The sequence below is a fragment of the Phycicoccus elongatus Lp2 genome, assembly GCF_000367525.1.
GTDB classification, from domain to species: domain Bacteria; phylum Actinomycetota; class Actinomycetes; order Actinomycetales; family Dermatophilaceae; genus Phycicoccus_A; species Phycicoccus_A elongatus.
In genome coordinates, this window is the sequence record NZ_HF570956.1 from 1,111,896 (window position 1) to 1,167,301 (window position 55,406).

The 55,406-nt window shown below is 68.2% G+C and carries 61 protein-coding genes (1 of these 61 only partly in view); 26 read left to right on the plus strand and 35 right to left on the minus strand.

Annotation, left to right across the window (positions count from 1 at the left end):
- Positions 1-779: AAA family ATPase (locus BN10_RS05295; RefSeq protein WP_040750959.1), on the minus strand; the 779-nt coding region annotated here is incomplete at its 3' end.
- A complete protein-coding gene (locus BN10_RS05300) occupies positions 776-1,954 on the minus strand; it encodes an exonuclease SbcCD subunit D (RefSeq protein ID WP_010850158.1) in 1,179 nt (392 codons plus the stop codon). The genes BN10_RS05295 and BN10_RS05300, both read right to left, overlap by 4 nt.
- Before the next feature lie 94 nt (positions 1,955-2,048).
- On the opposite strand from BN10_RS05300, the gene BN10_RS05305 reads away from it, so the two are divergent.
- Positions 2,049-3,530, plus strand: coding sequence for a glutamate-cysteine ligase family protein (locus BN10_RS05305; protein WP_010850159.1), 1,482 nt, complete (start codon positions 2,049-2,051; stop codon positions 3,528-3,530).
- A gap of 18 nt (positions 3,531-3,548) precedes the next feature.
- Here the strand turns inward: BN10_RS05305 and BN10_RS05310 are convergent, their stop codons facing one another.
- On the minus strand, positions 3,549-4,175 hold the full coding sequence (locus tag BN10_RS05310) for a histidine phosphatase family protein (RefSeq protein WP_010850160.1): 627 nt from the start codon (positions 4,173-4,175) through the stop codon (positions 3,549-3,551).
- Between the two features lie 22 nt (positions 4,176-4,197).
- Between BN10_RS05310 and BN10_RS05315 the strand changes: the two genes are divergently transcribed.
- Entirely contained in the window at positions 4,198-4,644 is a 447-nt protein-coding gene (locus BN10_RS05315; protein ID WP_010850161.1) for an OsmC family protein, read from the plus strand.
- Positions 4,645-4,647: 3 nt separating this feature from the next.
- A complete protein-coding gene (locus BN10_RS05320; protein ID WP_010850162.1) occupies positions 4,648-5,265 on the plus strand; it encodes an L-threonylcarbamoyladenylate synthase in 618 nt (205 codons plus the stop codon).
- Positions 5,266-5,287: 22 nt separating this feature from the next.
- On the opposite strand, the gene BN10_RS05325 is transcribed toward BN10_RS05320, so the two are convergent.
- On the minus strand, positions 5,288-6,421 hold the full coding sequence (locus BN10_RS05325; protein WP_010850163.1) for a methyltransferase: 1,134 nt from the start codon (positions 6,419-6,421) through the stop codon (positions 5,288-5,290).
- Positions 6,422-6,427: 6 nt separating this feature from the next.
- Entirely contained in the window at positions 6,428-6,646 is a 219-nt protein-coding gene (locus BN10_RS05330; RefSeq protein ID WP_010850164.1) for a VOC family protein, read from the minus strand.
- Between the two features lie 219 nt (positions 6,647-6,865).
- Between BN10_RS05330 and BN10_RS16750 the strand changes: the two genes are divergently transcribed.
- A complete protein-coding gene (locus BN10_RS16750) occupies positions 6,866-7,036 on the plus strand; it encodes a hypothetical protein (RefSeq protein WP_156917146.1) in 171 nt (56 codons plus the stop codon).
- A 9-nt stretch (positions 7,037-7,045) separates the two neighbouring features.
- Here the strand turns inward: BN10_RS16750 and BN10_RS05335 are convergent, their stop codons facing one another.
- Positions 7,046-7,855 (minus strand): phytanoyl-CoA dioxygenase family protein, encoded by an 810-nt coding sequence (locus BN10_RS05335; protein WP_010850165.1) that lies wholly within the window; start codon positions 7,853-7,855, stop codon positions 7,046-7,048.
- 118 nt (positions 7,856-7,973) lie between these two features.
- On the opposite strand from BN10_RS05335, the gene BN10_RS05340 reads away from it, so the two are divergent.
- Complete coding sequence (locus tag BN10_RS05340; protein ID WP_010850166.1) at positions 7,974-8,429, plus strand: 2-dehydropantoate 2-reductase N-terminal domain-containing protein; 456 nt, start codon at positions 7,974-7,976, stop codon at positions 8,427-8,429.
- Between the two features lie 12 nt (positions 8,430-8,441).
- Here BN10_RS05340 and BN10_RS05345 read toward each other — a convergent pair whose 3' ends face one another.
- Genes BN10_RS05345 through BN10_RS05355 form a run of 3 tightly spaced genes read right to left on the minus strand, consistent with a single transcriptional unit; the run spans position 8,442 to position 9,716 of the window.
- Positions 8,442-9,134: a lysoplasmalogenase gene (locus BN10_RS05345; RefSeq protein ID WP_010850167.1), complete on the minus strand. Its 693-nt coding sequence runs from the start codon at positions 9,132-9,134 to the stop codon at positions 8,442-8,444.
- A gap of 10 nt (positions 9,135-9,144) precedes the next feature.
- Positions 9,145-9,435, minus strand: coding sequence for a type II toxin-antitoxin system RelE family toxin (locus tag BN10_RS05350; protein WP_010850168.1), 291 nt, complete (start codon positions 9,433-9,435; stop codon positions 9,145-9,147).
- Entirely contained in the window at positions 9,432-9,716 is a 285-nt protein-coding gene (locus tag BN10_RS05355; RefSeq protein WP_010850169.1) for a type II toxin-antitoxin system Phd/YefM family antitoxin, read from the minus strand. Before BN10_RS05355 ends, BN10_RS05350 begins: the two co-directional genes overlap by 4 nt.
- 394 nt (positions 9,717-10,110) lie before the next feature.
- Between BN10_RS05355 and BN10_RS05360 the strand changes: the two genes are divergently transcribed.
- The 9 genes from BN10_RS05360 to BN10_RS05400 all read left to right on the plus strand — a co-directional run bounded on the left by BN10_RS05360 (position 10,111) and on the right by BN10_RS05400 (position 18,280).
- On the plus strand, positions 10,111-11,268 hold the full coding sequence (locus tag BN10_RS05360) for a tyrosine-type recombinase/integrase (RefSeq protein ID WP_040750963.1): 1,158 nt from the start codon (positions 10,111-10,113) through the stop codon (positions 11,266-11,268).
- Positions 11,261-11,611, plus strand: a complete 351-nt coding sequence (locus BN10_RS05365; RefSeq protein ID WP_010850171.1) for a helix-turn-helix domain-containing protein — start codon at positions 11,261-11,263, stop codon at positions 11,609-11,611. Before BN10_RS05360 ends, BN10_RS05365 begins: the two co-directional genes overlap by 8 nt.
- A gap of 337 nt (positions 11,612-11,948) precedes the next feature.
- Positions 11,949-13,067: a site-specific integrase gene (locus BN10_RS05370; RefSeq protein ID WP_233354268.1), complete on the plus strand. Its 1,119-nt coding sequence runs from the start codon at positions 11,949-11,951 to the stop codon at positions 13,065-13,067.
- A gap of 164 nt (positions 13,068-13,231) precedes the next feature.
- Positions 13,232-13,657, plus strand: coding sequence for a helix-turn-helix domain-containing protein (locus tag BN10_RS16225; protein WP_010850174.1), 426 nt, complete (start codon positions 13,232-13,234; stop codon positions 13,655-13,657).
- Positions 13,654-14,646: a PIN domain-containing protein gene (locus BN10_RS15595; protein WP_010850175.1), complete on the plus strand. Its 993-nt coding sequence runs from the start codon at positions 13,654-13,656 to the stop codon at positions 14,644-14,646. The genes BN10_RS16225 and BN10_RS15595 overlap by 4 nt, the downstream gene beginning before the upstream one ends.
- A 199-nt stretch (positions 14,647-14,845) precedes the next feature.
- Positions 14,846-15,544, plus strand: a complete 699-nt coding sequence (locus tag BN10_RS05385) for a class I SAM-dependent methyltransferase (protein ID WP_010850176.1) — start codon at positions 14,846-14,848, stop codon at positions 15,542-15,544.
- 549 nt (positions 15,545-16,093) lie between these two features.
- Positions 16,094-17,332, plus strand: a complete 1,239-nt coding sequence (locus BN10_RS05390) for an FAD-dependent oxidoreductase (protein ID WP_010850177.1) — start codon at positions 16,094-16,096, stop codon at positions 17,330-17,332.
- Positions 17,329-17,778: a MarR family winged helix-turn-helix transcriptional regulator gene (locus tag BN10_RS05395; RefSeq protein WP_010850178.1), complete on the plus strand. Its 450-nt coding sequence runs from the start codon at positions 17,329-17,331 to the stop codon at positions 17,776-17,778. The genes BN10_RS05390 and BN10_RS05395 overlap by 4 nt, the downstream gene beginning before the upstream one ends.
- Positions 17,762-18,280, plus strand: coding sequence for a hypothetical protein (locus BN10_RS05400; RefSeq protein WP_010850179.1), 519 nt, complete (start codon positions 17,762-17,764; stop codon positions 18,278-18,280). Before BN10_RS05395 ends, BN10_RS05400 begins: the two co-directional genes overlap by 17 nt.
- Before the next feature lie 200 nt (positions 18,281-18,480).
- On the opposite strand, the gene BN10_RS18045 is transcribed toward BN10_RS05400, so the two are convergent.
- Together BN10_RS18045 and BN10_RS05410 are read right to left on the minus strand one after the other, a co-directional pair.
- Positions 18,481-19,581, minus strand: coding sequence for a GrpB family protein (locus BN10_RS18045; protein ID WP_010850180.1), 1,101 nt, complete (start codon positions 19,579-19,581; stop codon positions 18,481-18,483).
- A 4-nt stretch (positions 19,582-19,585) separates the two neighbouring features.
- Complete coding sequence (locus tag BN10_RS05410; RefSeq protein ID WP_010850181.1) at positions 19,586-19,927, minus strand: single-stranded DNA-binding protein; 342 nt, start codon at positions 19,925-19,927, stop codon at positions 19,586-19,588.
- 207 nt (positions 19,928-20,134) lie between these two features.
- Here BN10_RS05410 and BN10_RS05415 point away from each other — a divergent pair, with 207 nt between their 5' ends.
- The 4 genes from BN10_RS05415 to BN10_RS05430 all read left to right on the plus strand — a co-directional run bounded on the left by BN10_RS05415 (position 20,135) and on the right by BN10_RS05430 (position 23,163).
- Positions 20,135-20,662 (plus strand): SGNH/GDSL hydrolase family protein, encoded by a 528-nt coding sequence (locus tag BN10_RS05415; RefSeq protein WP_010850182.1) that lies wholly within the window; start codon positions 20,135-20,137, stop codon positions 20,660-20,662.
- Positions 20,647-20,937, plus strand: coding sequence for an SGNH/GDSL hydrolase family protein (locus tag BN10_RS05420; RefSeq protein WP_010850183.1), 291 nt, complete (start codon positions 20,647-20,649; stop codon positions 20,935-20,937). Before BN10_RS05415 ends, BN10_RS05420 begins: the two co-directional genes overlap by 16 nt.
- Positions 20,938-21,004: 67 nt before the next feature.
- On the plus strand, positions 21,005-22,579 hold the full coding sequence (locus BN10_RS05425) for an MFS transporter (protein WP_010850184.1): 1,575 nt from the start codon (positions 21,005-21,007) through the stop codon (positions 22,577-22,579).
- A gap of 224 nt (positions 22,580-22,803) precedes the next feature.
- A complete protein-coding gene (locus tag BN10_RS05430; RefSeq protein ID WP_010850185.1) occupies positions 22,804-23,163 on the plus strand; it encodes an RNA polymerase-binding protein RbpA in 360 nt (119 codons plus the stop codon).
- A 118-nt stretch (positions 23,164-23,281) separates the two neighbouring features.
- Here the strand turns inward: BN10_RS05430 and BN10_RS05435 are convergent, their stop codons facing one another.
- Genes BN10_RS05435 through kamD form a run of 6 tightly spaced genes read right to left on the minus strand, consistent with a single transcriptional unit; the run spans position 23,282 to position 29,185 of the window.
- Positions 23,282-23,710: an FxsA family protein gene (locus tag BN10_RS05435; RefSeq protein ID WP_233354270.1), complete on the minus strand. Its 429-nt coding sequence runs from the start codon at positions 23,708-23,710 to the stop codon at positions 23,282-23,284.
- Positions 23,711-23,769: 59 nt separating this feature from the next.
- Positions 23,770-24,558 (minus strand): polyprenol monophosphomannose synthase, encoded by a 789-nt coding sequence (locus tag BN10_RS05440; RefSeq protein WP_010850187.1) that lies wholly within the window; start codon positions 24,556-24,558, stop codon positions 23,770-23,772.
- Positions 24,559-24,617: 59 nt separating this feature from the next.
- Positions 24,618-26,267, minus strand: a complete 1,650-nt coding sequence (gene lnt / locus BN10_RS05445) for an apolipoprotein N-acyltransferase (RefSeq protein ID WP_233354271.1) — start codon at positions 26,265-26,267, stop codon at positions 24,618-24,620.
- A gap of 14 nt (positions 26,268-26,281) precedes the next feature.
- Complete coding sequence (kal, locus tag BN10_RS05450) at positions 26,282-26,677, minus strand: 3-aminobutyryl-CoA ammonia lyase (protein WP_010850189.1); 396 nt, start codon at positions 26,675-26,677, stop codon at positions 26,282-26,284.
- Position 26,678: 1 nt separating this feature from the next.
- On the minus strand, positions 26,679-27,539 hold the full coding sequence (gene kamE, locus BN10_RS05455) for a lysine 5,6-aminomutase subunit beta (protein WP_010850190.1): 861 nt from the start codon (positions 27,537-27,539) through the stop codon (positions 26,679-26,681).
- Positions 27,536-29,185: a lysine 5,6-aminomutase subunit alpha gene (gene kamD, locus BN10_RS05460; RefSeq protein WP_010850191.1), complete on the minus strand. Its 1,650-nt coding sequence runs from the start codon at positions 29,183-29,185 to the stop codon at positions 27,536-27,538. The genes kamE and kamD overlap by 4 nt, the downstream gene beginning before the upstream one ends.
- A 125-nt stretch (positions 29,186-29,310) precedes the next feature.
- Here kamD and BN10_RS16235 point away from each other — a divergent pair, with 125 nt between their 5' ends.
- Positions 29,311-29,466 (plus strand): type II toxin-antitoxin system PemK/MazF family toxin, encoded by a 156-nt coding sequence (locus BN10_RS16235; protein WP_010850192.1) that lies wholly within the window; start codon positions 29,311-29,313, stop codon positions 29,464-29,466.
- A 28-nt stretch (positions 29,467-29,494) separates the two neighbouring features.
- Here the strand turns inward: BN10_RS16235 and BN10_RS05465 are convergent, their stop codons facing one another.
- Together BN10_RS05465 and pta are read right to left on the minus strand one after the other, a co-directional pair.
- Positions 29,495-30,625, minus strand: coding sequence for an acetate/propionate family kinase (locus BN10_RS05465; protein WP_010850193.1), 1,131 nt, complete (start codon positions 30,623-30,625; stop codon positions 29,495-29,497).
- On the minus strand, positions 30,622-32,691 hold the full coding sequence (gene pta, locus BN10_RS05470; RefSeq protein WP_010850194.1) for a phosphate acetyltransferase: 2,070 nt from the start codon (positions 32,689-32,691) through the stop codon (positions 30,622-30,624). The genes BN10_RS05465 and pta overlap by 4 nt, the downstream gene beginning before the upstream one ends.
- A 22-nt stretch (positions 32,692-32,713) precedes the next feature.
- On the opposite strand from pta, the gene BN10_RS15600 reads away from it, so the two are divergent.
- Positions 32,714-33,379 carry a DUF1707 SHOCT-like domain-containing protein gene (locus BN10_RS15600; protein ID WP_010850195.1) on the plus strand — a complete coding sequence of 222 codons (666 nt, stop codon included), beginning with the start codon at positions 32,714-32,716 and terminating at the stop codon, positions 33,377-33,379.
- Between the two features lie 17 nt (positions 33,380-33,396).
- Here the strand turns inward: BN10_RS15600 and kdd are convergent, their stop codons facing one another.
- Positions 33,397-34,464 (minus strand): L-erythro-3,5-diaminohexanoate dehydrogenase, encoded by a 1,068-nt coding sequence (gene kdd, locus BN10_RS05480; RefSeq protein ID WP_010850196.1) that lies wholly within the window; start codon positions 34,462-34,464, stop codon positions 33,397-33,399.
- A gap of 88 nt (positions 34,465-34,552) precedes the next feature.
- Here kdd and BN10_RS05485 point away from each other — a divergent pair, with 88 nt between their 5' ends.
- Both BN10_RS05485 and ybaK read left to right on the plus strand, forming a co-directional pair.
- On the plus strand, positions 34,553-35,998 hold the full coding sequence (locus BN10_RS05485) for a KamA family radical SAM protein (RefSeq protein ID WP_010850197.1): 1,446 nt from the start codon (positions 34,553-34,555) through the stop codon (positions 35,996-35,998).
- 37 nt (positions 35,999-36,035) lie between these two features.
- On the plus strand, positions 36,036-36,521 hold the full coding sequence (gene ybaK / locus BN10_RS05490; protein ID WP_010850198.1) for a Cys-tRNA(Pro) deacylase: 486 nt from the start codon (positions 36,036-36,038) through the stop codon (positions 36,519-36,521).
- Between the two features lie 4 nt (positions 36,522-36,525).
- On the opposite strand, the gene BN10_RS05495 is transcribed toward ybaK, so the two are convergent.
- A complete protein-coding gene (locus tag BN10_RS05495) occupies positions 36,526-36,948 on the minus strand; it encodes an Lrp/AsnC family transcriptional regulator (protein WP_010850199.1) in 423 nt (140 codons plus the stop codon).
- 38 nt (positions 36,949-36,986) lie between these two features.
- On the opposite strand from BN10_RS05495, the gene BN10_RS05500 reads away from it, so the two are divergent.
- Positions 36,987-37,967 (plus strand): 5'-3' exonuclease, encoded by a 981-nt coding sequence (locus BN10_RS05500; protein ID WP_010850200.1) that lies wholly within the window; start codon positions 36,987-36,989, stop codon positions 37,965-37,967.
- A gap of 21 nt (positions 37,968-37,988) precedes the next feature.
- On the opposite strand, the gene BN10_RS05505 is transcribed toward BN10_RS05500, so the two are convergent.
- From BN10_RS05505 to BN10_RS05530, 6 genes are all read right to left on the minus strand, one after another.
- The gene (locus BN10_RS05505) at positions 37,989-40,781 is read right to left on the minus strand and encodes a DEAD/DEAH box helicase (RefSeq protein ID WP_010850201.1); all 2,793 of its coding nucleotides are present in this window, start codon (positions 40,779-40,781) and stop codon (positions 37,989-37,991) included.
- 10 nt (positions 40,782-40,791) lie between these two features.
- Positions 40,792-41,682, minus strand: a complete 891-nt coding sequence (locus tag BN10_RS05510) for a diacylglycerol kinase (protein WP_010850202.1) — start codon at positions 41,680-41,682, stop codon at positions 40,792-40,794.
- Positions 41,683-41,725: 43 nt separating this feature from the next.
- A complete protein-coding gene (tatC, locus tag BN10_RS05515; RefSeq protein ID WP_010850203.1) occupies positions 41,726-42,538 on the minus strand; it encodes a twin-arginine translocase subunit TatC in 813 nt (270 codons plus the stop codon).
- 28 nt (positions 42,539-42,566) lie between these two features.
- Entirely contained in the window at positions 42,567-42,830 is a 264-nt protein-coding gene (tatA, locus tag BN10_RS05520) for a Sec-independent protein translocase subunit TatA (RefSeq protein ID WP_010850204.1), read from the minus strand.
- 152 nt (positions 42,831-42,982) lie between these two features.
- Positions 42,983-43,954 carry a helix-turn-helix transcriptional regulator gene (locus BN10_RS05525; RefSeq protein WP_010850205.1) on the minus strand — a complete coding sequence of 324 codons (972 nt, stop codon included), beginning with the start codon at positions 43,952-43,954 and terminating at the stop codon, positions 42,983-42,985.
- On the minus strand, positions 43,954-44,943 hold the full coding sequence (locus tag BN10_RS05530) for a helix-turn-helix transcriptional regulator (RefSeq protein ID WP_010850206.1): 990 nt from the start codon (positions 44,941-44,943) through the stop codon (positions 43,954-43,956). Before BN10_RS05530 ends, BN10_RS05525 begins: the two co-directional genes overlap by 1 nt.
- A gap of 50 nt (positions 44,944-44,993) precedes the next feature.
- Between BN10_RS05530 and BN10_RS05535 the strand changes: the two genes are divergently transcribed.
- Positions 44,994-46,127 (plus strand): DUF3866 family protein, encoded by a 1,134-nt coding sequence (locus tag BN10_RS05535; protein WP_010850207.1) that lies wholly within the window; start codon positions 44,994-44,996, stop codon positions 46,125-46,127.
- Positions 46,128-46,130: 3 nt separating this feature from the next.
- On the opposite strand, the gene BN10_RS05540 is transcribed toward BN10_RS05535, so the two are convergent.
- From BN10_RS05540 to dop, 7 genes are all read right to left on the minus strand, one after another.
- Positions 46,131-46,517, minus strand: a complete 387-nt coding sequence (locus tag BN10_RS05540) for an FKBP-type peptidyl-prolyl cis-trans isomerase (RefSeq protein WP_010850208.1) — start codon at positions 46,515-46,517, stop codon at positions 46,131-46,133.
- Positions 46,518-46,558: 41 nt separating this feature from the next.
- Entirely contained in the window at positions 46,559-47,509 is a 951-nt protein-coding gene (locus BN10_RS05545; protein WP_040750970.1) for an FKBP-type peptidyl-prolyl cis-trans isomerase, read from the minus strand.
- A gap of 88 nt (positions 47,510-47,597) precedes the next feature.
- Positions 47,598-48,992, minus strand: coding sequence for a Pup--protein ligase (pafA, locus tag BN10_RS05550; RefSeq protein WP_010850210.1), 1,395 nt, complete (start codon positions 48,990-48,992; stop codon positions 47,598-47,600).
- Positions 48,989-49,801, minus strand: coding sequence for a proteasome subunit alpha (gene prcA / locus BN10_RS05555; protein ID WP_010850211.1), 813 nt, complete (start codon positions 49,799-49,801; stop codon positions 48,989-48,991). The genes pafA and prcA overlap by 4 nt, the downstream gene beginning before the upstream one ends.
- Positions 49,798-50,625 (minus strand): proteasome subunit beta, encoded by an 828-nt coding sequence (prcB, locus tag BN10_RS05560; protein WP_010850212.1) that lies wholly within the window; start codon positions 50,623-50,625, stop codon positions 49,798-49,800. Before prcB ends, prcA begins: the two co-directional genes overlap by 4 nt.
- On the minus strand, positions 50,622-50,810 hold the full coding sequence (locus tag BN10_RS05565; protein ID WP_010850213.1) for a ubiquitin-like protein Pup: 189 nt from the start codon (positions 50,808-50,810) through the stop codon (positions 50,622-50,624). Before BN10_RS05565 ends, prcB begins: the two co-directional genes overlap by 4 nt.
- A 78-nt stretch (positions 50,811-50,888) precedes the next feature.
- A complete protein-coding gene (gene dop, locus BN10_RS05570) occupies positions 50,889-52,409 on the minus strand; it encodes a depupylase/deamidase Dop (protein ID WP_010850214.1) in 1,521 nt (506 codons plus the stop codon).
- 92 nt (positions 52,410-52,501) lie between these two features.
- On the opposite strand from dop, the gene BN10_RS05575 reads away from it, so the two are divergent.
- Both BN10_RS05575 and BN10_RS05580 read left to right on the plus strand, forming a co-directional pair.
- The gene (locus BN10_RS05575) at positions 52,502-53,494 is read left to right on the plus strand and encodes a ribose-phosphate diphosphokinase (RefSeq protein WP_010850215.1); all 993 of its coding nucleotides are present in this window, start codon (positions 52,502-52,504) and stop codon (positions 53,492-53,494) included.
- Entirely contained in the window at positions 53,491-53,841 is a 351-nt protein-coding gene (locus BN10_RS05580) for a DUF3054 domain-containing protein (RefSeq protein WP_010850216.1), read from the plus strand. The genes BN10_RS05575 and BN10_RS05580 overlap by 4 nt, the downstream gene beginning before the upstream one ends.
- A gap of 22 nt (positions 53,842-53,863) precedes the next feature.
- Here the strand turns inward: BN10_RS05580 and arc are convergent, their stop codons facing one another.
- A protein-coding gene (arc, locus tag BN10_RS05585; protein ID WP_010850217.1) for a proteasome ATPase crosses the window boundary here: on the minus strand, positions 53,864-55,406 show its 3' portion. 113 nt of this gene lie beyond the right edge of the window; 1,543 of the gene's 1,656 nt are visible here — the last part of the coding sequence; its start codon lies off the right edge, out of view; its stop codon occupies positions 53,864-53,866.

The window sequence follows — 55,406 nt, forward strand, 5'->3', positions numbered from 1 at the left end:
CGGTCGGCCTCCTCGCCAAGCGTGGTGAGGGCTTCGGTCAGGGCCGGGGCATCGGTATCACCGAAGAACACCGCCGTGTCGGACGGACCCTCTTGGGGTGAGTGCCCCCCGGTGACGAGGGCGTCCTCGATCCGTCGCAGCACAGCTTCGAGCTCGGAGCGGGCAGCCTGGGACCGGGTGGCGCTCTCACGCCTCTGCTCGGTCAGCCAGGCCTCGACATCGGCAAAGGTCGCGATGTCGAAGAGCCGCTCGAGCACCGCTCGCCGCTCCTCGGCGGAGGCGGACAGGAAGGCGGCGAAGTCACCTTGCGGGAGGACGGCAACCTTCGCGAACTGGGACAGGCCCATGCCGACGAGATCGTGAATCTCCTCGGCGACCTCGTCGTGCCTGGTGCTCTTGGTGCTCCAGGTCGCACCGTCGAACTCGTCGAGTCGCACGCGCGCCCGCACCGTGACCGGCGTTCCGGTACCGCGTTTGCGGGGACGCGCAAACTCCGGGGAGCGGGTCAGTCGCAGCCGACGACCGCTGATCGTGAACTCGAGGACCACCTCGGGCACCCGGTCCGCGGGGGCGTGGTCACTGCGCAGTCCCTTCTTCGTCCGGGTGCCGGGCAGGTCGGCGAACAACGCGTAGCAGACAGCGTCCAGAATGCTCGTCTTCCCCGCCCCAGTGGGGCCGTGGATGAGGAAGAGCCCGCCAGCGGCCAGGTCGTCGACGTCAACCCGGACTCGTTGGGGAAAGGGGCCGAATGCCTCGGCCTCCAGCAGGTGGATCCTCACGCGGCACCCGCCGCCCGAGACCGCTCGGGGGTGACGACGCCTTCGTCACTCGAGCGGCTCCTGCCGAGCCGTGCTGCGTCGATGGCCTCCTGCCAGAGGGCACGCTCGTCCTCGGATGCCACGGCACCGCCCCGGACGTGGGTCAGGAAGTCGCAGCACACGTCGAGCTCGGTGCGGGCCTCGAGGCGTTCGGCATACGGCCGGAGATCGACCGGTGCCCCCTGAGGCTCGAAACGCAGCTCGAGCGTGTGGGGAAAGCGGCCCTTGATGCGGTCCATCGCACCCATTGGTCGGATCGGGTCCGTGATCGTCACCTGGCACCACGCCTGCTCCGCCTCGTCGTGGGCCCGAGACGTGAGGAGGTCCTCGAGGTCACCTCGCAGCACGGCGAGACGCCGATCCACGGGTGCTGGGACGAGATCGACGACCGCCTCGTCTCCGGACAGGTCGACGATGGCGCTCGACTTGCGATGGTTGACCTCGCCGAAGGACATCGCGAGTGGGGACCCGCTGTAGCGGATGTGCGGGTCGACCTGTTGCGGACCGTGGAGGTGTCCGAGCGCGGCATACGCCATCTCGCCGAAAACCGAGGGCGGGACCGCCGCGACCCCACCGACCGAGATGTCGCGCTCGGATTGCGAGCCGACACCCCCGGTGACGAAGGCGTGCGCCATGACCACGTGGTGCCGCTGATCAGTGGGGGTGGCTCTCACCCGATTCATGGCGGCCCGCAGAACTCCCGCATGGGTGCGCTCGGAGGTCCCGAGCGGTCCGGCCGCCACCGCAGGCTCGAGGTAGGGGATTGGGTGAATGGCAACGTCACCGATGACGACGGGGATCCCGATCTGGTCCACCGAGGTCCGAAGATGCACACCCGCCCGCGCCAGCAGACCACTGCCGAAACCAAGCCGGGTGGCACTGTCGTGGTTGCCGCTGGAGATCACCACCTGGGCACCGGCGTCCACCAGTCTCAACAGGGCATCGGAGAGCAACCCCACCGAGTCCGGCGCCGGGAGGGCCCGGTCGTAGACGTCGCCTGCGACGAGGACCGCGTCGATGCGCTCCGCCCGGACGACGTCGACCAGATGGTCGAGGAAGCGGCTCTGGGCACCGAGCAACCCGGCACCGTGGAACGACCGTCCCAGGTGCCAGTCGGAGGTGTGCAGCAGCCGCATGACCGCAACGCTAGGAGCAGGCACCGACAGCGGCCGGGACCGAAACGCGGTTCTCGCCTTTCGCAGGCCGCCGTCTTGTGATTGTCTCTGCCACATGGGTGCCGAGGTCAACGCGCAGAGTTACACACGCGAGGAACGCCAGCGCTACCGCGAGAAGGTGCGCCAGAACCTTGACGTCTTCGAACGCATGCTCACGGCGAGTTCGTTCGAGTTCGACAAGCCGATGACCGGCCTCGAGATCGAGTTGAACCTGGTCAACGACAAGTACGAACCCGACTTCCACAACGCCAAGGTCCTCGAGGCGATTGCGGATCCCGACTACCAGACGGAGTTGGCGCAATACAACATCGAGCTCAACGTGCAGCCGCGGCCGCTGCCGGGTGACTCCGCGTTGGAGCTGGAGCATGACCTGCGTGATTCGCTCAACAAGGCGGACGAGCGGTCCCGGGAGGTGGGGTCTCGGATCGTCGCGATCGGGATGTTGCCCACGATCATGCCGGAGCACTACCAGCGCGAGTGGATCAGCGACAACAACCGCTACGCCGCGCTCAACGACTCGATCTTCATCGCCCGCGGCGAAGACATCTTTCTCGACATCGAAGGGCCCACGGGGGAGCGGGTCGCGACCTATTGCGACTCGATCGCCCCGGAGTCGGCCTGCACGAGCGTCCAATTGCACCTGCAGGTCGCACCGCACGAGTTCGCCGATCACTGGAATGCCGCCCAGGCGTTGGTCGCGCCGCAGGTTGCGCTGGCCGCCAACAGCCCCTTCTTCTTCGGGCAGCGACTGCACGCCGAGACCCGCATCGAGCTCTTCAAGCAGGCGACCGACACGCGGCCCATCGAGTTGAAGAACCAGGGCGTGCGCCCCCGCGTCTTCTTCGGCGAACGCTGGATCACCTCGATCTTCGACCTCTTCGAGGAGAACGTTCGCTACTTCCCGGCGCTGCTCGCCGAGACCACGGACGAGGACCCGATCGCCAAGCTCGAGGCCGGGATCGCGCCGGACCTCGCGGAGCTGCGGCTGCACAACGGCACGGTCTATCGGTGGAACCGTCCCATCTACGACACCGTTGGCGGGGTACCCCACCTCCGGGTGGAGAACCGCGTGTTGCCGGCCGGCCCGACCATCGCCGACGTGTTGGCCAACGCGGCCTTCTACTACGGCTGCATCCGCGTCCTGGCGCATCAGGATCGGCCGGTCTGGACCAAGCTCAGCTTCTCGGCGGCGGCGGAGAACTTCGAACTGGCCGCCAGGTCAGGGCTCGACGCCCGCTTCTACTGGCCGGGCTTCGGTGAGATCGGCGCCGACGAACTGATCCTTCGACACCTGCTGCCCATGGCCCACGAGGGTCTGGAGGACTGGGGCGTCTCCCGAGCGGTACGCGACCGCTACCTGGGCATCGTCGAGGCCAGGTGCACATCGGGGGTCAATGGTGCCGTGTGGCAGTCCGAATGCGTCCAGCGGCTCGAGGACGGTGGCCTCGATCGGCGCACCGCGCTGCACGAGATGTTGAGGCTCTACGCGGACCACATGGCCACCAATGAGCCGGTGCACACCTGGCCGTTGCCCTGACGAGCGCGGAACGTCGACTCACCCCTCCATGGGGTATGCCGGGGCGTCGGGTCGCCAGTTCCACGTGCGGATCGCCGGCACGTCCTTCTCGAACTCAAGGACCGAGATCGAGCCGGCATCGAGGAGGAGCCCGGCCCCGGTGACCGGCGCCTGGTCGAGGAACACAGCGGCAAGCACGCGCAGCAGGTGGCCATGGGCCACGATCGTCACGTCCCCCACTGCCAGGACGGGGTGGATCCGCTCGACCACCCGCCGGGCCCGATCGGCCACCTGCTCCAGGGTCTCCCCGGGTGTGTTTCCCGGCACGACACCGTCCTTGAAGACAGTCCAGTCGGGCTGCGCGAGTTGGCGGATCTGCACCGTGGTGAGGCCCTCGTAGCCGCCGTAGTCCCACTCCATCAGGTCATCGGAGGGGTCCGGGGTCAGGCCGGCCAGTTCCGCGGTTCGACGAGCCCTCATTAGGGGCGAGCACAGGGCGAGCGCGAAGCTGCGCCCCGCGAGCGCACGCCCCACGGCATACGCATCCTGCTCGCCCTCGGGGAGCAGCGGGAGGTCAGTGCGGCCGGTGTGCTGGCCGCTGCGGCTCCACTCGGTGGAGCCGTGCCGGATCAGGACGAGACGGCCCTTGGGCGCACTGGTGCACACGACTGAAGACTAGGCTGCGGACATGGAGCAGGAGCAGACGGGCGGCACGGGGACCGGTCACCGCGAGGTGCAGTTGCGTCGCACCGCCCACGGGGAGTTCGACGTCGAGAACGTGCGCGGTGGGCGGATCCACATCGGCACCGGGGAGGGTGCCGACTTCACCCCCGTCGAGTTGCTGCTCGCGGCGATCGCCGGATGCTCGGCCGTCGACGTCGACTTCATCACGGGCAAGCGGGCCGAGCCGGAGCGCTTCGAGGTGCTCAGCGAGGGCGTGAAGGTCAGGGACGAGCGGGGCAACCACCTCGACGACATCGCCGTGACCTTCACGGTGACCTTCCCCGAGGGCGAGGCCGGCGACCGGGCGCGGGAGATGCTGCCGAAGTCGATCCAGATGTCGCACGATCGGTTGTGCACGGTCAGCCGCACGGTGCTGCTCGGCACCCCGATCGCCATGCGGGCCGTGGACTGACCGATGGCGACCTACCTCGACGTCCACCCGGTCGATCCGCAGCCGCGAGCGATCCGCACGGCCGTCGACCGTTTGCGCGACGGCGCCCTCATCGCCTACCCCACCGACTCCGGGTATGCCTTGGGCGCGATGCTCGGCAACCAGGCCGCCAAGGACCGGATCATGACGATCCGCCACCTGGACGACAAGCACCACTTCACGCTCATCTGCCGCGACTTCGCCCAGCTGGGGCAGTTCGTCATCATCGACAACGCGGTGTTCCGGGCCATCAAGGCAGCGACTCCGGGGCCGTACACCTTCATCCTGCCGGCGACCAAGGAGGTGCCACGGCGGCTCATGCACCCGAAGAAGAAGACGGTCGGCGTGCGCATCCCCGAGCACCCGGTCGTGCGTGAGCTGCTCGCCGAGCTCGGTGAGCCGTTGCTCTCCTCGACCCTCATCCTGCCCGGCGAGAGCGAGCCGATGAGCGAGGGTTGGCTGGTCAAGGACGAGCTCGACCACCAGGTCGACCTGGTCATCGACTCGGGGGAGTGCGGCACCGAGCCGACCACCGTCGTGGACTTCAGCGACGGGCAGGCCGAGGTCGTCCGCATCGGTGCCGGGGACGCCGGGCGCTTCTGACCGACCAGCTCGGGTGCGGGCCTCAGCGCGTCGCCCGGACGACCACCTCGGCGTGCGGTGTCTGCGGGAACATGTCGAACAGGCGGGCGTCGGTGACCGCGAAGGTGGGCAGCTCAGCCAGGTCGCGGGCCAGGGTGGTCGGGTTGCAGCTCGAGTAGATGAGGGTCGCGGCGTTGCTCGACTCGATGGCGGCGCACAGCTCGTCTCCGACGCCGCGGCGCGGAGGGTTGACGACGACACATTCGGCGTCCGGCAGCTCGGATCCGGCGTCGCCGCAACGGAACTCGACGCGGTTCGTCGCAGTTCCGCTGTCCCGCAGGCTTTCTGCGGTATGCCGCGCGCTGGCGACGGCGTCCGCGCTCACCTCGACCCCCAGCACGGTCGGGGCATCCGGAAGGGTGGCGGCGAAGAGCCCGAAACCACCCACGCCGCAGTAGAGGTCGAGCAGTGAGGCCGGTGCCTGCTCGGCAACCCAGTCGCGCGCCTGCTCGTAGAGGCCCACGGCCACAGCGGTATTGGTCTGGAAGAAGCTGCGCGGCCCGAGATGGAGGGTGAGCCGGCCCAGGTCCATGGCCAGGGTCCTCGCCGGCGTGAGGACCTCCTCGTCATCGCCCTCCAGGAGGGCGACGTGCTCCGGGAGGTAGTTGACCGTGGCCACACGCAGGTGGGGGAGTGCCGCCTGCAGGTCCTCCAGGCCGTCCCGCACGCGCTGCGCCTGACTGTCCCCGCGGAGCACGACGCGCACCATGAGCTCTTCCGCCGGGCTGCCGGTGACGTGCACGTGCTTGAGCTCTCCGCGCCGCTTGGCCACGTCATACGGGAGTAGGCGCAGGTCGTCGATCCAGTCGGCGAGCACCGGGATCGCCTGCGCCACAACGGGTTCGTGCAGTCCGCAGCGGCGAAGATCAACGCCCCGGCGGTCGCCGTCGAGGATGCCCAGGGTCACCGCCCCGGGCGTGCCGCCGACGACGAGCTTGGCCTTGTTGCGGAACTGCGACTCTCGCGAGGCGAAGGGCTCACGCCAGGCACTGTCCCCCACCGCCTCGGCGAGCCCTGCGCGAGCGGCGCGGTCCTTGCCGGCCAGCTGTTCGGCATACGCCCGGCCCATGAAGGTGCACGAGCGACATTCGTGCCGCTCGAAGTAGCCACACTGCATCCCGTGTCAGCGCGCCTCGGGGTCGGGCTGGTGCACGCCGAAGACGTTGCCCTCGGTGTCGAGGTAGTAGCCCTGCCAGGCCATGCCGGGGAGGGCGGCCTGGGGGTGCGCCACCTGACCGCCGGCCGCCATGACCCGCTCGTGCGTGGGATGGTAGTCCTCGCTCCCCATGGTGAGGACCGCGACGTCCTCGGCATGGATCTCGACGTGGATGACGCGGCTCAACGCTGCTCCTCGGGGACTCGTGCTGACAGGTGCGCTGACGACCCTACGCGCCGCGAGCAGGACCTGTCCCGCCCGAATGCCGGCCCCGCCCATACGCTCCGGGCCTGTCGTCGAGAGGAGAAGCACGGTTGCCAGGACTCATGTGGTGACAGGAGCGGCGTCGGGAATGGGGGCCGCGACGGCCGCGCTGCGGCGTCGGTCGGGGGACCGGGTGCTCGGGTGGACCGGGTCGCGGGCCAGGGGGTGGACATCGTCGCCGACCTATCGGATCCCGAGGGTGGGCGGTGTGTCGTGGAGCAGGTGGCCGCGCGCGCTGCGGCCTCGCTGGTCGTCGGTGCGACGGTGGTCATCGACGGGGGGACGGACGCCCTGCTCGACCCACGGCGTTGAAGCCCGGCCCTAGCGGGGCCAGACGACCGGGAAGAGCGGGTGGTCCATCGGGGCGCCCTCGGGCAGTACGCCGATGAGCTCCTCGAACGGGGGAGAGGTGACCCACTCACGCGGAGCGTGCCGGGCATCTTCGGCGAGGTAGCGCAGCGACAGGACGCGTCGCCTTCCCTGGAAGGGGAACCCCGGCGCGCCGTGCACGGTGAGGAAGTCGAAGAAGATGGCGTCACCGGGCTGCATCTCGGCGGCCCGGATGTCGAAGGCGTCGCGGTCGGCCTCGATGTCAGGCAGCTCGTCGAGGGTGCCCTCGGGGAACCACTTGGCTTTGCCGTCGAGGAAGGTGCGCGGCATCTTCCACGGACCCTCGTGGGAGCCGGCGACGAGCTCGAGGCACCCGGCGAGCGGGACCGGGTCGACCGGGATCCAGGCGCTGGTGCCGTGGCCGTCGACGTTGTAGTACGGCTGGTCCTGGTGCCACGGGGTGCGCTGCTTGGTGCCGCCCTCCTTGACGAGCACATGGTCGTGGTAGAAGCGCACCTGGGGAGTGTCGAGGAGCTGCGCCGCGACTTCCGCGGCCCGCGACGACAGGGCCAGCGAGGCGATCTCGGGGATGTCCTGCCAGCGGCGGAAGTCCTCGACGAAGCGCCCGGGGTCGTCGACCCCGCTGGCGACCTGGGCCAGCATGCTCGGAGCCTCGAGCACGGCGGCGATGCCGGCCCTGGCGACCTCGACCTCCTCGGGAGAGAGCAGGTCGCGCACCACGAGGACGCCGTCGCGCCGGTAGGTGTCGATGTCGACGTCGGAGAGGCTCAGGCCGTTCATGGCCCCACCGTAGAGGTCACCCTGGGTGCGCGTTCGATCGGGGCGGCGAGACCGATGGCGTTGCCTTCTCGCGGGTTGGCCTGACGGTCATGTGCGCCACGAAGCGGAGGGTCGGTCGGTGAGTCGGTGTGCCGTGCTGGGCCCTGGTGGGGTCGGTGGTCTCCTGGCCGTCTCCCTCACCGACGCGGGTCACGAGGTCGTCGTCGTGGCCCGCACCTCCAGCGTGGAGACGTTGCGCGAGAGCGGGTTTCATCTCTCGAGCCCGGTCTTCGGTGAGCGGGTGACCCGCCCCGACGTGGTGGATCGCCTCGACCGCGACGTCGATGCCGTCCTTGTCGCGACCAAGGCGACCGCCGAGGTGACGTCGGTCGTCTGCGCCGAGGGCGGACCGTGCGACCCGGCGCCCACGCTGGCTGCGTTCCGTTCCTTCGGGCCCGGGACGAAGTCGTCGATGCTCCGGGACGCAGAGGCGGGCAACACCCTTGAGCTCGACACGATCGGGCGCGCAGCTCGGGCTCACGGCATACCGATCCCACGCACGGAGGCGCTCGTCGACCAGCTCGCGTCCACCTGAGCTGCTCGGCCCTCACTCGTCCAGGGAGCCGGGGGAGCGCCGCCGCTGCTGGACGCCGAGGACGAGCAGGAGCTCGGCCACGGCATACGTGGCCATGACGGCGACCGACAAGGGCCGGCTCTCCCATCCGCGGAACGCGCCGAGGGCGATCAGCGAGTCCGAGAGCATGAACACGGCGCCGCCGACGCCGGTCAAGGTGTTGACGCCGGTGGCGAGCACGGCCATGACGGTCAGCGTCGCGCCGTAGACGACGACCGGCACGAGGAGCGAGCCGGCCCCTCCGGCGCACGCGAGGACGAGACCGACGAAGGCCACGGCATACGCTGCGACGAGGCCGCGCCGCCGGCTGAGGATGCTCTGCCTGCGGAACGGCAGGAAGCCCACGATGAAGGCGAGCTGAGCGAGGAGGAAGGCGCCGACCATCGCGAGGAAGGATGCGGACTGCGGGACGAGGTCGGGCAGTAGGTCGCCAAGCCACGAGAAGCCGAGCGCAACGAGCGTGGCGGTGCGCAGCCGGGGGAGCGGGCGCCGTCCGCGCGGGGCGAGGGTCAGCAGGACGACCACGAGGGTCGGCATGAGCAGCCATTGGGTCAGGTTGGAGAGGGTTTCGTGGGTACTTCCCACGGCCACGACGTTGGTCACGGCCAAGAGGCCGTATGCCGCGAGGGTGGCGCGGCTGTTCGACGAGCTCGCTGACGACTTCACCCGGGATCGATCATCGGCGATAGGCGTCGCGACGGTGAACCACAGAGACGACCTCGATGACGAGGCGGTGTTCGAGGATCCGGTAGAGGACGCGGTACTCGCCTCGCCGTGCTGACCACAGCGGCGCCAACGGCTCACGCAGGGGCTTACCGACGCGGTGGGGATCGGTGCGCAGCGGGCCAGCGATGAACTCGAAGGCGGCCGCAGCGACCGCTTCGGGCAACAGCTCCTCGAGGGCTCGGCTTGCGCTTCGGGTCAGGACGACGTCGTACCCGCCTTCCTCGCCTAGGTCCGTACTCAAGATTGGAGGCGTCCGCGCCGCAGCATCGCTGAGCGGACCTCATCCAATGATGAGGTCCGCCCGGCGTCGAGGTCGTCAAGCCCTTCCTTAAGGGCCTGCACCTCCTCGGCGCGACTGAGGACGTCGACGGTCTCCAGCAGGGCGTCGTAGTCCTCAGCGCTGAGAAGCACGACGGCCCGGTCACCGTTGCGGGTGACTTCGAACCGCTCGTGAGTGGCCACCGCGGACTCCACGAGCTTGGAAAGGTTCGCCCGAGCGTCAGCGAGGGACAGAGTCGTCATGTACAAAATTCTAGCGTAACTGCTGTGCTCGGCAAGCCCGTCCGGCCACCGGGTCGCTACGCGAGGAGTACGCCACGCATGGACTCGCCCCAGCAGCATCCAGCCGAGTCGGTAAGCCCGACACTTTAGGGGCTCTTCGCCGTTGAGTGTTGGGGTGAGCGCGACGCGCCTCGGGCCGCAGTGATTCAGCTGATGCAATACGTGGACTACTAACTGACATAATGTGGCTTATCGGCGTTTAAACAACGGGAGTTTCACTAGATGCGAGAACTCCCTCTTCGTCGGGCTGTGCGGGTCAGTGCAGGTCAGCGCCGGTTTCCTTTGGCGGTGACGCCTCGAGCCCGCCTGTCCCGTTGCGGCCTCCGCGCAGGTCGTCGTAGGTTATCTGCATTAGATGCAGGTTTCCACGGGTGTGAGGTGCATCGTGCAGGGAGTTCCGGGCTTCGTCCCTCGGGTCCTCCGAGACCCCGATGTCGGGCTGTTCCGAGCCGAAGATCGCGTATTCGAGGCGATGCTCGACGGCTGGAAGGCTCAGATGTTGGCGCGCGGCTTGACCGTCCAGACGATCGAGGGTCGTTGCCGCGTCGTACAAAAGTTCCAGGAGTACGCCGGGACTTTCCCGTGGACGTGGCGCCCCGTCGACCTCGACGACTACATGGCGGAGCGACGCTCGGGCGAGAAGCCGATCAGCCTCACGACGCTGCGCTCGGACAGCAACGCAATCGCGATGTTCTGCGCGTACACCGCCTCGCCGACGTACGGCTGGGGCGAACTCTGTGAGCAAACGTTCGGCGACGTCCCCGCACAGATCGCCTTCGACTGGAACACCCCGCGCCACACCACCGACGACGCCGTGCCACCTGGACGGCGCGCGTTCAAGAAGAAGGAACTGCAGCAACTCTTTGACCACATGGACGACCTCGTCGACCGCGAGTACGCCGCCGGCAGCAAGCGGTGGCTCCAAGCGCTGCGCGACTCGATCGCCTTCAAGGTCTGCTACGCCTACGGATTGCGGCGCCGCGAGGTGACCATGCTCGACGTGCACGACTTCGGGCCGAACCCCTACGTGCCCGAGTACGGCGAGTTCGGGGCAGTCACGATCCGGTGGGCCAAGGGCACCGCTGGATCAGGACCGCGCCGAAGAACCGTCTTGACCGTCCCGGAGTTCGAGTGGGTCGTGGACCTGCTCAAGTTCTGGATCCACGAAGGCGGTCGCGATCAGTTCCCCACTGCCGACCGCTCCCCTGCCCTGTGGCCCAGCGAACGAGCTGACCGAATCCGCCTGGGCAGTCTCGGGGACTCCTTCGCCGCAGCGCGCGCCGCAGTGGGCCTTCCGAAAGAGCTCGGCCTGCACTGCCTGCGCCACTCCTACATCACCCACCTCATCGAGGCCGGCTACGACCCAGCGTTCGTCCAGACCCAGGCCGGTCATGCGTACGCCTCGGTGACCAGCGTCTACACATCGGTTGGTGACGACTTCAAACAGAAGACGATCCAGAAGTTGATCGCCCGCCGCATCGCGCGACCCGAGGAAACGAATCCTGATGACTGAGCAACGCCGCATCGGCTACAAGTGGAACCTGCGCACTGTCATGGCGCAGCGGAACCTGTGGAAGAGCACCGAACTCATGCCACTGCTCAGATCGCGTGGCATCAACCTGTCCGAGAGTCAGGTCTATCGACTTGTCACCGGCACCCCTGAGCGCATTCCAGCGCGCACGTTCGCAGCCCTGTGCGACATCCTCGACTGCGAGCCCAACGACCTGTTCGAGCCCTATGTCGAGATGCGCGCTGCCCGGACGGCGAACGCGCCGAAGCGCCCCGAGGACCTCGGCTTGACCCCCGGCAGCCCTGTCGCGCGGCGGGTTCGCATCGTCCAGGACGACGATGGCTAGGCCCCGCAGGCAGAGCGACCCAAACCAGTGGCCCGTCCCCTGCTGCCGTTGCGGTGAGCATCACCAAATCGCCGCGAAATGGCCGGACGGGGGCGTGTGCGGGTACTGCTATCAGCAGGCCAAACGGACGACGGGCATCTGCGCCTGCGGCCACGAGGGAGTCCTCCCAGGCCGCATCGACGGGCAGCCGGCCTGCAAGAGATGCTCTGGCGTCAAACTCAACATCGAGTGCAAGACCTGCGGCGCCGAAGGCGAGCTGTACCGCGCCGGCCGATGCTGGTCCTGCGAGCTGGCAGCAGTCGTGGATCAGTTGCTGACCAACCCTGACACGGGCGTCATGGCTGACGAACTGGTTCCAGTGGCGGCGGCGCTGAAGTCAATGAAGCGACCCAACAGCGGACTGACCTGGATCAGGCAGCGCCACGTCACGGACTTGCTCAAGGAACTGGCAGTGTCACAGACGATCACCCACGAGTTGCTCGACGACCTACCCGGAGCAGACCGCACCCGCAACTATGTCCGCGGCCTGCTCGTGGAGCACGGCGTCTTGCCGCGCCGCGACGAACTCGCCGCTCGCTACGACGACTGGGCTACCGGCGCACTCGAGCGCGTGACGACTGTCGAGCACCAGACCGTCCTTCGCCGCTACATTCACTGGCATCACCGGCGCCGCATGAACGAGATGGAGACCGTGCCGCGGGGAACCTTCCTGCGAGCGAAACAGATTGTCACGATGGCTGCAGAGTTCCTCAACTGGCTCGACAGCTGCGGCGTCACCCTCAAAGACCTCCGACAAGAGCATCTCGATGCTTGGCTCGCCGATGGGCCCAGCACCCGCAGGATCATCGACCGCTTCCTCCCGTGGGCGATCAAAGGTCGGCTCGTCGACCCCGAGCTCATTATCAAAGCGCACCGCCGCGGCACCAGCCCCAAACTCTCCAAGTCCGAGCAGGACTCAGCAGTCGAGCGGGTGGTCCACACGGACGAACTGAACATTCGCGACCGGGCCGCCGCAATCCTGGTCATCGTCTTCGGCCAGCACATCGAGGACGTCGTACAATTGACCTGGGACAACGTAACCGTCACCGACGACGTCGTCACCCTCCGGCTGGGAAAGACGACCTTCGCACTCCCCTCCCCCCTGGACGAGCCCCTCCGCCAACTCGCGGCTACCCCCGGCAACGGCCTGACCGCAGCGCATCCGAACAGCAACTGGGTCTTCCCGGGCTACTCCCCCGGCCAACATATCCACGGAGCCAGCCTGCGCAACCGCCTCAAGACCATCTTCGGCACCCGATCAGCACGCCTCGGGACCCTCCACGAACTCACCAAACTCGGACCCATCCCGATCATCGCCGACGCGCTCGGATATCACCCAGCGACCATCGAGCGCCACGCCATCGGCTCAGCCAGCGTCTATTCCCAATACATCGCAGCCAGACGCCAGTTGGGATGAGCGCCCTCGGTCAAGGGCGCATCCTCGCGTCACCTGATCGTGCTCGGCATCCTGCGGGGGGCTCTCGCACTCAGCGGCATGACAGAGCGTTCGGCGCCTCTGGCCTGTTGCCGCCAAGCAAGACACGCCTTTCGTTTCTTGCGTTTTGCGTTTACGCTTGGATCATGAGTCAGACGACCAACCAGGCGATAAGCAGCCCAGACGCTGAGCGAGTGCGTGCGGCACTGATACGGCCGGGCGCTGTCCTTCGCGTCGGCTCCGAGAGTCTGGAAGTGACCGAGCCCTTCAGGCGGGCGATCCTCACGGTGATCGATGAACTTGCGGCGGGCCATGACGTGGCTGTCACTCGACTTGACTCATTCGTCACCACGGGACAGGCGGCTGAGCTCCTTCACGTCAGCCGACCAACGGTTGTGAAGATGTGTGATGACGGTCTGCTCGAGTTCGCGCAGCCGGGTTCGCACCGGCGGATCAGCCTGGCGTCGATCAACCGGTTCATTGAGTCAGCTGCCGTACGCCGGGCGGCCGGAATGGCCGAGTTCGAGCGGACGGCAACGGGGAGCGACGATCAGGTCGTTTCGACCAGGTGAGTCGGAGAGCAGTCCTGGACGCTTGCGTTCTCGTTCCATACAACCTCGCCAGCCTTCTTCTGACCTTGGGTGAGAGAGAACTTCTGGAGCTGAGGTGGAGTGACGAGATCCTGGAGGAAACCCGCCGGGCGCTCACTGGCAAACTCGATCTCGACCCAGAGCGGGCAGACCGGCGCCTGAACGCGATGCGGCAAGCCTTCCCTGAAGCCGCTGTCGTCGGCTTCGAGCACCTCATCGAGGAACTCGAGTGCCATCCCAAGGACCGGCACGTCCTCGCGGCAGCCATCGCCAGCGACGCCGATGTCATCGTGACGTTCAATCTCGATGACTTCCCGGATTCTGCATGCCGTCCCTACGGCGTGAAGGCTGTGCATCCTGAGGACTATCTGCTCGAGTTGCTCGCACTTGACCGAGAGCCAACCGTGGCGGCAGTTCGTGCAGACGCCGCGCGTCGGAGCAATCCGGTTGCCAGCCCATCCGAACTCTTGGCTTCGCTGGCCACGACAGTGCCGACGTTCGCGAACATGGCCAATCAACTCCTTGAAGAGGACGGGCCTTTCAGCGATTTCCCCGCCTACGTGACGGCGGACCCCGACGACTCGCCGTTGGCTGCGCTGACGCAGGGTGCCAACCTCACAGAGCCCCTTCAGGTTGCTGCCCTTTGGTGGCTCGCCGTGCTCGATCCCCGTCAGCACCATGAAGAACTGACGTGGCTGACACACGCTCCTGAAGCCTGGGGCGACTTCCAGTGGGCCACAGACCTCCTCACCGACATGTCCATCGCGTCCAAGGTCTACTACGCCGTCGACCGACCAACCGAGATAGCGGTTGTGCGGTTCGTGCCGGAGGTTGTCGGCACCGCCCAGACCTTCGCCTCATTCAACATCCGCGGAATGCTCTTCCTGACGCTCTGTCGCTACCCAGATGGCTCATGGCGCGCGTGGGGACTGGGTCCACGGATGGTTTCCGCTCGGACCGTCCTGAGCTGACCAGCAGGGGTGACCGGACCGCATCGTGACCGTGACCCTTCGCATGCTGGCAAATCCGGAGGGCCCCCTTGCGGCAGAGTCGGACGTCCTGACGGCGCGGGTGTTCGCCGAGCGGCACCCGGGGTGTTTCCGCACCACGAGGAATATCGTCGGCATGCGAGGTCGCTGTCCGCGACCGATCTCTGGCCAAGGAGCAACCGTGACCGACAGCGACTACGACGACTTCGCCGAAGCCTATGCACGGCAGAACGAGACCGGTCTCTTCAACGCCTACTACGAGCAGCCCGCCATGTTGAGGCTCGCCGGCGACGTGCGTGGTCGTCGGATCCTTGATGTCGGATGTGGCTCCGGGCCCACGATCGCCAAGCTGCGCGAAGCCGGCGCCGACGTGTCCGGCTTCGACCGAAGCGCCGGAATGATTGGATTCGCGCGCGAGCGACTGGGCCAGCACGTTGACCTTCGAGTCGCAGACTTGGCCGACCCGTTGCCCTACGCGGACGCTGAATTCGACGACGCGATTGCCTCCCTCGTCCTCCACTACCTCGAGGACTGGGCAGGGCCTCTGACTGAACTTCGACGTGTGCTAAAGCCCGGCGGGCGACTACTGGTCTCTGTCAACCATCCCGTGATCTTCCCGGTCGTGTACCCCGACTCTGACTACTTCGCCATCACCAAGTACACCGAGGACTACGACTTCGCTGGCCACAAAGTGTGGCTGACCTTCTTCCACCGGCCGTTGCACACCATGACCGACTCGTTCAGCGCCGCCGGCTTCAGGATCACTTCAATCAGCGAGCCGCCGCCAGCACCTGACACGCCGATCGAACTTCTGCCGGACGGACTGGAGCCGGGCAAGTCGTTCCTCTGTTTCCTCTTCTTCCTCCTCGAGGCCAACTAGTCTCCACGCCGCGTTCCTCGGACACTCGACCAGCGCTGATTCAAGCCATGAGTCTGGCTCCCGCACATCGGCAGATGAGGGATGTCACGCCGGCTGTCTGAGGCAGACGATCTCCCGACGCATACACGATGCGCACACCGGTCGCTGGCACGGAAGTCGCAAATCGTCCCAAGGCTGTTGGGACGATTCTTGATGGTGGCTAGTTGCAACTCGATGGACGGCTACTCCCGGCTCATGAACTCCCGTTCTCACCAGTTGATGCTATGAAGGACATTTAGACGCGTAACCCCAGCAACTTCGCCTCACAGTCCATGGTGGATGCCTTGTCAACACCTTGTGCGGTCTGCGACAAACATCCCGCGGAATCTGGCCCGATCGCGCCTACCTTGACAGCAGACCTGCCGCAAGCCAAGAACGCGTCGCCGCAATTCGCTTTGTCCGTCCGGGCCGGTCCGGCGCCGTTTCCCACCCCCCATCACCAGATCGAGCGGTCAAGACAAGCAACCTCCGACATGCCAGGAAGTTTCAGATGACTGATACTGTCTGGTCATGAAGGTCGTGGTGGTCGGTGGCGGCATCGGTGGGCTCGCCCTCGCCCAAGGGTTGAGCATGCGTGGCATTGGCGTCGTCGTCGTGGAGAAGGACGTCGACCTCCTCGAGACCGGTGGGTACAAACTGCACCTGGGGCCGAGTGCGCTCCGCGCCCTGGGACGGCTCGTTCCTCCGGCCTTGATCTCGGCCCTTGAGGCGTCGTCGGTGCACACCCGCGGGTTTCGACTGGCGGTGCGTGATCATCGCGGTCGCCTTCTGCTGCGGGCCAGTGAGCGAGAGCTTGGCGATTCGCTCGACGTCGATCGGATCACCCTTCGTCGTCTGCTGACCGAAGGGCTCGACGACCGATTGCGTTGGGGGTCGGCAGCGATCGGCTATGACGAGGATGATGATGGTGTGCACGTCCACCTCGAGGACGGCGCAACGGTGGCAGGTGATGCTCTGGTCATCGCCGACGGTGCCGGATCCAGGTTGGCGCGACAGCTCGCTGGGTCACCAACGTGCAGGTCCACGGGGCTCACGGCCATAGCGGGGCGGACCAGGACGGACGCGCTGTCGGTGGAGGCTCAAGAGCTCCTGCGAGACGACCCGATGCTTGCCTTCGGACCAGGCGGCATTGGTCTGTTCGCCTCTTGGCACGACCCATACGTCGGCGCGCCAGGTAGCGCGAAGCGTGAAGAATTGTCCGTCGAGCCAGTGGTCATCTGGGGTGTTATCGCTGTCTCCGGAGCCTTGGTTGAGGGGGACGCACACCACGCCGGTGTTGCGGCGCTTGCGGCGACGCAGGCACTGCAACGCCGGCATTGGGTGCCGTCTCTCGTGGAGCTGCCTGGCCGATCGCTACCGGTCTCTGTTGCAGGCTTCCCGCTCCTGGCCGCAGACCCTGAGAACATCGCACCGTGGACGGCCCGACGAGTCACTGCCATCGGCGACGCGGCCCACACCATGCCGCCCACAGGAGGCCAAGGCGCAGCCACCGCAATCGTCGATGGGCACGACCTGGCGTGCCTGCTCGTGGACACAGATTGCACGACGCGCGGGATTGCGGAAGCATTGAACGTGTCCGCGGCCCGGATGCGGACCCGCTCCGCCACCGCTGTTCGCGAGTCGCTCCAACCAGTGACCTGGATCAAGGCATCGGCCCACCCCATCGGTGCTGCCGCCGCTGCCATCGCACTTCCCGCGGCGACGCGCATCGCCTCCCTTCTTCGCCACGTGCAGCGGTATGCGCCATGAACGAACCCGTCTTGCCCCTGTGGGAACTCATTCAAACCTCCCACATCGTCGCCAAGGGCTTTCGAGACCTGTTCGCTCGACACGGGCTCACCCCGACTCAGTTCGGTGTTCTCGCGTGCCTCGAGGACGGAGACGACTTCACCAAGGCACAACTGGCTCGCGCCGTGCTCGTCACGCCGCAAAGCATGGACCCGCTGATCACCAGCCTGCTGACACGCGGCCTCGTTGATCGCAACGGTCCAGCAGGTCGTGGGCGCGCGGCAGGGATCCACATCACCAAGGCGGGGCGGGCCCTAATGGGTCAGGTCCGTCCCGAGGTGGCCCACTTCAACGCCTCCGAGCACATCGGCGTCGCCGATGCCGACATACCCCAACTCGTGACGAACCTCCGCGCGATCCGCCATTTCCTCGATAAGACAAGCCTCGATCGTGACCCCCACGGCTGAAGGCAAGGAACCACGACAACTCTCCCGGCGCGCACGACGACTATGGCTCCTGGCCCATGTCGTCCTGTCCGTAGGCTGGCTGGGAGCCGGCGCGGCCAACCTCGCCCTGGCGAGCTCGGCACTCGGCGCGCAAGGGGGCCCTCTACCCTCGGCGACCACCTACCAGGCCATCCACCGAATCGACGCCTACGTTGTCATCCCGGCGGCCTTTGGAGCCCTGACCACCGGAGTGGTCCTTTCCCTGGGCACCAAATGGGGACTGTTCAAACACTGGTGGGTCCTCATCAAGCTGGTCTTGACCGTCACGACGATCATCTTCTCCACCCTTGGACTCGGACTCTGGGTCGAGGAATCGCTCGCAGCGCCTGCAGCGAGCACCCCTCCCCACGCCCTGTGCATCACCCTCGGCGCCACCGGCAACATCCTCGCCTTCCTGGTGATGACCGCCCTTTCCATCTACAAACCCAAAGCACCCATGACCCGCCACCGCCACACGAGATGAGCGCGTAACCTCGCGCAGCCAAAGAGTGACCGGGATTCGGGACTGTCCGCTGACATCTCCCCCACCCGACGGCCTGGTTCTCCCCCGGGTGGGGTCGGGTCGCTGTTACGTCAACGCCCGCACCTGTGCAATGTCACCTCGAGCCTGAGCGGCCAGTGGCCGTCGGCCGCCAGACTTCAGGACGTGATCTCCGTCCTACTTCATCCCACCTGCTCCCGGGCGCGGGCCTTGATCGCTTCGATCACGTCCGTCTTGGCATCCGCGTAGGCATTCATGTCGGGCCACTGGCGGGATGTCAGCTCACGCTTGGTGTCCTCGTAGAGCGCGCGGTCAGAGGCATCGGCACGTAGATGGTCGCGGAACAACAGGTAGTCCTCAGCCGCTTGATCCCCGACCTGGAGCAGGTGGACGTGCACGTCACGCTCGGACGTTCGCACCAGGCGGTGCCCCGGCTCGCGGACGCGCAGCACGTAGCCGGCAGCCAGCAAGGGCTCGACATGGTCCTGCTCGGCGGCGATGTCGGGCACAGTGACGAGGATGTCGATGATCGGCTTGGCCGCCAGCCCGGGGACCGATGTCGACCCGATGTGCTCCACCGCGACGGCGGCCTCCCCCAAGGCCCGCCGAATTCGGGCCTCGTGCCGTCGATACTCCGCCGGCCAGCGGTCGTCTGGCGCGACAAGGAACAGGTCGCGCTGCTCGACCCCTCCGACGAGTTCGACCTCCCTCACGTCGCCGTGGTGACGGGCAGCGACCAGGACGATGTCGGCGCGCTCGGCGGCCCCGTCCACGACCTCCTCACAGCGCCGCACGTCGAGATCACCGGCCCGGTTGCGCATCGAGGCGACCGTATGCCGGAATCGCGGGTTGCGGGGCCCCGCTGCACTCCCGGCAGCGTGCCCGACCACGATGAGCCGGCCGCCGGGCGCCACCCAACCGCGGACCCGTTCCATTGCCTCCTCCTCGAGGTGAAGGTAGGACACCAGGACGAGGTCGAAACCACCGCTCACAGGCTCCCAGTCGGCAACGTCACCGACGACGAAGTCGACGCTGACACCCTCGCGTTGAGCATGTTCGCGGCCGCGCTCGACCCCGACCGCCGAGAAGTCCAGAGCCGTGACCCTCCACCCGCGCGAGGCCAGCCACACCGCGTGGCGTCCCTCGCCCGCGCCGACATCGAGCGCGCGACCGGGTCGCAATGATGAGACGACTTCGACGACCAGGGGATGCGGACCCACAATCCACAACTGGTCACCCGCGGCATACCGTTGGTCCCAGTGCGCGGCTCGATCGTCGGTCACGCGCTCAGGGTAGTGATTCGATCCGAAGCCGCGTCAGGTTTCGCACCTCGACCTCGTAGCGGCTGCCCACACCGGCAGCTGTCCGGAAGAAGCGACGACGGAGTGCGCCCTCGACCTCGACGTCCTGGCCGATCTGCAGTCGGCCGGCAGCCCTGCGGGTCACCGCCGACCAACAGACGACGTCGATGACATCTGGCTGCTTGCGCCCGGACCGCGTGGCCTTGTCCTCACGAGGCACGACGAGCCGCCACGCGTGCACCGTGTCGCCGCTGGGCAGTTGACGCGCCTCCCCCACATCACTGACCCTGCCGACCAGTCGCACCTGGTTGACATAACTTCCTGCCATGTCTGCCTCCATTCCCCACGTATCTCGATCGCGCCGAGTTCGCTGGCGCGTCCTGCCTGGCGCCGACCATGCGCCCCGGCGGACAGGCAGTCCACCTGATCGCCGAGAGCCTGTGGACGACAGACCCACCCATCGACCGCCTGTGGACGACGACACACCTCCGACGCGTTCGCACTCCCCCACTGATGCGTGACAGGATCACAGGCCATGACCGCACGGGCACAAAACCTCACCCTGGTCGCTGCCCTCATCATCGCTCTCGTGCTGGTCGCTTACGCCCTGCGCAAGGACGACGGCTCCACGTCCGCGGCCTCGGCAAGTCCCTCCCCGAGCCTGTCCCTGTCGTCCTCGGCCTCCGCGTCACCGTCGGCGTCTGCGTCACCCTCCGAGTCGGCGTCGTCGTCAGCCTCCCCCTCGCCAACACAGTTGGTGATCAAGAAGGCGGCGTTCATCGGTGATTCGGTCGCGGCGGGTGCCGGCGCCTCGACCCCGAGCAAGCGCTGGACGACCCTGCTCAGCACCGCCAACGGGTGGACCGAGACCAATGTCGCCCACGCGCAAACCGGGTATCTGCGCGCCGGCTCGAAAGCACCGTGCACGGCCGACAGCTGCCCCAACTTCGCGACCGCCGCCACGGCCGCGGTCCAAGCCGGCGTGGACCTGGTCATCATCACCGGCGGCGCCAACGACCTGGGTGAGGATCCGGCCACGGCGGCCGCGTGGCAGCCACGCTGACCACGCTACGGACCGGCCTCCCCAACGCACAGATCGTCGTCGTCAATCCATGGTGGGACATGCGCCAGAACAACCCCGCCCTCGCCACCTACACCGAAGCGATCAAGGCGGCAGCGGCGGCGGCCGGAGTCACCTACGCCGATACCGGCCAGCCACTGACCGGTCACGTGGACCGAGTGACCCCGGACGGTCTCCAGGCCAACGACACCGGCCACGCCTTCATCGCAGGCGCCGTGGGCGGCGCCCTCAAGTTGGCCGGCCTGCCGGTCAACTGAGAACCCCCCGGGTGTCGACCACGGAAGTTGACCCGGTGCATGCGCCCGGTGTGTCACTCTGTGCGCCATGACCACAGAGATGGTGGACCGCTGGGCCGACACCAAGAAGTACCACCGCTCCTGGTATTGGTACGACTGGGCCAATTCGGCCTTCGTGACGACGGTCGGCACCGTCCTCTTCGGCCCCTATCTCACCAACATCGCCCAAGAGGCGGCGTGCCCCGGCCTCGCCGACGACGAGAAGTGCACGACCACCTTGTATGCCGTGCCCGCGGCATCCGGCCTCCCCTCCTGGGTGTGGGTGCTCGCCCTTGTCACGACCCTCGTCTTGGCCACCCTCACCGTCCTGCAGTTCCGCGCCGACACCAAGGCCAACCGCACCGCCTCCGGTGCGGCCAAGGGTCTCCTGGCAGGGACCGGTGCTGCGCTCTTGGCGTTCGTCCTGATGGCACCGCTCGACCCGGGATCAGCGGCGTCCTACACGACCACCCTGGCGACCATCGTCTCGGCCGTCCTGCTCATGATTGTCGGAGCGATCGCCGACCGGAGCGAGCAACCAGCGCGACTGCTCGGCATCTTCGCCTGGCTCGGAGCGGCTGCCGCCTGCATGCTCTTCTTCCTCGTCGGGACCAACTGGCGCTTCGGCGCCCTGATGATGATCATCGCCACCATCGGCCTGGGCGCCTCCCTCGTGGTCTACGACGCGATCCTCGTCCGGATCGCCCATCCGGACGACCGGGACAAGGTCAGCAGCCGGGGTTGGGCCCTGGGCTACCTCGGTGGTGGTCTGCTCCTCGCCCTCAACCTGGTCATCGTGTCCAAGCCGGACCTGATCGGTGTCGACAAGGGGATGGCGGTCCGGATCAGCATGCTGTCGGCGGGTCTGTGGTGGGCGCTGTTCACCCTCATCCCCGTGCTCGGTCTGCGCAGACTGCGGGGCTCGGCCGTGGCCCGCGATGGACAGGTCCACCTGGCCGACGCGCCGAGCGAGGGCGCCGTGGGCGGCAGCATCGCCCAGTTGCAGCACACCTTCCGGGACCTCAAGAAGTATCCGCAGACCCTGATGTTCCTTCTCGCGTACCTCTTCTTCAACGACGGCATCCAGACCGTCATCGCATCCTCGAGCATCTACGGGGCCGAGCAACTGAAGTTCGCCCAGGAACAACTCATTGCGCTCATCCTGTTGGTCCAGTTCGTGGCCTTCGGTGGAGCCCTGTTCTTCGGCTGGCTCGCCTCGAAGTTCGGCGCGTGGCGCACCATCCTCTGGAGTCTGGTCGCGTGGTCGGCGATCGTCGTGATGGCCTTCTTCGTACCCGAGAAGGCGTTCCTGCCCTTCATCGCGCTCGGCGTGCTCATCGGCATCGTCCTGGGGGGCTCGCAGGCGCTCTCGCGCAGCCTCTTCAGCCAATTGGTCCCCAGGGCCCGAGAGGCGGAGTTCTTCGCCTTCTACCAGGCGATGGAGCGCGGCACCTCGTGGTTCGGGACCTTCGTCTTCGGCCTGGTCCACCAGGTCACGCACAGCTACCGACCAGCCATCGTCGCCCTGATCCTCTTCTTCGCCCTCGGCTGGTTCTTCCTGCGCAAGGTGGACGTGCGCCAGGGCATCAAGGACGCCGGGAACGAGATGCCGGCCGTCGTCTGACCTTGAAAGGCGCCTGAACGCCCTCACAGCGGATTGGTGCCCGTGACCGCTCTTCTGCCACAATGAAGTATTCAGCGCGTTTGGGGTCACGTCCGAGCGCGAGCGCATGGCAGCGCAACCCAGCTCCGACGACACGGGAACACCGTGTCCCTGCCATGCGTTCACACCACTGATCGTCGCGTGGGTACACCTGCGCACATCAACCACTTCGATGGGAGACACCCATGGCAGAGCGCAGCCTTCGCGGGAGCCGTCTCGGCGCCCTCAGCATGGAGACCGACGAGAACGTCGTCCCCTCCGAGCGCCAGATCACGACCTACCTCTGCCCGAACGGGCATGTCATCGAGTTGCCGTTCTCGGTCGAGGCCGAGATCCCGCCGACGTGGGAGTGCCGCTGCGGCGCCGACGCCAAGCTCAAGGACGGCGTCGAGGTCGAGGCGAAGGCCGTGAAGCCGGCCCGGACCCACTGGGACATGCTGCTCGAGCGTCGCTCGATCCCCGAGCTCGAGGAGTTGCTCGAGGAGCGCCTGACCCTGCTGCGCGAGTCGCGCGGGATCAAGCCGGGCAAGAAGAAGTCCGCCTGACCCTCCCCCACACTGTGCGTATGCCGCGTGCCCACCCGGGCGCGCGGCATACCTCTGTTTTTGGGCCGAGTCCGAAACTCACCAATAGTGCGGATTCTGCGAACCGCGCACCCCTTCGTCAGTCGACGACCTCGCCCTCGATGACGGTCGGGCCGGACGGGCGGTCGGAACGCCCGGCCGTCGACACCGCGTCGCCCAGCAGTCGCTTGGCGACGGCTGCGGCCAGCAGGCCCCGGAAGAGGGGCCGCGTCACCGGCAGGACGAGGAGGAATCCCACGACGTCGGTGAGGAAGCCGGGTAACAACAGCAGCGTCCCGCCGACGAGCACGAGGGCGCCGTCGGCGATCTCGCGCGAAGGCATCTGGCCTGTCCGCAGAGCCTCGCTGAGTGCCCGCCAGGTCCGTGTGCCTTCGCGCCGGAGCAGCCAGGCACCAGCGATGGACAAGGCGACGAGCAGGAGCAGGGTCGGCCAGCCACCGATGACCTTGCCGACCCCGATGATGGCCGCGACCTCGACGACCGGCACGATCAGGAGCGCGAGGAGCACCCACCGCAGGATCCGCGGACGACGACGCGGGCCCGCAGCATACGGTGTGGACGCGGGGCTCACAGGGTGTGCCACTTCTCCTGCGGTCGGGCCGCAGCGACGGCGCTGCGAGCCTGGCGGAAGCGGTGCCCCACACCCCAGGTCGTGATGCGTCGCAACGACTCGGTCATGATGTCGCGACTCATCTTGGAGTGCCCGATCTCGCGCTCCACGAAGGTGATCGGGACCTCGACGACGGTCAGGCCCTTGCGCACTGCACGCCAGGTCAGGTCCACCTGGAAGCAGTAGCCCTGCGAGGCCACATCGGCCAGCCCGATCTCCTGGAGGGCTGCGGTGCGATAGACCCGGTAACCGGCCGTCGCGTCATGGACGGGCATGCCCAGCAGTACCTTGGTGTAGACATTGCCACCGACCGAGAGAGCCTTGCGGTGCAAGGGCCAGTTCTCGATGGCGCCACCGCGCACCCAGCGCGATCCGATGACCAGGTCCGCGTCGGCAGCGGCGGCGAGCATCGCGGGGAGGTGTTCGGGCTGGTGGGAACCATCAGCATCCATCTCCACGACGGCGTCATAGCCCCGATCGATCGCCCACTGGAAGCCGTCGAGGTAGGCCGCGCCCAGACCGGCCTTGCCCGGTCGGTGCAGGACGTGGACCTGCTCGTCGGCCGCGGCGAGGCGATCGGCGATCTCGCCGGTGCCGTCGGGTGAGTTGTCGTCGAGCACGACGACGTCGACCTCGGGGGTGACGGACCGGACACGTTCGACCACGCCGGCGAGATTCTCGGCCTCGTTGTAGGTCGGGATCAGGACGGCGACGCGGGTCAGGGCCGGTCGGGGGGTCTCGGGCAAGAAAGGTCCTCGGGTGCTTTTGAACGACGACTCAGGTGTTGTGCAGCCTTCGCCAAACCCTAACGCGCGGGCTGCGTCGCGCGTTTCCGGATCGCCCGGCTGTTGAGGGCCAGGCCGAGCAGGACGACGAAGCCGAGCACGGCGCCACGCTCGGGCCAAGAGCCCAGCCGGTCGGCCAGGCTGCTCTGGGCCATCGGCTGCACCAGGCCCGCTCGCTGCTCCGCCGTGAACAGGCCGGTCTTGCCGGTCACCCGCCCGCGATCGTCGATGAACCCGGACACCCCGACCGTGGACACGTGCACGACGTGCCGCCCGTGCTCGACGGCCCGCAGTCGCGAGATGGCGAACTGCTGCTCGGACTCGGCGCTGAAGCCGAAGGTCGCATTGTTGGTCTGGACGAGCAGGACGCTCGGGGTCGAGCCGGCCGCCGCCACGCTGTCCCGGATCAGCCCGTCATAGGCGACCTCGAAGCAGATCGTCGGCAGCACGGCATACGCCTTGTCGGTGGCGGTCCCCCGTCCCGGCGCGCTCCCCTGCACCTCGAAGACGCCGATCTCGTCACCGGCGACGAAATTGCCGGCCAACTCCGCCGCCGGGCTGAAGCGGGAGAAGAAGTCGCGATAAGGGATGTATTCGGCGAAGGGCACCGGGTGCAATTTGGTGTAGCGCTCCGGCTCCCCTCCCCCGGGCCGATAGAGCAGCGAGACATTGCTGTTGTGGTCGACGGGCTCGGCCAGCACCGCGCCGACGACGAGCGGCACGTCGACCGCGTCGACGGCGCGTTGGATCTGGGCGGCAGCGTCCGTGTTGCGGAAGGGGTCGATGTCGGAGGAGTTCTCCGGCCAGACGACGAGGCTCAGGTCCTTCCAGCCGTTCTGGCGCGCCTGCGCCGCGAATGTCTCCGTTCCCCGGACGTGGTTGTCGAGGACGGCTCGCCGCTCGGCGTTGAAGTCCAGCCCCGCCTTGGGCACATTGCCCTGGATCAGCCCGATGCGTTCGCTGACCGACACGGCGTACTGCACCTCCGGCGGCACCGCAGCGCGCGGAAGCTGCAGGAGCAGCATGACCCCGACGGCGGCGGCGGCAACCGTCACCCGGCGTCGTCGGGTCAGCGCGAGGGCTCCGACGAGCAGCAGCATTCCCAGCAGGGCGGTGACGAAGGTGACTCCGGGAGCACCGCCCCAGCGGGCCAGCGGCAGCAGCGGGCCGTTGGCTTGCCCGAAGGCCAACCGCGCCCACGGGAAACCGCCCCACGGCGTTGTCGAGCGGGCCATCTCCTGCGCCACCCAGCCGAGCGGGACGAGCAGGTATGCCGCCCACGCACCAACGGGGCCGCCTCCCCTTCCCCCTCGCCCGAAACTGCACGATTGTGAGTTTTCGGTTCCGGCGAGCAGCCGCCTGGATGCCCACCCGACGAGGGCGCTCATGACCGCGACATAGAGCGCTTGCAAGGTGGCCAGAGCAAGCCACGGCAGGGCCCCGACATAGGTTCCGGACCACGACAGGGTGGGGATGAAGTAGCCCCAGCCCGCGAGCATCCCGAGGCCGAAACCGGCGCGGAAACCGCGGCGCCACGTCACAGCGGCCAGCAAGGCCACCCCGACCGGAGCCAGCCACCAGAGGTCATGGGTCGGGAAACTCAGCCACACCGCCACGCCGCCGGCGACGGCGCCGAGGGGGCGCGCGGCATACCGGATCAGCGAAGGCACCCGCACACGTTAGGTCACTCGGCTGAGGGCACCACGACAACGCCACGAGCGGTCGTGGCCACGATCGGTGGGTCCACCACGTCAGCGGCCGACTCGGAGCGCTCCGGGTTTCCGCGCGCGATGACGCGCACCTCGAATTCCATCTCCCGAGAGCGGTTCCCAGCGCGGACGATCCGGGCTTCGATCTCCAGGCAGTCGCCGGCGCGGACGGGAGCCCTGAACTGGACGTCGGAGTAGGACGCGAAGAGCCCCTCGTCGCCGTCGGTACGAATGCACACCTCCGTGGCGACGTCGCCGAAGGCGGCCAGGGAGTAGGCGCCGTCGACGAGGTTGCCGGCGTAATGGGCGTGCGAGTAGGGCACGTACCGGCGGTGGGTGACGGTGGTCCCGACGAGGTCCTCGCGTGACATCTCAGGCTCCCTTGCGCTGCGTGGTGGGCGGGGTGACGAGGGCGTGGACGAGATAGCTGGCCACCTCACCGGGCGTGGTGCCACGACCGAAGATGCGGTCGACACCCAGAGCGCCGGCCGATCCCTCCTCGAAGCGGGGGCCACCGACGACCAGCAGCGGCACCTTGCCCGCGGGGAAGGCCTCGCGGAAGGCCGCCGACATGGCCGTGGTGTTGTGGATGTGGGCGTCGCGCTGGGTCACGACCTGGCTGACGAGGACGGCGTCGGCCTTGAGTTCCCGGGCGGTGTTGACGAGCTCGGGGACGAGCACTTGGGCGCCGAGGTTGTGGACGTCGAGTTCGCGGTAGTACTCCAGCCCTTTCTCCCCCGCAAATCCCTTGATGTTGAGGATGGCGTCGATGCCGACGGTGTGGGCGTCGGTGCCGATGCAGGCGCCGACGACGACCAACTTGCGGCGCAGGTGCTTCTTGACCGCGGTGTTGACCTCCTTGGAGGACAGCAGGTCGAATTCACGCTCGGCCACCTCGACAGCGCGGACGTCGACGAGGTGGGTGACCGGCCCGTAGACGACGAAGAAGGTGAACTTCGGTCCAATGGCCTTGGCGTGCACCAACAGTGGGGCGCTCATCCCCATCTTGCTCGCCAGTTGCAGTGCCGCGCCCTCGGCCCTCTTGTCGTGCGGCAACGGGAGGGTGAAGGACAGTTGCACCATCCCGTCGCCCGTCGTGTCGCCGTAGGGCCGCACCAGCGGGCTCGGCTCTTGCAGACTCGCCTCCCCGGGCAGGGCGTCCTCGATCCGGCGCTCACCGATGTGGTGACGGGTCGTGTTGCGGGCCTCCTGGGCCTCCGTGCGGGGGGTCATCGGGTTGCTCCTTCCTCGCGTCGTCGCCCCGCCGCGCTGCGCGGCGGATCCACCGTCTCCAGCAGGTCGATCGCGGGGTTGTCGTAGTCGTCGGCCTTGCGTGCCACGCCGTCCAGGCCCTTGCCCTTGGTCGGGGGTCGCTTCATCGCGCCGAAGGTGCCATCGGCGATGGCAGCCAACAGCGGCTGGGGGTATGCCGTGTCCGCGCCACCGCTACCGGTTGCGATCTCATCGAGCAGGGCGACGGCCTCGTCGAGCACCTGTCGGGCGCGGGTCTGGATGAAGCCGTCACGTGGCGGGTGGAAGTCCTCGGTGAGTCCACCCGCGGCATTGAGCACGTACCGGACGTTCTGCAGAGCGAGGTCGCGGTCCGAGAGCCACGGGGTGACGACGGCTTCGGTCATCATGCCCACGAGCAGGATGCCCTGCCCGGTCATCGCGCCGGCGAGGTTGAAGAAGCCGTCGAGCAGATGGCCCCGGAAGACGTCGCCCGTCATGTGCTTGGTCGGTGGCATCCACTTCAGTGGCGCCTCGGGAAAGAGTTGCCGGGCCAACAGGGCATGGGCGAGTTCGAGGCGGAAGGAATCCGGGATCGACGGATCGATCTCGAAGGCGTGACCGAGCCCGAGCTGCCAGTCCTGCAGCCCCGCCTCCTTGGCGAAGTACTCGTTGAGGAGCTGGCTGACGGTCACCGTGTGGGCGGCCTCGACGGCGTCGGCCGTGGTCAGGTAGTTGTCCTCGCCGGTGTTGATGATGATCCCCGCCCGCGCGTGGACCTGGCGCGAGAACCGCTGGTCGACAAAGGTCCTGATCGGGTTGATGTCGCGGAAGAGGATTCCGTACATCGAGTCGTTGAGCATCATGTCGAGCCGCTCGAGTCCGGCCAGGGTGGCGATCTCGGGCATGCACAGGCCGGAGGCGTAGTTGGTCAGGCGGATGTAGCGACCGAGTTCCTTGCTGCTCTCGTCGAGGGCGGCCCGCATCAGCCGGAAGTTCTCCTGAGTGGCATACGTCCCGGCATACCCCTCGTGGGTCTCACCCTCGGGGACGAAGTCGAGCAGGCTCTGCCCGGTCGACCGGATGACGGCAATGATGTCGGCACCCTCCCGGGCCGCCTCCTGGGCCTGCGGGATGTCCTCGCGGATGTCGCCCGTGGCCACGATGAGGTAGATCCACGGCTTCTGCTTCGGGTCGCCGTGGCGGGTGATCAGCCGCTCCCGTGTCGCGCGCTGCTTGTCGATGGTGCGTATGCCGCGGCCCACGGCCGTCCGCGCCGCGCGGCGGGCCCGCGTCCGGTGCGCCTTCTCGGGGAGTCGGAAGGTCACTCCCCCACTGCTCGCCTTCTGCGCGAGCGTGAGCAGGTCGGGCGCTGCACCGGAGATCAGGGCATCCCAGATCGGGGTGGTCACGCCATGCTCCAGGCCGACCTGCTCGCGGACGGCGTCGACCAGGTGGTTGACCCACGGGACGTTCTCATGGTCAGCGCCGGTCAGGCCGGCCATCCGCAAGGTGGCCCGCTCCACCGAGACGGTCGTGTGGGCCCGGGCAAGGTCAACGACCGGTTTCCCCGCTCGGCGAGCCAGCGTGCGGGCCCGCCGGACGGTGACGGGGTCGAGTTCGAGACGGCGCGGCACACGAGGAGTCACGCCCAGAATCTATCAGTCACGCAAGGACTTGCGGCCCATCAGCGCCGTGACCGCAAATCCTCCCGTCCTTCGGCCTTGTTTCCAATGGCCGCGGTTGTTCCACCGGAGCAGCCTCGAGTCACGCCGTGCGTGGCGACATCCTAGAGTTGCCGTCACCCCGTGGCGCCCGGGGCCACGAGCAACGGGGTCGTCGCCACGCGGTGATCGTCCAGTCCGACGACCTGCCCTTGTCCATCGTCCCGGTCGAGCAGGCCCTGCGACTGGTGCCGGCCCTGGAGTGAGTGAGGTCGATTCCGGTCGGGCGGCGGGTCACTCGCCGATCTCGCCGCTGACCACGCGCACCGATTGGAGAGCGATCTCCAACTCCTCGTTCGTGGGAATGACCAGGGCCGGGATCCGGCTCTCGCGCGAGGTGATGCTCCGCTCCCCTGCGCCCGCCTCGTTCGCAGACGCATCCAGGACCATACCGAGCAGGGTCAGCCGCTCGATCAGGGCCGCGCGCAACGGCGCCGCATGCTCACCGATTCCCCCCGTGAAGACGAGGGCATCGACGCGACCGAGCTCGGCGGCATACGCCCCGACGTACTTGACCAACCGGTGCACCACGACGTCGAAGGCCAACGACGCGTCGGGGTCACCGGCGGCCCGTCGGTCGAGGATCTCCCGGAAGTCGGAGGCCCCGGCGAGGCCGAGCAGTCCGCTCGCCTTGTTCAACGCCGTGTCGTATGCCGCGGCGTCCAGTCCCGCGACCCGCTCCAGGTAGGCCCCGAGCGCGGGATCGACGTCCCCGCTTCGCGTGCCCATCACGAGTCCTTCGAGTGGTGTCATGCCCATCGAGGTGTCGACCGACCGGCCGGCGTGCACGGCGGCGGCGCTGCACCCGTTGCCCAGGTGGAGAACGACCAGGTCGGTCACGTCCACCGGGCGACCCAGGAGCGCAGCGGCGCGCCGCGAGACGTAGCCGATCGACGTGCCGTGGAAGCCATAGCGACGGACCCGCAACTCCTCACGCCACGCGGCGGGCACGGCATACGTGTGGGCCGCGGGCGGCATGCTCTGGTGGAAGGCGGTGTCGAAGACCGCGACGTGCGGCACGTCCGGGAAGGCCGCGAGGGCGGCGTCGATGCCGAGCAACCCCGCCGGGTTGTGCAGGGGGGCAAGGGGAACCAGTCGCTCCACCTCGGCCCGGACCTCGGCGGTGATGACCGCTGGGTCGCTGAAACTCGCGCCGCCGTGGACGACTCGGTGGCCCACGGCGACGAGTCCGTCGAGGTCGTGACCGTCGGCGCCGATCCGCCGCAGCGCCTCCGTCAGCGCGGCACCATGGTCCGTGACACGCTCGATGAGGCCCTTGACGAGGGTGGCCCGGGAGGACACGTCGATGAGCTGGAACTTCAGCGACGACGAACCGGCGTTGATCACCAGCACGAGGGAGGTCATTGGGCACCTGCCTGGACGGCCGTGATGGCAATGGTGTTGACGATGTCCCGGACCAGGGCCCCCCGCGACAGGTCGTTGACCGGCTTGCCCAGGCCCTGAAGCACCGGCCCGATGGCGACCGCGCGGGCGCTGCGCTGCACGGCTTTGTAGGTGTTGTTGCCCGTGTTGAGGTCGGGGAAGACGAGCACCGTGGCCCGGCCGGCGACCGGGCTGTCCTTGAGCTTGGTCGCGGCGACGTGCGGATCGACGGCCGCGTCGTACTGGATCGGTCCCTCGATGAGGAGTTCGGGTGCACGTTCACGAACCAGTGCAGTGGCCTCACGGACCTTCTCGACGTCGGCGCCTGACCCGGATCCGCCGGTCGAGTAGGACAGCATGGCCACGCGGGGTTCGATGCCGAACTGGGCGGCGGTCTGGGCCGAGGAGATCGCGATGTCAGCGAGTTGGTCGGCGTTCGGGTCCGGATTGATGGCGCAGTCCCCATAGACGAGCACCCGGTCGGCCAGGCACATGAGGAAGACGCTGGAGACGATGGACACCCCCGGTGCGGTGCGCACGACCTCGAGTGCCGGCCGCACGGTCGCGGCCGTCGTCGTGATCGATCCGGACACCATGCCGTCGGCGTGGCCGCCATGGACCATGAGGGTGCCGAAGTAGGAGGGGTCGACGACGGCGTCGGCGGCCATCTCGACGGTGACACCCTTGTGAGCGCGCAGCCGGGCATATTCCTGGGCGAAGGCCAGCCGCAGCGGCGAGTTCGCGGGATCGATGACGGTGACCTCGCCCAGGTCGAGGCCGACCCGCCGGTTGGCCTGTTCGATCGCCGACCGGTCACCGAGGAGGACGAGCTCGGCGATCCCGCGCTCGCGGACCTGACGGGCCGCTTCGAGGATCCGCGGCTCGGCGCCTTCGGGCAGGACGATCCGTGCCTTGGCCGCCCGGGCATCGTCGACCAACTGGTGCTCGAACATCAGGGGGGTCACGACCCCGGGCCGCGTCGGGAGCTCCAGCGCGGCCAGGACCGACGACGTGGCCAGGCGGTTCCCGAGCACCTGGATGGCCGTGTCGATCTTGCGCGTCGAGTCCGGACCGATCCGACCGGCCGCCCGACTGAGCGCGCGCGCCGTCTGCATGGTGCCGGTCTCGCAGGCGACGATCGGCAGTGCCACGTCGATGCCGTCGATCAGGCGATCGACCTGGGGGGAGAGGGGGAACCCGCCGTTGAGGATGATCCCGGTCAGCGTCGGGAAGGTCTTGGAGCGGTGTGCCAGCAGCGCACCGATGACGATCTCCTCCCGGTCGGCCGGCACGACCACGACGCCGTCCTCGATGAGCCGGTCGAGGACGTGGGGAAGAGTCATCGCGGCGACGACGATGCCCAGGCACTCGCGATCGAGCAGGTCGGGGTCGCCATGCACGAACACCGCATCACAGGCCTCGGCGAGGTCCTGCATGGTCGGCGCGCGCAGCAGTGGCACGTCCGGGAGCGCGACGACGGGGACGGGACCGACCCGCTCGGCGACGGCCGCGGCATACCGGTCGACATCGGTGGGTGCGACCTGGTTGACGACCACGCCGCTCACCGTTGCGTGGTTCTCGGCCGCCGCGGCCAGGGCGGCATCCACGGCCGCGGCTGCGCCCGAGGCGGGCCGCTCCCCCGTCGGCAGCACGAGCACCATGCGCGCGCCGAGGTTGGCGGCGATCCGGGCGTTGACCGAGAACTCGGTGGGGGTCGCGATGTCGCTGAAGTCGGAGCCGATGACCAGGACGAGATCGCAACGATCGGCGACCGCATGGAAGCGGTCGACGATGTCGCTCATCGCCGCGTCGAGGTCGGCGTGCACCTCCTCATAGGACACGCCACACAGGTCCTCCGTCGGCGGGGATTCGGGGCCGAGACGGGCGCGGAGCACGTCGAGGAGGGCGTCCTCGCCGACGGCCGGCACGATGGGTCGGAAGGGCAGGACACGTCCCACTCGCCGACCGAGATGTTCGAGCAGGGCCAAGGCCACTGCCGACTTGCCCGATGCCGCCTCGGTGGCGGCCAAATAGATGCTCTCGACCACGAGGCCAACCTATCCTCGTCGCATGACAACCGACGATCCGGCACGGCTGATCACCGAGGCGGATCGGCAGCGCGCCCTGACCGTGCTTCGCCGTGCCGCAGAGGACGGGCGCCTCACGCCCACCGCGCTGGACGAGCGCTCCCGTCGAGTCCGGGAGGTGCTGCTCGTCGGCCAACTCGACGACGTGCTCGAGGGCCTGCGTCCGACGAGGGACACCGACCTGTTGTGGCCCAACTCCGAGCGCGCCACGGCCAGCCCGCCGGCCCGCACCTCCGCGTCGCAGCCCGCGTTGCCGGTCCCGGCGGGTCATCGCGCCGACGACCGACTGGTGCTCGGGGGCGGCATGGCCAGTGACAAGCGCGCGGGGGTGTGGGTGTTGCCGCCCTATCTGCGTGTGCTCCCCCGTGTCGGGTCCATCCGTCTGGACTGCCGCCGAGCCCACGCCGAGACCGCGGTGATCGACATCGAGGTCGGCATCGGGGCGGGCAGCGTGGTGCTCGTGCTCCCCGAGGGTTGGGCGGCCAATGCCGAGCGGCTCAAGAAGGGCGTCGGCGATGTCAAGGTCAAGGTCGCCCCGACACCGGCGAGTGACTGCCCGACCATCTTCTTGCACGGCCAGGCGGGCCTGGGCTCGGTCGTCATCCGGCACGCCAACTGGTTCGAGCGGACCTTCACCGGCAAGAACTGACGCCGCACGCGCCCGGGTCAGCCTGCCGCCAGGCGGGCCTCGAAGAGTCGTCGCACGGCACCGTCGGAACGGATCAGGTCGAGCGCCAACGCGGCGTGACCGGGCACGTAGCCGTTGCCGACGAGCATGGTGACGTCCGCTGCCAGGCCCTCGGCGCCGAGTGCGGCAGCGGCGAAGTTCGTGGCCATCGAGAAGAAGATGACCGTGCCACCCTCAGCGGTGGACAGGATCGCCGGTTGCTCGCACCCCGGCACGTCGACGCAGACGACGGTGACATCCGCAGGTCCACCGGCTGCCGCCACCGCTTCGCTCAGCCCGAGCGGGGAGCGCGCGTCAGCGATGACGACCTGGTCGGCGAGCCCGGAGTCGGTCAACAGGTCTGCCTCGGCCTTGAAGGGCACGACGCCGATCGTCCGCCCGGCACCGGATTGGCGGGCAGCGGCCAGCGACAAGGAGCCCGACTTGCCGGCACTGCCGAGGACGGCCACCGTCGGCGCGAAGCCGCGCGCGGCATACGAGGTGACCACGCGGGAGACGAGCGCGGGAGCCCCACACACGTCCATCACCATGAGGGCGAGTTCGGGACTCAGGTCGTCGGGGAGTTTCGCGGCGATGGTGCGCCCGAAGAGGATCGCGTGACCCGTCGCGGGGATGCGCTCGGAGCTGCCGTCCCAGCGCTCGAGGCCGTCGGTGATCGCGAGGGGCGTGAGCGAGAGCGAGACCAAGGTGGCCACCCGATCCCCCACCTGGAGGCCCAGCGTCGACTCCGGGCCGACGTCCGCAACGGTCCCGATGAGCATGCCGCCCGACCAGGTCACGGGGTTCTGCATCTTGCCGCGGCTCGCGATGATCTCGAGGACCTCGTCGCGGATGGCTGCCCCGTCGCCGGCATGCTTGTCGTGGAGTTGCCGGAAGGAGGCGGCGTCGAGATTGAGGGTCTCGATGTCGATGCGCACCTCGTCGGGCCACACCTGCGGGCGGGTGTCGAGGCGCCGCGCCGCCTGCGGCAGGCTCGACCCGACGGGCTCGAGGACTCGGTGGACGCCGACCGGTGACGACGGGGTGGTGGGTTGACGGGTATCCATGGGAAGAAACTCCTCGGACTCGACACGACACCGAAGGATTTGCGGTCCAACTAGGTGATTGCACGATCTCTTGCGTATCCTGCCACGTATGGCGACAGACCTCGAACAGCCCTATGTCTATCGGCGACGCACCCTCGTCGAGCCGGACTGGACCCGCCTCCCGGGCTACCGCGACGTCACCGCGGCGCAATGGGAGGACGTGCAGTGGCAGCGGGTCAACTGCGTCAAGAATGTCAAGCAACTGCGAGAGCTGATGGGCGACCTGCTCACCGAGTCCTTCTACGAGGACCTCGAGCGGGACCAGGCCGAGCGCGCGACGATGTCGATGCTCATCCCGCCGCAGATGATGAACACCATGGTCCCCGCGACCGACGACGGTATGCCGGCCGCCGGCCACGACTTCACCGAGGCCTTCCTTGCGGACCCGGTCCGCCGCTACATGATCCCGGTCTTCTCCGACCGCCGGTCCGATTGGCCCTCGCACCCCTTCGCCACGCGCGACAGCCTCCACGAGCACGACATGTGGGCGGTCGAGGGGCTGACGCACCGCTATCCGACCAAGGTGTTGGCCGAGATGCTGCCGACCTGTCCGCAGTACTGCGGGCACTGCACGCGGATGGACCTCGTGGGCAACTCCACGCCCCAGGTCGCCAAACTCAAGCTCGCGGGCAAGCCGGTCGACCGGTATGCCGCGATGCTCGACTACCTCCAGCGCACCCCGGGTGTGCGCGATGTCGTCGTCTCCGGCGGCGACGTCGCCAACATGCCGTGGAAGAACCTCGAGGGCTTCCTCGACAAGCTGCTCGAGGTCGACACCATCCGCGACATCCGGCTCGCGACCAAGGCGCTCATGGGGTTGCCCCAGCACTGGCTCCAGCCCGACGTCGTCGAAGGCGTCGCCCGGGTCTCGGCCAAGGCGCGCTCCCGCGGGGTGTCGGTGGCGATCCACACGCACGTCAACAATGTGCAGTCGGTGACCCCTCTCGTCGCCAAGGCAGCCGTCGCGATGCTCGATGCCGGGCTCCGGAATGTCCGCAATCAGGGCGTCCTCATGCGTGGCGTCAACGACACGCCCGAGCAACTCCTCGACCTCTGTTTCGCCCTGCAGGACGAGGCGATGATCACGCCTTACTACTTCTACATGTGCGACATGATCCCCTTCTCGGAGCACTGGCGCCTGTCGCTTCGCGAGGCCCAGGAGTTGCAGCACGCGATCATGGGCTACCTGCCCGGGTTTGCGACACCGCGCATCGTCTGCGATGTGCCGTTCGTCGGCAAGCGTTGGGTGCACCAAGTTGAGTCCTACGACCGCGACAAGGGAATGTCGTTCTGGCGCAAGCACTATCGCACCTCGATCGAGGCCGGGGACGAGCAAGCGCTCTCGCGGGAGTATGTCTACTACGACCCGATCTACACCTTGTCGCAGCTCGGCCAGGACTGGTGGCGCAAGAACACCGACATGGACGCCCTGCACGCCGCAGCCTTCGAGGAGGCCGGCGCCAGTCGACATGCCTCGGTGAGGATCCACGCCTGACGGCGGTCTCAACACGGGCGGCATAGGGTTGGTTCCCATGTCGCGCAAGGACTCGGCGGGGACCCCTGCCACCGTCGTCCTCACCCGGGCGGGCGTGCCCTTCACGACCCATGCCTACGATCACGACCCCTCGGCGCGGTCCTTCGGCCTGGAGGCCGCCGAGGTTCTCGGGCTCCCGCCCGACCAGGTCTTCAAGACCTTGCTCGTCGACACCGGTCAGGAGCTCGCCGTCGGGATCGTGCCGGTCAATTGCACCCTCGACCTCAAGGCCATCGCGCACGCCCTGGGTGTCAAGAAGGCCGAGATGGCCGACCCGCGAGCCGCCCAGCGGTCGTCGGGCTATGTCGTGGGTGGCATCTCACCGATCGGCCAGAAGCGCCCTCTGCGAACCGTGCTCGACGAGACCGCAGTCCTGCACGACCGGGTCTACGTCTCCGGTGGCCGACGGGGCTTCGACATCGGTCTCTCCCCCACGGATCTGCTCGCGATCACCCAGGCGGTCCTCGCCGACGTCGCCAGGTGACCGGTCACTCCCAGGGGGTGGACAGGACGATCGTCGTGCGCGTGGACACATTCGCCGCCGCGCGCACCTTGGCGATCAGCTCCTCGAGAGCGGCCGGAGAGGCGACGCGCACCTTGAGGACGTAGCTCATGTCGCCGGCGACCGAGTGGCACTCCTCGATCTCAGGTATGCCGCGCAGCCGGTCCGGGACGTCGTCGGGCGCGGCGGGGTCCAGCGGGGTGATCGACATGAAGGCCGTCAGCGCATTGCCCAGCGCGACGTGATCCACGCGCGCGGCATACCCCGCGAGGACGCCACGCTCCTCGAGGCGCCGAACTCGCTGGTGCACGGCCGAGGTCGACAGGCCGAGTTGCTTGCCCAGGTCCGTGAAACTCATCCGCCCATCGGCCCTCAGCAGGTCCACGATGCGCCGGTCGGTCTGTTCCACACGCTCACCCTAGTTGGCGACGTGGATAGGGTGCTCGCATGTCCGGGGAACGCCTGCTGCTGTTGGATTCCGCCTCGCTCTATTTCCGGGCCTTCTACGGAGTTCCGGACCAACGGGAGAGCCCGACCGAGCACCCCACGAATGCGGTCCGTGGCTTCATCGACATGCTCGCCACGCTGATCAATGCCCACCATCCCACCGAACTCGTCGCCTGCTGGGACAACGACTGGCGCCCGCAGTGGAGGGTCGACCTGATCCCGAGCTACAAGGCCCATCGGGTGGCCGGCGTGTCGGACGCCGTCCCTGCCGGGGAGGAACCCGATCAGGAGCATCCCGCGACCGGAGGCCTCGCCGAGGAGGTCCCCGACGATCTGGGACCGCAGGTGCCGCTCATCGTCGACGCTCTGACCGCCTTCGGGATCGCTCGGATCGGCGTTGACGGGTACGAGGCGGATGACGTCATCGGCTCCCTGGTGGCCAGGCACAAGGGCCGCCTTCCCATCGACGTCGTCTCCGGCGACCGCGACATGCTGCAACTGGTCGACGACGCCGCCCCGGTGCGGGTGCTCTACACCGGCAAGGGCGGTGTCCGCGAGCCCGATATCGGCACCGAGGCGATGCTGCGCGAGAAGTATGCCGTGGCGCACGGTGAGGGGTATCTCGAGATGTCGATCCTGCGCGGCGACACCAGTGACGGACTACCCGGCGTCAAGGGGATCGGCGACAAGACCGCGGCCCAACTCATCTCTGAATTCGGTTCTCTCGCAGCGATCCGGGCTGCTGTCGACAATGGTGATGCTCGCCTCAAGGGGGCGCGGAGGACCAATCTGGAGGCGGCTGCCGACTACCTCGATGTCGCTCCCACGGTCGTGCGGGTGGCGCCCGACGCACCCCTGCCCGACACCGACCTGAGGCTGCCCACCACGGTGGCCGACACGCGCCTGCTCAGCGAACTGGCGTCCACCTACGGCCTGACGTCACCGATCAACCGCCTGCTGTCCGCGCTCGGCCTGGGCTGAGGCGCGCCGCCGCCGCAGGCCTCAGTCGGTCGCGACGACGCCGCGCAGGATCGCGTCCATCGCCTTGCGTGCCGTGCGGCGGACTTCGGCGTCGTCGGCGGCATCGGCGACCTGCCCGAGCAGGTCGACGACCTGTTTGCAGCGGCGCACGAAGTCACCGGCGGTGAGGTCACTTCCACGAAGCACCTGGTCGAGATCGCGACCACTGGCCCAGCGGTGCATCGCCCACGCGATTCCGCCATCCGGGGCGCCGGTCGGCGTGAGTCCGTGCTCGGTCTCCAGGCCCTCCACGTCGCTCCACAACCGCTGCATGTGCGTCACGGCTGCAGCCACCTCGTCGGTCGGCATCCGAGGTGACACGTCTGTGCCCTCGCCACGGGGCTCGTGCACCAGGGCCGAGACGCAGGCCGCCAGGCCCGGGGCATCGAGACGCTTCCACACGTTCTCACGCAGGCAGAGGGCCGCCAGCAGGTCCTTCTCGCTGTAGAGCCGTCGCAGCCGCTCCCCGTCGGCGGTCACGGACTCGCCGTCAGCGCTCAGATAGCCGATCTGGGCGAGAGCCGCGCAGATCCGGTCGAAGGTCCTGGCCACGGTGTTGGTGCGGCCCTCGACCTTGCGCTGCAGGCCGACCGTCTCCCGCTTCAGTCGCCACCATCGCTCCGCCCAGCGGGCATGGTCCTCGCGTTCGGGACACTGGTGGCACGGGTGCGCCTTGAGCCGGCGGCGCAGGTCGTCCACGCGGGCGCTGCGCTCCCCCGTCGTTTCGGCACCGGCACCGGCTTCGCGCGCTTGCCGCGCGGCATACGGCTCACCGTGCGGGAGAGCGATGCGCAGCGAGGTCGCGAGGTCACGGCGCGCCTTGGGGTTCTTGGCGTTGAAGTGGCTGGGCACCTTGACGCGGGCCACTGCGGCGACCGGGGCGGGGACGTCGTTGAGGGTCACCTTGTGCAGGTGCTTGTCCTCGGTGACGACGGTCGGTCCTGACCACTCCCCCTTGTGGGAGCGCGCGGGGGTGACGACGACGGCCCACCCGGAGCGCCGGCCGGAGCCGATCCGGAAGACATCGCCGATGCGCAGGTCCTCCATCGACAGGGCCGCCTCGGCCCGGCGACTCGCGGCGCGTTGCCGCGCGCCATCCTTCTCGGCGTCGGCGAGGGCACGCCGCAATTCGGCATACTCCCGGAAGTCACCGAGGTGACACGTCATCGACTCGGCATAGCCCTCGAGCGCCTCCTCGTTGCGGCGCACGCTCGTCGCCAGGCCGACGACGCCGCGATCGGCCTGGAACTGCGCAAAGGACGTCTCGAGGATCTCGCGCGCCGTGTGGCGCCCAACGCGGGCGACCAGGTTGACCGCCATGTTGTAGGTCGGCCGAAAACTCGAGCGCAGCGGATAGGTGCGGGTCGACGCCAACCCGCCGACCGCCATCGGGTCGAGCCCCCGTGACCACTGGACGACTGCGTGCCCCTCGATGTCGATGCCGCGCCTCCCGGCCCGCCCGGTGAGCTGGGTGTACTCGGCCGGCGTCACCTCGACATGGGCCTCGCCGTTGAACTTCACCAGCTTCTCGAGCACCACCGTGCGCGCCGGCATGTTGATGCCGAGGGCGAGGGTCTCCGTCGCGTAGACCGAGCGGATCCTCCCCTCGGTGAAGAGTTCCTCGACGATCTCCCGGAAGAGCGGCAGCATCCCGGCGTGGTGTGCCGCGAAGCCACGCGACAGGCCGTCGACGAAGTCCCAATAGCCCAGGACGCCCAACTCGGCATCGGTGAGGTGACCGACGCGCTGCTCGACCAGCCGCCGGATGCGGTGTCCCTCGGCCTCCGGGATCAGCTTGACTCCGGCGCTCAGCAGTTGCGCGACCGCCCCCTCGCACCCGGCACGGCTGAAGATGAAGGTGATGGCGGGCAGCAGGCCGTCCTGGTCGAGCTCGAGGACCACCTCGGCGCGGGTGGCCCCGCCGCCGGGGCGGCCGCCTCGTCGCTGGTCGGGTCCACCCCGCTTCTCCGGTATGCCGCGGCCCCCCCTCGCGCGCGTCCCTCCCCCGCCGCGTCCGCGCCGCGGCTCGTCCATGAAGGCCCCGGATCGCTCCTGGCGCCGAATCGCCTCCAGCAGTTCGGGATTGATCCGCGCCACGCCGGTGCTGCGACGCTCGCGTGACCCGAGAATGTTGGCGTCGTCCACTCCGGCGAAGAGGTCGAACATCGTCTGCCCGACGAGCATGTGCTGCCAGAGCGGCACGGGCCGGTGCTCGGAGACGATCACGGCGGTGTTGCCGCGCACCTCGGTGAGCCAGTCGCCGAACTCCTCGGCATTGCTCACCGTCGCCGACAGCGACACCACCTGGACGGACTCGGGCAGCAGGATGATGACCTCCTCCCACACCCCGCCCCGGAAGCGGTCGGCGAGGTAGTGAACCTCGTCCATGACGACGTGGCTGAGGCCCTCGAGAGTCCGCGACCCGGCATACAGCATGTTGCGGAGTACCTCGGTCGTCATGACGACAACGGGGGCCTCACCACGGATGGAGGTGTCCCCGGTGAGCAGCCCGACGTTGTCGGCTCCGTGGCGGGCGACGAGGTCGTGGTACTTCTGGTTGGACAGCGCCTTGATCGGGGTGGTGTAGAACGCCTTGCGGCCGGTCGCGAGGGCGGCATGGACGGCGAACTCACCGACGATCGTCTTACCGGCCCCGGTGGGAGCGGCGACGAGCACTCCCTGCCCCCCCTCGACGGCGAGGCAGGCCTCGACCTGGAAGTCATCGAGAGGGAAGCCCTGCTCGGCGGCGAAGTCACGCAGCAGCGGCCCGGTCATGGGGCCAAACCTACGTCAGGACGGTGAGCGCACCGGGGACGACCTCGCAGCTCAGCGGCAGGGGCGCGAACCGCTCGCCGTCGGCATACCCGACGATGCCGGTCGCCTCGAGGTGGACCCGGTGCGCGCGGTGGGTCGTCACGGCCGGGTGGTCGACATGCGCGCCGCTGAAGACCTTGGGGAAGACCCGCAGGAACTCGGGCGTCGAGATCCTGGAGAGGACCAGGACGTCGAGCAGCCCGTCGTCGAACTTCGCGCCCGGGACCACCTTCATCCCCCCGCCGTAGGCCGGTCCGTTGCCGACCGCGACCAGCATCGCCTCGGTCTCGATTCGCTCCCCGTCCAGGGTGAGGACGTAGGGGATCGCCCGGAAGACCGGCAGCTCACGCAGGATGGCCAGGTTGTAGCGCATCTGGCCCTTGGGCCAGCGCCAGCCGTTGGCCCGCTCGTTGACGACGGCGTCGAAGCCGGCCGCGAGGACGCCCCCGAACCAGATCGTCGAGCCGTCACCGATGACCGACCGGGCCAGGTCCACCCGGCGGGCGGTGCCCCGCTCGATCCGCTCGACCGCCTCGATCGCGTTCCGCACCGGCAACCCGAGCTCGCGCGCGATGTCGTTGCCGGTACCGGCCGCGATGATGCCCAGGGGCACATCGGTCTGGGCGCACAGGTTGAGGCCGAGGTGGACCATGCCGTCACCGCCGGACACGACGAGCCGGTCGATCCGCCCCTGAGCCAAGGCCTCACGTGCCTGCCCCTTGGCGCTGTCGGCATCCATTCCCGAGAGGTCGACGATCTCGTGGCCGCGAGCCCTCAGCAGCGTTGCCGCCTCGGTGCCGATGCGACCGCCGGTGTTCTTGCCCGAGGTGGGATTGATGACCATCCCGATGCGCAGTGTCACGGGGGGAGGCTATCGCCCTTGGCCACGCGCGGACCCACAGACATCAGATGGCGCTGGCGGCCTCGTCGTCGGTCTCGAGCCACTCAGGTCGGCTCCTCGAGCGCCGCTTGTCCAGCACCTTGGTGAAACCGAGCGCCGCGAAGAACAGCACGATGAGGGGCCCGGCCAGCAGGAACATGGTGAAGGGGTCCGGGGTCGGCATCATGATCGCGCTGAAGACGAGGATCGCGAAGACCGAGATCCGCCATCCCTTGGCGAGGCGCTCGAAGGGCAGGACGCCGATGAGATTGAGCGCGATGATGAAGACCGGCAGGAGGAAGGCGAAGCCGAAGGCCAGGATGAAGCGGACGACGAAACTCATGTAGTCGGAGAGTTGCTGGATGTTGGACACATCGTTGAGCGAGAAGTCCAGCAGGACCTTGACGACATAGGGCAGCGACACGCGCGCCATGGCGCACCCGGCCAGGAAGAGCGGGACCGCGGCTGCGATGAAGGACAGCGAGATGCGCTTCTCCTTCTTCGTCAGCCCGGGGACGATGAACGCCCAGATCTGGTAGAGCCACACCGGGCTCGAGATGAGCACGCCCAGGAAGATCGCGATGCTCAGATGTTGCGAGAAGGCCGAGGTCAGGCCGCTGTATGCCGTCGTCACGACCTTGTCGGGGTGGGCGGCCTCGTAGTCCTTGTAGGGCTTGAGCAGATCCTCGATCACCGGGTCATAGACGAACCAGCCGAAGGCAGTGGCGATCAGCAGGGTGATGCCGGACTTGACGATCCGTTGCCGCAACTCACGCAGGTGCTCCCCGAGCGGCATCCGACCTTCGGGGTCACGCGGACGACGGCGCGGCAGGGCCATGGGACAGAGTTCGCGAACGAATCGGAGGTCAGGCGGAGCGGTCGTTGCGCTCGGTCACCGGGTTGACGGTGTCTGTGGCATCGTCGGCAGCACGCTCGATCTTCTCGCCCTCGACGGTGGCCCGGCTGGCTTTGCTCTGCTCGTGCTCGGCCTTCATCTCGTCCACCTCGGACTTGAAGATCCGCATCGAGCGGCCCAGGCTGCGCGCTGCATCCGGGAGGCGCTTGAATCCGAAGAGCAGGAGGAAGGCCACCACGATGATGATGATGTGCCATGGCTTGAGTGCGCCCATTGGTGGTCGGTGTCCCTTCGGGTGACGCTTGGTCTGACTGCCGGTCCAGTGTAGACGGGCGCGCCTGTGCCGATCCTGTCCCGTCCCCATGGGTCCGAGGCTTCCGTCGCCATGACAACGGAAATCGCGGACGCAAGGAGGGGCAGGCGGCTCTAGGCGTATGCCGCGAGCGCAGCTCGCGCAGCCGCGGCGACCTCGCCGCGCAAGGATTCCGGCGCCGTGACGACGGCGTGCCCGGCCAGGCGCAGCATCAGGCGCACCAGCCACTGCGTGTCGGCAGTGCGCAGGTCGACCTCTGTCATCCCGTCACCGAGATCCCGCACCGCCTCGACGGGGTAGTAGTCCACGATCCACCGGGCGACCCTATCGAGCCGCAGCGTGACGACCTCGTCGTCCGGTCCGGGTTGGAAGATCCCGCCAGCGAGGTCGCGCAATGTGGCTGCCGGTGGCGGCGTGGCCGCGACGTCGAGCACCTCGAGGGCCTCGATCCGGTCCAGGCGGAACATCCGCATCGCCTCGGCGCGATGACACCACCCTTCGAGGTAGATCCGGCCGTCCATCGAAATCACCCGCAGGGGGTCGACATCGCGCTCGGTGGACTCGTCCCGCCCTGGCACGAGGTACTCCAGGCGCACCCTGCGCCCTGCCTCCACCGCTGCGCGCGCGCGACCGACCAGGTCCTCGTCGACCGGGTCCGCGGCCTGCACCGTGACCGAGGCCGCCGCCTGCCCGAAGGATCCTGCGGCCGCCTCGAGCTTGGCCAGGGCCCGCTGCGCCGCGTCCCGCTCGTGGAGCCCCGGCAGCGACAGCAGGGCCTGCAGCCCCACCATCAGCGAGACCGCTTCGTCGAGCCCGAGCCGCAGCGGTTTGGCGATCGTCTCGGCATTGCTCAGGAAGACCTTGCCGCCCTCCCAGCTCGCATCGATGAGTTCGTCTGGCATGTTCCCGTAACCGCAGACGAAGAGCAGGTTGAGGTCGCTCTCGAGTTGCGGCACCGAGATGCCCAGGCCGCGAGCCGCCTCCTCGACGTCGATGCCCTGCCGGTTGACCAACCACGGCACCATGGTGAGCAGACGGGCCAGCCGGGCCTGGGCTGTCTCGACCGGCTGCTTCGCGCCCGCCATCACGGTCTCCCTTCGTGCGCGGCCAAGGTGGCCCGGAGACGGGCCACGACCGCACGTTGCAGGTCGACCGGCTGCTCGACCCGCACGTCGGCGCCGTGGCTGGCGATGTCGGTGGCGAACTCGTCGAGGTCGCGGTGGTCGACGTCGATCAGGGAGAAGTCGTCGTCGATCTCCCCCACAGTTCGGGCCTGCCGGCGCAGGTAGTGCCCACGCCCGACGCGCACCCGCAGGACCGCGGGGCTCGGTTCGGCCACCGAGGTCGAGCCGCTCACGAGCACGTGCGGATCATGGTCGGCCGGGATGTCGTAACTCCCCGGCGTCCCGATCCGCGTGACCTCGCCGGAGATTCGCGAGAGTCGGAAGACCCGCGGCGCATCCCGGTCGAGATCTCGGCCGGTGACATACCAGCGACCGTGCCAGAGCACTACGCGCCACGGTTCGAGCCGACGGGTCGTCGTCTCGTCCGAGTCCGCTCGCCGATAGTCGAAGGAAACCGGTGCCCGCGCGATGACCGCGTCCTTGAAGGCGTCGAAGGACGGCTCAGCGGTGCGCAGGCGCGGCTCGATGCCGATGAGCGACTCCTCGTCGCGCTCGACATCCGTGGCACGCAGTTTGCGCAGAGCCTGGGTCGCGGCCCCGCCGAGCGAGGCCTGAGCCCAGGCGCGCGCTGCCAGACCCAACACGGTGAGCTCGTCGCGTTCGAAGGCGATGTCGGGCAGGGCGTACTCGCGCTGGTCGATCCGATAGCCCTGCTCGTCGTCCCATCCGGCCGACACGACCTCTGTGACGAGCGGAATTCCCAGTTCGCGCAGTTCGTCCTTGTCACGCTCGAAGGTTCGGTCGAAGGCCTCGGCCGAAGGCGCCGCGGCATACGCCTCGATGGTCCGGCGGATCTGTGCCTTGGTGAGTGGGCGCCGCGTGTAGAGCAGCACCAGCACCAGGTTGAGCAGCCGCTCGGTCTTGGCGGCCGGGCTGTTCGTGGCACTCATGGCGGGCACGATACGCCAGCCACCGGGCCGGTCTTGGTTACGCTCGCTGGGTGATGTCGTGGCGTCGGGCCGAGGTCCTGCGAGAGGTCCGTCGGTGGTCCGGAGCAGTGGAGTATGCCGTGCGGCTGGCCACCGAGGACCCCGCCGGACTGCCGAGTGAGGTGCGCGCCCTGGCCTATCTGGCAATGGTCGGTGAACCCTGTCCCGGCGACACGGTGCTGCTCAACGTCAGTGCCCTCGTCAAGGGCCTGGGCACCGGCGGGCTGGCGCTCGTCGTCGCCGTCCCCGATCGGCTCCCCCCTGATGTCGATGGGCCGGGCCACATCGTCAAGGCGCGCTACACGCCCCAGCAGCAGATGTTCCTCGCCATCGACGAGCAGGACTCTCCCCACCACGACGCTCTGAGTGACGCTGTCGCCGCCGCGGGCTCACTCGGGAGCATGCCGGTCGTCGTGGCCGATCTCCACTCGGCGCTCCCCGCGATCCTCGCCGGGATCCGGGCCGAAGCGCCGGACCTGCGTGTCGTCTACGTCATGACCGATGGGGGTGCGCTCCCCATGGCGTTCTCCCGGTCGGTGGCCGGCCTCATCGACGCCGGCTGGCTGACCTCGACGATCACCGTCGGCCAGGCCTTCGGTGGGGAGCACGAGGCGGTGACGCTCCACAGCGCCCTGGTCGCGGCTCGACGAGTGCTCGCCGCCGACATCGTCGTCGTGACCCAGGGGCCGGGCAACGTCGGCACCGGCACACCCTGGGGCTTCTCCGGGGTTGCCGCCGGAGAGGCCCTCAATGCCGCCTGGACTCTGGGCGGCACCGGGATCGGTGCCGTGCGGGTGTCCTTCGGCGACGCCCGCGGGCGGCACCGAGGCCTCTCGCACCACAGCCGAACCGCCTACGGGCGGGTCTGCCTGGCCCCCGCCACCCTCCCCTACGCGACCCCGACGAACGTCGCGCAGGAACTCGTGGCGGAGCAGGTCCATGCCCTGGCTGCCGACGCGACCGCACCTCTGAGACCGGTGGCGGTCGAGGCGGCCGGCCTGCGGCAGGCCCTCGAAGCGGTTCCAGTGGGCCTGTCGACCATGGGACGCGGGCTCGACGCCGACCCGGAGGCCTTCATCGCGTCAGCGATCGCTGGTCGATGGGCTGCGAGCATCCGGTCCTGCGCCCCCGGCACGCCTGAGTAGGCGTCAGCGCACCGACACCAGGTCGACGACGAAGATCAAGGTCTCGCCGGGCTTGATCGCCGCGCCCGCCCCTCGATCGCCGTAGCCCAGGTGGGGCGGGATGACCAACTTGCGGCGCCCACCGACCTTCATGCCGAGAATGCCGTCGTCCCAGCCGCGGATGACCTGGCCGATGCCGAGCCGGAAGTCGAGCGGAGCGCCACGGTTCCAGGAGGCATCGAACTCCTCGCCGGTGCTGTGGGCGACGCCGACGTAGTGGGCACTGATGGTGCTGCCGCGGGTCGCCTCGTCACCATCGCCCTCCCAGATGTCCTCGATGACGAGGTCGGTGGGGGCGGCGTCCCCGGGGAAGTCGATCTCGGGCTTGGTGGTGTCAGGGTCGAAAGGCATGGCTGCTCCTTGGTCGCTCGGATGGTCGGACGTCGTGTGTGTCAGTAGGCGGCGAGGATGTCGACGACGAAGACCAAGGTGTCGTCGCCTGCGATCTTCGGCGGGCTGCCGGTGGCTCCGTAACCGTCGGCCGGGGGCACGATGAGCATGACCCGCGACCCCACCTTCTGCCCCTTCAGTCCGTTGTCCCACGCCGAGATGACGTTGCCCCCACCGAGTTGGAACTCGAAGTAGCCGGGGTCACGCGTGCTCGAGGAGTCGAAGACGCTGCCGTCCTTCCACAGCACCCCGGTGTAGTTGACCCGCACGGTCTGGCCTTGGGTCAACTCCGCGCCGGTGCCGGCGATGAGGGGCTGAACGATAAGGCTCGTCGGGGCTGCTGCCCCGGCCGGCATCGTGACGACCGAGGGCTCCTTGGGGCCCTTGTACTCGACCGTCGGCTGGCCTTCGACCGGCGCGACGGCTTCGCCCTTGGCCTCCGCCAGAGGCTTGGTCGCCCCCAGGATGTCCAACACCATGACGACGGTGTCGGTCCCCTTGAGGCCGGCCGCTGAGTTGCCCTCGGTGCCGAAGACGTCCTTGGGCGGGGCCACGATCAGCACTCGGCTGCCGACCTTCTTGCCCGGCAACTGGGTGCGCAGGGCCGGGAAGAGCGCCTCGTGGCTCAGGTCGATGCCGACCGGTGTCTTGGTGTCCCAGGTGCTGTCGACCGTGTTGCCGGAGGTGCCGTTGACGATGAGCGCGTTGACGGACGCCATGTCGTCCTTGGTCACCGCGGCACCATCGCCCTCCTTGAGCACCTTGGAGACAGAGGCTGTCGCCTTGAGAGGCTTCTTGGAGATGGCCACGGTCGGCGCGGCAGCCGGGTCGGACCCCTCGATCTTGACCGCATCGAGGACCGAGCCCGACGCGGTGGACGAGGCACAACCGGTGATGCTCAGGGATGCTGCGACGACGAGCGCAGCAAGGACCGGACGACGTGGTGCACGCACGGAGAGAACCTTTTCGCAGGGGGCATGAACTGCGCCCACCATAACCTCGTGCCCTGTGCGGACCGGAAATCGCGCGATCCCCACCCGATCAGGCCAACGGTGCGGCCGCCGCCTCGATGCCCTCGATGAGCCGGTCGACACGCGCATCCTCGGCCAGGAAGGGGTCCTTGCAGAGCACGGTGCGCTGGGCCTGGTCGTTGAGCTTGAGGTGCACCCAGTCCACCGTGAAATCGCGCCGATGTTCTTGGGCCGCCTTGATGAACCGGCCACGAAGCGCCGCGCGAGTGGTGGGGGGCGCCACCGTCTTGGCCCGGAAGACTTCCGGGTCGGTGACGACGCGTGCCGCCCGGCCCCGACGCGAGAGCAGGTGGAAGAGCCCTCGGTCGCGACGGATGTCGTGGTAGGCGAGGTCGAGTTGGGCCAGACGCGGATCCTCGAGGCCAAGGCCGTGGCGGGCGGCATACTCCTCGATCAACCGCTTCTTGATGACCCAGTCGATCTCGGTGTCGACCTTGGCGTGGTCGCCACTCTCGACCGCGTCGAGCGTTCGCTCCCAGAGGTCGAGGACGGTGTCGTGGAGGGGATCGTGCGCCCCCTCGGCGGCGACGAAGGCCTTGGCGCGGCCGAGGTACTCACGTTGGATGTCGAGCGCGGAGATGGTCTCACCCGAGGTCAACCGCACCGACCTGCGGCCGGTCAGGTCGTGACTGATCTCGCGGATCGCCCGGATCGGCACCTCGAGGCTGAGGTCACGCAGGGGCACCCCGGACTCGAGCATCCGCAGGACGAGGTCGGCGGACCCCACCTTGAGCAGGTTGGTGGTCTCGCTCATGTTGGAGTCGCCGACGATGACGTGCAGCCGTCGATACTGCTCGGCGTCGGCGTGGGGCTCGTCGCGGGTGTTGATGATGGGCCGCGACCGGGTCGTCGCCGACGACACGCCCTCCCAGATGTGGTCGGCCCGCTGGCTGAGGGCGTAGGTCGCGCCCTTGCTGGTGTGAACGATCTTGCCTGCGCCACAGATGAGTTGGCGTGAGATCAGGAAGGGCAGGAGGCCGTCGGACACGGCACCGAAGTCGCCCCCGCGACGGACCAGGTAGTTCTCGTGGCAGCCATACGAGTTGCCCGCGGAGTCGGTGTTGTTCTTGAAGACGTAGATCTCCCCGCGCACTTCGTCGGCCGCGAGCCGGGCCTGGGCATCGACAGCCAGTGACTCCACGATCTGCTCACCGGCGCGGTCATGGGCCACGAGTTGGCGCAGTGAGTCGCACTCGGCCGTCGCATACTCCGGGTGCGAACCGACGTCGAGATAGAGGCGTGAGCCGTTGCCGAGGAAAACATTGCTCGACCGCCCCCACGCGACCACCTTCCGGAAGAGGTAGCGGGCCACTTCGTCGGGGGTCAGGGTGCGCTGCCCGCCGGAGGTGCAGGTGATGCCGAACTCGGTCTCGATCCCGAAGATCCGGCGGGCGTGGGCGCTCATGCGCCGCCGTCGCCGTCCTGGTGCGGGCGCTGTGTCTGCGGGTTGGTGGCCACCGCACGCGGGCTGTCGCCGGGCACCTCGGACCGGTCCGCCTCCACGACCTGACCAGGACCCGGAGTCAGCAGCCCGCTCAGGCCGTCGCCACCGAGGCGTCGGAAGGTCCGTCGTGGTCGGTTGCGGTCCAGGAGTGCGACTTCCAATTGGTCCCCGGTCAACTCACGAGCTGCTCCCCCGGCCGGGTCGCGGCCCAGCAGGCCGACCGCCAGGCGCAGCACCTCGGCCAGCCCGAGGGTGGGGTTCCAGTCCTCCTTGAGGCCCTCCTCGATGAGCTCCGCAGCGCCGCCCATGGCGACGAAGGCCCGCTCGTCGGCAACCGACCCGTCATAGGTCAGCCGATAGAGCTGGTCGGCCTCCACGTCGACCCCGACCTCGGCGACCACGATCTCCACCTCGTACGGCTTGGACTCCTGGGTGAAGACGGTCCCGAGGGTCTGGGCGTAGGCGTTCGCCAGTCCCCGCGCCGACACATCGGAGCGGTCGTAGGAGTAGCCGCGCAGATCGGCATACCTGACTCCCGCGACCCGAAGGTTCTCGAACTCGTTGTACTTCCCGACGGCAGCGAAACCGATGCGGTCGTAGATCTCCGAGACCTTGTGAAGGGTCCGCGAGTGGTTCTCGGCCACGAAGAGGATGCCCTCGGTGCACGACGCCACGATCACCGAGCGGCCACGGGCGATGCCCTTGCGGGCGAAGTCGGCCCGGTCCTTCATCAACTGCTCGGGCGAGACGTAGAAGGGCATCTGGCTCATCGCGCACCTCCCGGGTTGCCGGAGCGAGAAGCCACGATGGCATCGACCACCGCCGCGACGGCATCGTCCTCGACGAACCGCACCCCGTCGGTGTCGATCCGGGCCACCGTCGGCCAGATCCGTCGGCCGAGGTCCGGCCCTCCGGTGGCGCTGTCGTCGTCCGCCGCATCCCACAGGGCCTCGACCGCGACCCGAAGTGCCTCCTCGCCTGTCATGCCACGCCGGAAGAGCTTCTTCATCGCTCCCCGCGCGAAGAGCGAGCCGCTGCCGACGCTGTGGTGATCGTGCTCCTCGTAGCAGCCGCCGGTGACGTCATAGGAGAAGATCCGGCCCAGGCGCAGGTCGACGTCGTACCCGGTGAACATCGGCACCACCGACAGCCCCTGCATGGCCATGCCGAGGTTGCCTCGGATCATCGAGGCCAGGCGATTGGCCTTGCCCTCGAGAGACATCAACGTGCCCTCGATCTTCTCGTAGTGCTCCAACTCGACCTGGAAGAGGCGCACCAACTCGATGGCCAGACCGGCGGTTCCGGCGATGCCGACGGTGGAGAACTCGTCAGCGGCGAAGACCTTCTCCATCTCGCGGTTCGCGATGATGTTGCCCATCGTGGCCCGTCGGTCCCCCGCCATCAGCACCCCACCGTCGAAGGTGATCGCCACGATGGTGGTGCCGTGCGGTGCGTCGATGCTCGCGCCGCTCGGCAGTCGGCGCCCGCTCGGCAGCACCTCGGGGGCGTGGGCACGCAGGAAGTCGTGGAAGGACGAAGAACCTGACGTCAGGTATGCCGCGGGGAGGCGACCGCCGTCGTGTCGCGAGGTCACTGGCCGCCCTTCTGGACGAAACCCTTGACGAACTCCTCGGCGTTGGACTCCAGGACCCCGTCGATCTCATCGAGCAGGTCGTCGACGTCGTGGGTCTGGCCGGCCGGGGCGGACGCACCAAGCTCGGGCAGGTCGTCCGGCCCGTCGTCGCGACGGTCACGTTTGATCTGCTCCTGGCCGGCCATCGGTCGCCTCCTGCCTCCGTGACGACCGCGATCGGTCGTCGACACCACCGAGCCTAGTCGCTCGGTCCACGGCGGTGGTCAGGCCGGTGCGCTGAGTCGCGTGAGCAACTCACCGATCGACGTGCTGGACTCGACGAGGTCACCCACCTGATCCCGGGTTCCCTTGAGCGGCTCCATGAGCGGGATCCGCTGCAGCTGCCGTTGGCCCGCGACCTCGACGATCACCGAGTCCCAGGAAGCAGCGACCACCTCGTCGGGGAAGCGCTCGAGCAATGCCCCCCGAAACCAGGCCCGGGTGTCCCCGGGCGCGCGCGTCATGGCCTCGGCCGCTGCCGCCTCGTCGACGAGGCGGGTCATCCGACCGGTGGCGGCCAACCGATGCGCCAGTCCGCGCTCGGCCCGGACATCGGACCACTGGATGTCGACGGCCTTGAGTCGCGGATCTCCCCAGCCGAGAGCATCTCGGGAGCGATAGCCCTCCAGGAGGCCGAGCTTGGCGACCCACTCGACCTCGCCGCGCGCCTCCATCGGGTCGCGGCGCAGTCGGTCGAGGGTGGTGCCCCACCAGTGCATGACCTCGGCGGTGTCGGGGTCGAGCGCGCCGCCATGGCGGGCGTCCAACCACGCCTGGGCTTCGTCGCGATACACCTCCAGCAGGTCCAGGCCGGTCAGCTCCTGGCCGCTCGCCAGGGTGACCCGGGCCCGGAGCGTGGGATCGTGCGAGATGCGCTGGAGGGTCGCGACCGGCTGCTGGAGGGTGAGGTCCCGCTGGAGCCAGCCATCCTCGATCATTCCGAGGACCAGGCTGGTCGTGCCGAGCTTGAGCAGGTTGGCGACGTCGAAGTGGTTGGCGTCGCCGATGATGACGTGCAGCCGACGATAGAGGTCGGCTGTCGCGTGCGGCTCGTCCCGGGTGTTGATGATCGGCCGCTTCAGCGTGGTCTCGAGTCCCACCTCGGTCTCGAAGAAATCCGAGCGTTGCGCCAACTGGAAACCGTTGGTGCGACTGTCCACCCCGATGCCCACACGCCCTGCACCACACAGGATCTGTCGGACCACGAAGAACGGCGTGAGGTGCTTGACGATGTCGAGGAACGGGGTCCGCCGCGACATCAGGTAGTTCTCATGGGTCCCGTAGGACTGCCCCTTGCCATCGGTGTTGTTCTTGTAAAGGTTGACACCCGGCGGCAGGGACGCCAGTCGAGCGACCGCCTCACGCATGATGAGTTCCCCGGCGCGGTCCCAGCGGATCGCGTCGCGCGGCGTCGTCACCTCCGGCGAGGAGTACTCGGGGTGGGCGTGGTCGACATAGAGCCGAGCGCCGTTGGTGAGGACGACGTTGGCCATTGTCGGGTCGTCGGCCCATTCGTCGGTGAGCTGGCTGGGATGGGCCGTGCCACGCCCCATGTCGAAGCCTCGGGCATCGCGCAGGGGGGCCTCGTCGGCGTAGTCCCACGACGCCCGCGCCCGCCGGATGCCGCGCGCCGCGGCATACGTGGTCACGACGTCTCCCGAGAGGACCATCGGGTTGGCCGAGGGTGCCCCCGGCACCGAGATGCCGTACTCCGTCTCGATGCCCATGACCCGCCGCACACTCATGCCGGAAGGCTACGCAATGCCGCAGCATCCGGCCGCCACGGGGAATGTCGCTGGCCGCCAGAGCAGGCCGACCGCTCCCCTAGGCTGACCCCATGCGCGATGTCGTCGTCTTCTCGGGCAACGCCCACACGGCCCTCGCCACCAGCATCTGTGACCACTTGGGCGTCACCCTGTCCGACACCGCGATCAGCCGCTTCAGCAACGATTGCCTGCAGGCCCAACTCCTGGCCAACTGCCGTCAACGTGACGTCTACATCGTGCAGCCACTGGTGCCTCCCACGCAGGACTCGCTGATGGAGTTGCTGCTCATGATCGACGCGGCCAGGGGAGCCTCTGCCTCGCAGATCACCGCCGTCATCCCGCACTTCGCCTACGCCCGCTCGGACAAGAAGGACGCCTCGAGGATCAGCCTCGGGGGTCGACTCGTGGCGGACCTGATCTCGACGGCCGGCGCTCACCGGGTCCTCACGATGAACCTTCATGCTCCCCAGGTGCACGGCTTCTTCTCGGTCCCGGTCGATCACCTGACCAGCCTGGGTGTCCTCGCGGAGCACTTCCGCGAGCAGAACCTCACCGACTGCGTGGTCGTGTCCCCCGACCTGGGCAATGCCAAGGACGCCACCCAGTTCTCCCGACTCCTCGGACTTCCCGTGGCGGCCGGCTCCAAGCGGCGGCTCGGTGACGACCGTGTGGTCATCGACTCGATCGTCGGCGATGTCGTCGGCAAGCGGGCCATCGTGCTCGACGACGAGATCGCCACCGGCGGCTCGATCGTCGAACTCATGGACAAACTCGCCGAGCAGGGCGTTTCCGAAGCCGCAGTGGCCTGCACCCACGGCCTCTTCGCCGGGAAGGCCGTCGACAAACTTCGCGGACACCCCCTGATCAGCGAGGTCGTCACGACCGACACCGTGCCGGCCCCCGCGGCCTGGCCAGAACTCAAGGTGCGATCGGTGAGCAAGCTCTTCGCCGAGGCCATCACCCGCATCCACGAGGGCGAGTCGATCTCGAGCCTCTTCGACGGGGTCGACCCCACCCACGCGCCCCCACGCCAGCGCTCCCTCTTCGATCGGGCGGACGCATGACGCGGTTGCTGCCGGTTCTCGCCGACGCGGCTCTGGTTCTCCTCTTCGCCTTTCTCGGTCGGCGCAGTCACGAGCACGGCCTCTCCCTCACCGGCCTGTTCCAGACGGCCGGACCCTTCCTGTGCGGAACGGCGGCCGGTTGGCTGCTCGCCGCCGGGCTCACCGATCTGGCACCGCGGTCCGTCCCCTTCGGGCTCGTCGTGGTCGCGGCGACGGTCGTGGTCGGCATGGGTCTGCGCCTTGTCTTCGCCCAGGGTGTGGCCTGGTCCTTCGTGCTCGTGGCCACGGCCGTGCTCTCCGTGCTGCTCCTGGGGTGGCGGGCGATCGCCGGTCTCGTCGGGGCCTGACCGATGGCGCTCAGCACAGCGGTCAGAGGTACTGCCCGGTGTTGGCCGTGTTGATCGACTTCCCGTGCTCGGTGCCACCCTCCTTGGTCTTGATGAGGGTGCGGATGTAGACGATCCGCTCCCCCTTCTTGCCGGAGATGCGCGCCCAGTCGTCGGGGTTGGTCGTGTTGGGCAGGTCCTCGTTCTCGCGGAACTCGTCGGTGCAGGCCTGCAGCAGGTGCTCGACGCGCAGGCCGCGCTGGTGGGTGGTGAGCAGGTCCTTGATCGCTGACTTCTTGGCGCGGTCGACGATGTTCTGGACCATCGCGCCGGAGTTGAAGTCCTTGAAATAGAGGATCTCCTTGTCGCCACCGGCATAGGTGACCTCGAGGAATCGGTTCTCCTCCTCCTCGGAGTACATCCGGGCCACCACAGCGTCGATCATGGCGTTGGCGGTTGCCTCCGCGTCCCCACCGTGGACGGCCAGGTCATCGGCGTGCAGCGGCAGGTCGGCGGTGAGGTACTTGGCGAAGATGTCACGGGCCGCTTCGGCGTCCGGTCGCTCGATCTTGATCTTCACGTCGAGGCGACCGGGTCGCAGGATGGCCGGGTCGATCATGTCCTCTCGATTGGAGGCCCCGATGACGATGACGTTCTCCAGCCCCTCGACCCCGTCGATCTCAGCGAGCAGCTGAGGGACGATCGTGGTTTCGACGTCGCTGGACACACCCGAGCCGCGAGTTCGGAAGAGCGACTCCATCTCGTCGAAGAAGACGACGACGGGGTAACCCTCGTTGGACTTCTCGCGAGCCCGCTGGAAGATGAGACGGATGTGTCGCTCGGTCTCACCGACATACTTGTTGAGCAGTTCGGGGCCCTTGATGTTGAGGAAGTAGCTCTTGCCCTCCGGGCGGCCTTCCTTCTCGGCGATCTTGCGCGACAAGGACGCCGCGACCGCCTTGGCGATCATCGTCTTGCCACACCCGGGCGGGCCGTAGAGAAGGACCCCCTTGGGCGGCTTGAGCTGGTGCTCCACGTAGAGGTCCGGGTGCAGGTAGGGCAACTCGACGGAGTCGCGGATCATCTCGATCTGACCGCTCAGGCCCCCGATGTCCTCATAGGAGATGTCCGGCACCTCCTCGAGCACGAGGTCGGCCACCTCGGACTTCGGGATCCGCTCGAAGACGAAACCGGTCTTCGGCTCCAGCAGGAGCGCGTCACCGACCCGCACCGGGGTGTCGATGAGCGGCTTGGCCATCCGCACGACCCGCTCCTCGTCGGCGTGCGCCAGGACCAGGACCCGGTCCTGGTCCAGCAGTTCCTTGACCAGGACGACCTCGCCGGCCACCTCGAAGCGGTGCACCGCCACGATGTTGAGGGATTCGTTGAGCATGACCTCCCGGCCGATCTCGAGATCGTCGGTGGCGAGCGCCGGGCTCACGGCGACGCGCATCTTGCGGCCTGCCGTCATGATGTCGGCCGTGCCATCGGCGAAGGTCTCGAGGAGGACACCGTAGGTGGCCGGCGGCTGGCCGAGCCGGTCCACCTCCGACTTCAGCGTGACGATCTGGGAGCGGGCGTCCCGC

What these genes read in the sequence shown, in the direction of transcription:
- BN10_RS05300 (WP_010850158.1), bottom strand. Translation starts at nt 1,954, where the DNA reads ATGCGGCTGCTGCACACCTCCGACTGGCACCTGGGACGGTCGTTCCAC.
- BN10_RS05305 (WP_010850159.1), top strand. Translation starts at nt 2,049, where the DNA reads ATGGGTGCCGAGGTCAACGCGCAGAGTTACACACGCGAGGAACGCCAG.
- BN10_RS05315 (WP_010850161.1), top strand. Translation starts at nt 4,198, where the DNA reads ATGGAGCAGGAGCAGACGGGCGGCACGGGGACCGGTCACCGCGAGGTG.
- BN10_RS05320 (WP_010850162.1), top strand. Translation starts at nt 4,648, where the DNA reads ATGGCGACCTACCTCGACGTCCACCCGGTCGATCCGCAGCCGCGAGCG.
- BN10_RS05325 (WP_010850163.1), bottom strand. Translation starts at nt 6,421, where the DNA reads ATGCAGTGTGGCTACTTCGAGCGGCACGAATGTCGCTCGTGCACCTTC.
- BN10_RS05335 (WP_010850165.1), bottom strand. Translation starts at nt 7,855, where the DNA reads ATGAACGGCCTGAGCCTCTCCGACGTCGACATCGACACCTACCGGCGC.
- BN10_RS05355 (WP_010850169.1), bottom strand. Translation starts at nt 9,716, where the DNA reads ATGACGACTCTGTCCCTCGCTGACGCTCGGGCGAACCTTTCCAAGCTC.
- BN10_RS05360 (WP_040750963.1), top strand. Translation starts at nt 10,111, where the DNA reads ATGCAGGTTTCCACGGGTGTGAGGTGCATCGTGCAGGGAGTTCCGGGC.
- BN10_RS05365 (WP_010850171.1), top strand. Translation starts at nt 11,261, where the DNA reads ATGACTGAGCAACGCCGCATCGGCTACAAGTGGAACCTGCGCACTGTC.
- BN10_RS05370 (WP_233354268.1), top strand. Translation starts at nt 11,949, where the DNA reads ATGGCTGACGAACTGGTTCCAGTGGCGGCGGCGCTGAAGTCAATGAAG.
- BN10_RS16225 (WP_010850174.1), top strand. Translation starts at nt 13,232, where the DNA reads ATGAGTCAGACGACCAACCAGGCGATAAGCAGCCCAGACGCTGAGCGA.
- BN10_RS05390 (WP_010850177.1), top strand. Translation starts at nt 16,094, where the DNA reads ATGAAGGTCGTGGTGGTCGGTGGCGGCATCGGTGGGCTCGCCCTCGCC.
- BN10_RS05395 (WP_010850178.1), top strand. Translation starts at nt 17,329, where the DNA reads ATGAACGAACCCGTCTTGCCCCTGTGGGAACTCATTCAAACCTCCCAC.
- BN10_RS05410 (WP_010850181.1), bottom strand. Translation starts at nt 19,927, where the DNA reads ATGGCAGGAAGTTATGTCAACCAGGTGCGACTGGTCGGCAGGGTCAGT.
- BN10_RS05415 (WP_010850182.1), top strand. Translation starts at nt 20,135, where the DNA reads ATGACCGCACGGGCACAAAACCTCACCCTGGTCGCTGCCCTCATCATC.
- BN10_RS05425 (WP_010850184.1), top strand. Translation starts at nt 21,005, where the DNA reads ATGACCACAGAGATGGTGGACCGCTGGGCCGACACCAAGAAGTACCAC.
- BN10_RS05430 (WP_010850185.1), top strand. Translation starts at nt 22,804, where the DNA reads ATGGCAGAGCGCAGCCTTCGCGGGAGCCGTCTCGGCGCCCTCAGCATG.
- kal (WP_010850189.1), bottom strand. Translation starts at nt 26,677, where the DNA reads ATGTCACGCGAGGACCTCGTCGGGACCACCGTCACCCACCGCCGGTAC.
- kamE (WP_010850190.1), bottom strand. Translation starts at nt 27,539, where the DNA reads ATGACCCCCCGCACGGAGGCCCAGGAGGCCCGCAACACGACCCGTCAC.
- BN10_RS05465 (WP_010850193.1), bottom strand. Translation starts at nt 30,625, where the DNA reads ATGACCTCCCTCGTGCTGGTGATCAACGCCGGTTCGTCGTCGCTGAAG.
- BN10_RS15600 (WP_010850195.1), top strand. Translation starts at nt 32,714, where the DNA reads ATGACAACCGACGATCCGGCACGGCTGATCACCGAGGCGGATCGGCAG.
- kdd (WP_010850196.1), bottom strand. Translation starts at nt 34,464, where the DNA reads ATGGATACCCGTCAACCCACCACCCCGTCGTCACCGGTCGGCGTCCAC.
- BN10_RS05485 (WP_010850197.1), top strand. Translation starts at nt 34,553, where the DNA reads ATGGCGACAGACCTCGAACAGCCCTATGTCTATCGGCGACGCACCCTC.
- ybaK (WP_010850198.1), top strand. Translation starts at nt 36,036, where the DNA reads ATGTCGCGCAAGGACTCGGCGGGGACCCCTGCCACCGTCGTCCTCACC.
- BN10_RS05500 (WP_010850200.1), top strand. Translation starts at nt 36,987, where the DNA reads ATGTCCGGGGAACGCCTGCTGCTGTTGGATTCCGCCTCGCTCTATTTC.
- BN10_RS05505 (WP_010850201.1), bottom strand. Translation starts at nt 40,781, where the DNA reads ATGACCGGGCCGCTGCTGCGTGACTTCGCCGCCGAGCAGGGCTTCCCT.
- tatC (WP_010850203.1), bottom strand. Translation starts at nt 42,538, where the DNA reads ATGGCCCTGCCGCGCCGTCGTCCGCGTGACCCCGAAGGTCGGATGCCG.
- tatA (WP_010850204.1), bottom strand. Translation starts at nt 42,830, where the DNA reads ATGGGCGCACTCAAGCCATGGCACATCATCATCATCGTGGTGGCCTTC.
- BN10_RS05525 (WP_010850205.1), bottom strand. Translation starts at nt 43,954, where the DNA reads ATGGCGGGCGCGAAGCAGCCGGTCGAGACAGCCCAGGCCCGGCTGGCC.
- BN10_RS05530 (WP_010850206.1), bottom strand. Translation starts at nt 44,943, where the DNA reads ATGAGTGCCACGAACAGCCCGGCCGCCAAGACCGAGCGGCTGCTCAAC.
- BN10_RS05540 (WP_010850208.1), bottom strand. Translation starts at nt 46,517, where the DNA reads ATGCCTTTCGACCCTGACACCACCAAGCCCGAGATCGACTTCCCCGGG.
- pafA (WP_010850210.1), bottom strand. Translation starts at nt 48,992, where the DNA reads ATGAGCGCCCACGCCCGCCGGATCTTCGGGATCGAGACCGAGTTCGGC.
- prcA (WP_010850211.1), bottom strand. Translation starts at nt 49,801, where the DNA reads ATGAGCCAGATGCCCTTCTACGTCTCGCCCGAGCAGTTGATGAAGGAC.
- BN10_RS05565 (WP_010850213.1), bottom strand. Translation starts at nt 50,810, where the DNA reads ATGGCCGGCCAGGAGCAGATCAAACGTGACCGTCGCGACGACGGGCCG.
- dop (WP_010850214.1), bottom strand. Translation starts at nt 52,409, where the DNA reads ATGAGTGTGCGGCGGGTCATGGGCATCGAGACGGAGTACGGCATCTCG.
- BN10_RS05575 (WP_010850215.1), top strand. Translation starts at nt 52,502, where the DNA reads ATGCGCGATGTCGTCGTCTTCTCGGGCAACGCCCACACGGCCCTCGCC.
- BN10_RS05580 (WP_010850216.1), top strand. Translation starts at nt 53,491, where the DNA reads ATGACGCGGTTGCTGCCGGTTCTCGCCGACGCGGCTCTGGTTCTCCTC.